Genomic DNA, 57,671 nt, shown 5'->3' with positions numbered 1-57,671 from the left:
TGCAAAACGGCGAATCATTGGATGATTTATTGCCGGAAGCATTTGCGGCTGCACGTGAAGCAGCACGTCGTGTATTGGGAGAACATCCATACAAAGTGCAGATCATGGGTGCAATTGCAATGCATCAGGGCGACATTGCGGAGATGAAGACTGGTGAAGGTAAGACGCTGACCGCAACGATGTGTGTGTATCTGAATGCATTAGCACAAAAAGGTGTTCATGTCGTAACGGTCAATGAATATTTGGCAGAACGTGATGCACAATGGATGGGTGAAGTATATCGTTATCTGGGACTGAGCGTCGGCGTCAATAAACGAGAACTGCTACCGGTGAATAAACGAGAAGCATATAATTGCGATATTACCTATACTACAAACTCGGAATTAGGATTTGATTATTTGCGTGACAATATGGTGACCAATGTCAAAGATCGTACACAGCGTCCGTTATGGATGGCGGTCATCGATGAGGTAGACTCTATCTTGATCGATGAGTCGCGTACGCCGCTGATCATTTCCGGCGGAAAGAAAAAAACAGCAAATTTATATATTCAGGCAGATCAATTTGTAAAGCGATTGAGAAAACCGGTTTATGAAGAAGATGCACGAAGCGGAGAGAAAAAGCTTGTAAGCGGCGGATATGAGATCGATGAAAAAACGCGTCAGGTCATGCTGAGCGAAGAAGGCGTCAAAGCGGCAGAACGTTTCTTCCGTGTGGATAACCTTTATGATGTTGCGCATACTCAATTGGTGCATCATATCACACAGGCTCTGCGTGCAAACTACATCATGAAAAATGAAGTGGAATACGTAGTCAGTGAAGATCAGGAAATCGTCATTGTCGACCAGTTTACAGGTCGTTTGATGAAAGGCCGTGAGTATTCAGATGGTCTGCACCAGGCAATCGAGGCAAAAGAAGGTGTACCGATCAAAGAAGAAAGCAGTACGTTAGCAACGATTACGTATCAGAACTTTTTCCGTTTGTATACCAAATTAGCAGGTATGACCGGTACTGCAAAGACAGAAGAAGAGGAATTCTTATCCACATATAATATGCGCGTCATTGAAATTCCAACGAACCGTCCGATTGCCCGTATCGATTATCCGGATGCGATCTTTGCGACCAAGAAGCTAAAATTTGAGGCTTTGGTCAATGAAGTAAAAGAGCTGCATGCAAAAGGACAGCCGGTATTGGTAGGTACGATTGCAGTCGAGACATCCGAACTGATCAGCAAGATGTTGAAAAAAGAACGTATTCCCCATGAAGTATTAAATGCAAAGAACCATGCACGTGAGGCAGAGATCATCGCAAAAGCAGGACAAGTTGGTTCTGTGACGATTGCGACCAATATGGCCGGTCGTGGTACCGACATCAAATTAAGCGAGGAGTCGCGTGCATTAGGCGGATTGGCTGTTTTAGGCAGCGAACGTCATGAATCTAGACGTATCGATAATCAGCTGCGCGGTCGAAGCGGCCGTCAAGGAGATCCTGGATTCTCTCGTTTTTACGTATCTCTGGAAGATTCGCTGATGGTACGTTTTGGCGGGGAAAGACTCAACGGTTTATTCCATCAGTTGGGTGATCAGCAGATCGAATCCAAAATGGTCACAAAATCCATAACACAGGCACAAAAACGTGTCGAAGGCTATAACTTTGATGCTCGTAAACAGTTGCTGGAATACGATGATGTTTTGCGCAAGCAGCGTGAGATCATGTTTGAACAGCGTAACTATACTTTGGAACATGAAGATGTGCACGATATCGTCAAAGGCATGTTCGAACGTGTGATCAGCGATACGATCGCGGCAAATCTGGAAGTCAGTCATCATGAAGACCAGATCAATTATGCCGGTATCTGTGATGGCTTGGGCATGATGGGCATGCGTGAAGAAGATCGAATCAAGGTCGAAGATATTCAAGGAAAAGATCGTGAAAGTCTGGTCAACTATTGCTTTGAACGTGTATACAATAGTTATGAAAAAGAAATCGAGCCTGTGCATGATCAATTCTTGCCGTTTGAAAAAACCGTCGTATTGCGTATCATGGACCGCAACTGGATCGAACATATTGATACGATGAGCAAATTACGAGATGGAATCCATTTACGTTCTTATGCACAGAATAATCCATTGCAGGCATATGTGAGCGAAGGTTACGATCTCTTTGAGGAGATGACACAGCGAATTGCTCGCGAGATCGTTGTCTTCCTATTGCGCATGCGTATCGTAAGAAAGTCGCCGGAACAGATCGAAGCGGAAAAAGCAGCACGTGAAAAGGCGGCACAAAAAGCAAAGAAAAAAGAAAAAGGTGAATAAAAATGGAACTTTATGAAATACGACAGGGGGTGAACACTCATCAAGAACGCCTGCAGGCACTTGGTGAGTCACTTTGACCTAGATCAAAAGCGTTTAAAGATCGAAGAACTAACCGCAAAGACCATGGAAGAAGGCTTTTGGAGCGATCCTGAACAAGCACAAACTACGATTCGTCGACTGAATGCCATCAAGGAAACAGTCGAAAGTTTTGAAAAACTGGAAAATGTTCTTTCTGGCCTGGATGAAACTTGCGATATGTTAAAGGAAGAAATGGATGAGGAACTCTTTGCTTTATGTGAAGAAGAATATGAACAGATGAGCAAAGATTTTGAAACATTTGAGATCAGCATCCTGTTGTCGCATGAATATGATCAATCCAATGCAATTCTGGAACTGCATCCAGGTGCAGGAGGAACCGAATCGTGTGACTGGTGCGGCATGCTGTATCGTATGTACGTGCGTTATGCAGAACACAAAGGATTTAAAGTAACTGAGCTGGATTATCTTCCTGGTGAAGAAGCGGGAATCAAATCGGTAACGTTCTTGGTCGAGGGAGATAAAGCGTATGGGTATTTAAAAGCGGAAAAAGGTGTGCACCGTTTAGTTCGTATTTCTCCTTTTGATTCGGGAGGACGCCGGCATACATCCTTTGCATCTTTGGATGTGATGCCGCAGTTCAATAATGAGATCGAAATCGAAATTCGTCCGGAAGATCTGATCGTAGAGACCAAACGGGCAAGCGGAGCAGGAGGACAGCATATCAATAAGACTGATTCTGCAGTTCGTATGGTACATAAACCGACCGGTCTTGTGGCAACTTGTCAAAACGGCCGTTCGCAGCATGAAAACAGAGAAGAAGCTCTACGTGTATTAAAGAGCCGTCTCTATCAAAAAATGATCGAAGAGCAGGAAGCAAAATTGGCTGCGATCAAAGGTGAACAGCAGGCAAATGAATGGGGTTCACAGATCCGCTCTTATGTCATGCATCCATATTCATTGGTAAAAGATCATCGCAGCGGCTATGAAACAAGCAATGTACAAGGTGTGATGGATGGAGATCTCGATGATTTCATTTTTGCTTATTTAAAAATGCAGATTCAATCAGCAGAATAATTGCTTGGGATGTTTTCATCCCAAGTTTTTTCTATGGTATAATAAATAAATGAATAGGGGTGTTAGGGTGAGTGATAGAATACGACGCATGTTATATGAAGTGATATGTGTACTGATAGGAAATCTGATCGTTTCATTTGGTGTTACTTTTTTTATTTTGCCTTCTAATATCTTGTCCGGAGGAACTGCGGGAATAGCGGTAGCTTTGCAGCCGATTTTTCATATCCCGCCCACCATTGTGATCAATGTGCTGACCATCGGATTGTTTGTACTGGGTTCTCTTTGTTTAGGAAAAGCCTTTTTTTTCAAGACCGTATTGAGTGCAATCGTCTATCCCGTTTTTATTTCATTGCTGAATATCTTTTTTTCAGATCTGACCATCACACATAATCAGCTGCTGGCTTCAATTTATGCTGGTGTATGTACCGGCATCGGGCTTGGCTTGGTTTATCGTGTGGATGGCAGTACAGGGGGAATGGATATTCCACCGCTGGTGATCCATAAATTTACTCGTTTGCCGTTATCCTTATTAGTTATGTGCTTTGACGGGGCCACGGTTCTGCTTGGCGCCGTTGTGTATGGAATTGAAGCAAGCATGATCGGACTAGTCTCAGTATTTGTTTGTGGTCAAGTGATCAATAAAGTATTGATATTTGGCAGTGAAGCAAGCAAGACGTTATTTATCATTTCTCCAAAGTGGAAAGAGATTCGAGATGTGATCAATCATGAACTGGACCGCGGTGCAACCTTGGTTCCGGCAATAGGCGGATATTCCAATGAAGAGCGGATGATGGTCATGACCGTCGTTAAACAGAAGCAATTTAATTCTTTGCAGCGGTTGATCACAAATATTGATCCGCAGGCATTTTTTGTAGTGAATGATGCCAATGAGGTAGCAGGTGCAGGATTTACATTAAGCAAACGATATCGGGACCGAAATATGGAGAAGGAATTCTCCGAATGATAGAGAGGGAAATTATGAAAAGATTTATACAGGAATTTAAAACCTTTGCTTTACGCGGAAATGTCCTTGAAATGGCCATAGGTGTGATCATTGGCGGTGCATTTACTTCGATCGTGAATAGTCTCGTACAGGATGTGTTTACCCCGATCATTGGCGTATTGACGGGCGGAATCGACTTTTCGGCATTGACGATTGGACTAGGAAATGCACAGATCAAAGTGGGAAATTTTATCAATGCGGTGATTTCTTTCTTACTGGTTGCACTTTGTATTTTTTTGTTCATCAAGGCAATCAATCGTTTTGTAAAGAAAACAAAGGAGGAAACACCACCGCCTTTACCTAGCAGAGAGGAGCTCTTATTAGCGGAAATCCGTGATCTGTTAAAGGAAAGGATAAACGGATGATGTATGAGGTGTATAGAAAGCTATACATCTTTTCTTTTTCACTGTTACACCTTCTGGTGGAAAAGTAAAAATTTTCATACAGAATTCAATCGCTTTAAAATAAAACTATGATATAATAAGAACGATTTATGGAATCATAGTCATTTTACAGACGACAGAAAGGAAGGTGTTTCGAGCATGATTCAGTTCTTTCGCAGTCTGCCGAGTCAATTTGCGACCGCTTGGAAAAGCGTTATACGTCATATATCATTGACATTTTCATCCGCTACAGCCGTAACGGTTACACTTTTGATCGTTGGACTATTGGTACTGATTGCCGGAAACATCAACAATTTTACGAAGAATATTGAACAGGATTTTCAGATCCAGGCAACGATTTCTCCTGGTGTTGCAGAAAAAAAAGATCGAGAACAGCTGCAGCAGCAGATTGAGAAGATAGACACAGTAAAATCTTGTCATTTTTCCAGTAAAGATGAGGAACTGCAGAAATTAATCGAAGAAAATGGAGAGATGTTCAGCTATTATGAAGGAGAAGATCGCAATCCATTGTACGATGTATTCATTATAGAAGTGAAAGATCCGCAACAAATTCAATCGATTTGCAATCAGTTGCAAAAAATGGATGGAATCGTAACTGCCAGTTATGGTGGAGAAGGCATAACCGTCATGGTCGATCTATTTGAGGGGTTGCGTCTGGGCGGAGCCGTTTTTGTGCTCTTTTTAGGATTGCTTGCCATCTTATTGATCAAAAATACGATCAAAATGACCATTCAGACACGCCAAGAAGAGATTGCCATCATGCGGAATGTCGGTGCCAGCAACTGGTATATTCGGACACCTTTTGTTATTGAAGGTATGTATATCGGTGTTTTTGGTTCGATTCTTCCTATCGTGTTTATCATCGGCGGTTATTCATTGGTATTTCATGCCTTTGGAGGAGTTTTCTTGTCTTCCATGTTTATCATGTTGGATGTTTGGCCATTTGTTGGATATGTCAGTTTGCTTATTTTATTGATTGGTATAACGGTCGGTATGATCGGTAGTTCGTTAGCAGTAGGAAAATATCTGAGGTGGAAACGATGAAAATAAAAAGAGGAGTAGCAGGAGTATGTGCGGTTTCTTTGATGATATCAACGATAGGCATTCCTATTTCTGTATCAGCATATGATTTCTCCGATGAGGCTGCATGGGTCAATAAATGTTCCGGTGTGCAGGAATCTTCATCAGATAGCGCTGCCTGCAACGAGTTCAAGAAATATTATGAAAAACAGCAGGATGCTTTGCAAAATCAGATTGATTCTTTCAAAGATGATATTGATAATCTGCAAAGCGATCTGCAGGATCTGGAGAATCTGGTTGCACAGCAAAAAAAATTGATTGAAGAGGTCAATGCCCGTATAGAAGAAAAAAACCAGGCAATAGCAGATATTCAGTCAAATATTGCTCGTCTAGAGGAAGAAATTGCATTTAAAGAGGAAGAAATTAAAAAATGGGATGCTCAGATCAAAGAGCGTATGGTGAATGAACAAGCGAGTGTCGGTACGAACATGTATATCGATATGATCATGGGCGCAAAAGATCTGCAGGAAATGATGCGTACGATGGAAGGATTGCAGCGCATCATGGAAAGTGATGAAGAGCAGGTCAATGCATTAAAAGAGGAAAAGGAAGCATTGGATCAGCAGAAAAGCGAACAGAAACGCTTGGAACAAGATGCCCAGGATCAGAAAAAATCGCTGGAAGAAGAAAAACAGCAGGCAGAAGAACTGCGTGAAAGCAGCGAAAAGATGATCACGATGTATCATCAGCAGGAAGCAGCGCTGCAGGAACAGATGCGTAGTGCACAAGTGGATCTTTCAACGATCAGCAGCAATCTGGTCAGCATGGATACGGTCAACAATTATACACCGTCCAGCAGTGATGGGTGGCTGAATCCGATAAGCGGGCCAACTTCTGCAGGTACATGGTATTATCCGGGCGGAGGTGTGCATCTTGGGGTCGATCGTGCAGTTGCGATCGGTACTCCTATTTATGCGCCTGCCGACGGTCTTGTCGTATGGACAGCCAATCCGGTTGGCAGCAACAGCGGTTATTTAGGCAATTGGAGCGGTTATCCGGCCGGTGCTGGAAATAACATTGCCATGCTGGTCAATGTAGGTGGAACGACTTATTTTGTTTCTTTCTCGCATATGTCACAAAATGGCATGGCTGTTTCTGCAGGACAGTCTGTCTCACAGGGTCAGTTGTTAGGTTTGACAGGAAATGCCGGTAACAGCAGCGGTCCGCATTGTCATATTGAAATCATTAATTTAGGAAGCATGTCTGTATCAGATGCGGCAGCACAGTTTGCACGCACTGCCGATTTTGCTTGGGGCTGCGGCTGGAGCTCACCTTCGACCGGTTGTGATTCAAAGGGAAGCACCCCTTGCCGTGAGCGTCCTGAAACATTGATCGGTTAAGGAAGGAGATCGTCATGATTCAATTAGAAAATGTATCAAAATCATATAAGAATGGTGTACATGCGCTCCGCAATGTGAATTTAACGATCGAAGATGGCGAGTTTGTGTATGTCATTGGTCCTACCGGATCAGGAAAGTCCACATTGATCAAATTGCTGGATGGAGAAGAAATTCCGGATGAAGGGACCGTATTGGTCAACGATGTCAATGTAGGAAAGCTGAAACATAGCAAAGTACCGTATTATCGCAGAAATATTGGTGTTGTTTTTCAAGACTTTCGTTTATTGCCTGCACTGACTATTTTTGAGAATATTTCATTTGCTTTGGAAGTAATCGGTATGGATAAACGAGAAATCCGCCGCCGTGTCAGAGAGGTGCTGGAACTGGTTTCGCTCAGTGATAAAGCACGTGCTTTTCCAAATCAATTATCTGGCGGACAGCAGCAGCGTGCTACGATCGGACGTGCGATTGCCAATCATCCAAAAGTATTGATTGCGGATGAGCCGACAGGAAATCTGGATCCGGAAATGTCCAAAGAAATCATGGAATTATTGGAAAAGATCAATGAGGTGGAAAAAACAACGATCGTCATGGTGACACATGACAGTACGCTGGTCAACGATTTCAAGAAACGTACGATTTCTTTGGAAGAAGGTTACGTTGTTGCGGATATGTTGAAAGGCGGTTACCTGAAGTATGAATAAGGTCTTGCGTATGCTGCTGTATCACTTGAAAAAGGCAGGGCAAAGCTTCATTCGTCATATAGCAATGTCACTGTCAGCAGCTACAGCGGTGACAGTCACGTTGACCTTGTTGTCTTTGTTTCTCATTCTGGCGGGCAATGTCTCTTTGTTTGCGGGAAATATTGAGAATGGATTACAGATTCATGTCGTGTTAAACAGTGATATAGACAGTAAACAGGAAATAGAAGATGCCGGAAATGCTTTGAAAAAAGTAGACAATGTGGCAGTCGCTACTTTATCAGATAAAGATGAAGAATTAGAGCTGATGATCAAAGAAAAAGGAGAAGCTTTCGCTATGTATCGCGGTGAAGATAATCCTTTAAGCAATGCATTTTTTGTCACAGTGAAAAATGCAGATCAGATTGAGACAACCTGTGCGGAAATCGCTAAACTTGATTTTGTCAAAGATGCGGTATATGGTGGAACCAGTGTATCTTCCCTGATCAGTTTATTGGATCTGATCCGCAAGGGCGGTTTGATCTTTGTATTGCTGCTGTTTTTGTTGACCGGATATTTGATTTCCAATACGATCAAAACAACGATCTATGCACGAAGTGAAGAGATTGCTATCATGCGCAATGTCGGTGCCAGCAATCATTTCATCAAAGTACCGTTCATGATGGAAGGTGTATTGATCGGTGTTGTAGGTGCTATACTGCCGTGTATATTTACTTATTTTGGGTATGCATGGTTTTATGATATGATCGGCGGGCGTTTATTTACGGAACTGTTTGCGTTACAGCCTATTTGGCCTTTTGTGCTATGGATTTCTCTGTCGTTGTTAGCAGCAGGCATGATCATCGGCATGATCGGCAGCTTCTTATCTACGACCCGTTATTTACATTGGAAACGATAAACAAACAACGATGCCATCCAACTGTATACAGAAGATGACATCGTTTTTTTTGTGAATGGCTGAAAATGTGGTATGATGTCATATGAAATAAATTGAGGTGATTTGATGTCGGAAAAAAGAACCGTGATATATAAGCTGGAACGCCATAAATGGCCGGATGAAATTGCAGCTGAAAAAAGACGGCGCCGTAAGAACCTTGCGATCATCGCCAGTTGTCTTTTTTTCTTTGCAGCTGGTTTTTTTGTCTCGAGAGCAACCGTTGGCGGCGTTCGTTCCAGTGAGAGCAATTTACAAAAAGAGAAGTTTGATACAGTATATGCATTGATGAATGAGAAATGGTATTTCGGGAAAGATATAGATGATCTTTCGACGGTGCTGATGGAGAATGCGATTGCCGCGCTGGCCAATAATGATGTTGATATCCATACGAGCTATATGAGCCTGGAAGATGCTGCCTCTTTTTCCTCTTCGCTGGAAGGAACTTTTGTCGGAGTAGGTCTCTCGTTTTATGAAAATCAGGAAGGAAATTATATCGTGATCGACGTATATGAAAATTCACCTGCACAAAAAGCAGGCGTAGAGCGTGGAGACCGTTTGATTTCTGTTGCAGGAAAAGACTGTACGACTTTAGATCAGGATACGATAAAGAAAACTTTAAGTAAACAAGAAGGAACAGCTATTGATCTGGTTGTTGAAAGAAACGGTAAAGAAATCACAATGAAAGTAACGCCAAGTGTTGTGGATAATTCTGTCATTGCCTATGTAGAAGATGGCTATGGGTATGTGCATCTTTCCTCTTTTGCGGAAAATAGCGCCGCTGATATGGAGAGTGCATTGCAGCGGATCTGGGATGGCGGAGAGAAAAAAATCATCTTGGATCTTCGGGATAATGGCGGCGGCTATTTAAGTGCGGCCATGGATATTGCAAAGTATTTTTTACCAAAAGGAACCGTTGTTTTTCAATCGGAGGATCGTAATGGAACACGTAGTGAATATCGGTTGGAAGACGATTATGAACCATTTGCTTTTGAACAGATCGTCATCTTGATGAATGGAAATACAGCCTCTGCCTCTGAAGCATTGATCAGTGCTTTAGATGACAATTTAGGGAATCGCGTGGTCATGGTCGGTAAAAAGACTTATGGAAAAGGGACCATGCAGACAAGCGTACCATTCAGTGACGGGACTTCTTTGAAATATACGAGTGCGCAGTGGTTTTCCAGCAAAGGGACAACGATCAATGAGGTAGGAATTCAGCCGGATGTTGAAGTAGCGTTGGATCAGGCGCGTACGACGACCATGTTATTGTATAAGAATGATATCCAAGTGAAAGAAGATCGTGTAGCAGACATCGTAAAACCAGTACAAATATATTTGCGTTTTCTGGGATACGATGTAGATCGGGTGGATGAATACTTTTCTGCAAAATCTGCACAGGCTTTGCGGCAATTTGAAAAAGAGCATGGTTTGACTGTTGACGGGGTCATTGACAATGAAACGGCGCAGGCCTTGGCAGATGCAGCTACGATTTATTGGTATGAAAATCAAGAACAGCTCGATACACAGTTAAATAAGGCGGAGGCAATTATTTATGGCAGATAAATTATTTGATTTAGTGTCGAATTATCAACCGCAGGGCGATCAGCCGCAGGCCATAGAAAAATTAGTGAAAGGAATCCAAGAAGGGAAAAAAGAACAGGTCTTGTTGGGGGCGACCGGTACAGGAAAGACCTTTACGATTTCCAATGTGATCGCGCAGGTGAATAAACCTACTCTGGTATTTGCTCATAATAAAACCTTGGCAGGCCAGTTATATTCTGAATTTAAAGAATTTTTTCCGCATAACCGTGTGGAGTATTTCGTTTCAAACTTCGATTATTATCAGCCGGAAGCTTATTTGCCCAATACGGATACGTACATCGATAAGAATGCGACGACGAACATTGAACTGGACATGCTGCGCATGTCAGCCGTTAACTCCATCCTGGAGCGCCGGGATACGATCATCATTGCATCCGTGGCATGCATTTACGGTGCGAGCAATCCGGAACAATATCGCGATATGTTCTTTTCTCTGCATGTAGGAGATATCATTGACCGCAAAAAGATCATGCAGCGTTTAGTGGCACAACAATATACGCGAAATGATATGGAACTGAGCAGAGGTACTTTTCGGGTACGCGGCGATGTTTTGGAAATTGCGCCGGGGCACACCGATGCGTTTTTGCTGCGTGTTGAATTATTCGATGATGAGATCGAGCGCATCTGTGAAGTCGATCCGATCACAGGAAAAGTGCTGAATGCGTATACGGTCTATGTCATTTATCCGGCGAGCGGCTACGCCACTAGTCAGGATATCATCAACCGTGCAGCAGATACGATCGAAGAAGAGCTGGAGGATCGTTTGAAATATTTCGAAGCGGAAGGGAAATTATTAGAAAAGCAGCGTTTGGAACAACGTACCCGTTATGATGTGGAAGCTTTGAGGCAGTTCGGCGTTTGTCCAGGTATCGAAAATTATTCACGTCACATTGACGGGAGAAAGCCGGGCGAACGTCCGTATACGTTGTTTGATTATTTTCCAGATGATTTTTTACTGGTCGTTGATGAAAGCCATGTTTCCCTGCCGCAGATCCGCGGCATGTATAACGGGGATCGTTCACGCAAAGAGACGCTGGTCAATTTTGGCTTCCGCTTGCCGAGTGCACTGGACAATCGTCCGCTGCGGTTTGAAGAATTCGAAAAACTGGTCCATCAGGCAATTTATGTATCTGCAACGCCAGGCGACTATGAGTTAGAAAAAGTACATGGTGAAGTAGTAGAACAGATCATCCGTCCTACAGGACTGCTGGATCCAGTCGTGGAGGTTCGTCCTAGCAAAGGACAGATCGATGATCTGGTAGATGAGATCAGAGAACGAATCGAACGAAATGAACGTACTTTGATCACCACCCTGACCGTGCGTATGGCAGAAGATCTGACTGCTTATTTGAAAAATATGGACTTTAAGGTTGCATGGCTGCACCACGAAGTAACTACTATTGAACGTACCGAAATCATACAAGATCTTCGTAAAGGAAAATATGATGTTTTAGTCGGCATCAACTTGCTGAGAGAAGGGCTGGATATCCCGGAAGTCTCTTTGATTGCAATATTGGATGCTGATAAAGAGGGATTCTTGCGAAGCGAACGTTCGCTGATCCAGATCATTGGGCGCGCAGCACGAAATGCGCAAGGCATGGTCATCTTATATGCGGATACCATTACGCAGTCTATGCGCAATGCGATGGATGAAACCAATCGTCGCCGCGAGATCCAGATGGCGTTTAATGCAGAACATGGCATTACACCAAAAACGATCATCAAACCGATCCATGATGTTGTGCGCAGTAAAGAAACAAAAGAGATGACTGCAGCATATATGAAAAAGAAAAATAAGATGGCAAAGAAAGATAAGACCAAGATGTTGGAAAATTTAGAAAAAGAAATGAAAGAAGCAGCGCGTGTCTTGGATTTTGAACGGGCAGCGCAACTGCGTGATATCTTGATCGAGCTTCGTAATTCATGAGGTGATGAAATGAAGGAACAATGGAAACCGTGGATCGTAAATAGAGAAGCATTTTTAAGAGAATGCTTCTCTTGCCATGCGGGGAAAGAGCAGATGGAAAGGATCATCGAAAGTTCTCCGCTTGATGCAGGAATGGATCATCGATATATTACGGAGATGGCAAATGAAATGATTCACTTTCATATGTTGCGGGCAGGAGTTTCTTCTGTTTCAGCATCACTAGCGAATGGGATCTTGCGTTTTTTGACCATTCCGATAGAATATGTTTCTTTTGTCTATGAAGCGATACTGTTGACACAGAAATTATTGTATTTGTATACGAACATGAAACAGGATGTTTTGTTGAAATATCATCAATTACAAGGTTATTTAGCGATCTTTTTTGGGGCAAGCATCACTTTGAAAGGAAGCAGCGTAGTGATCAGTGAAACAACAAGAGCAGTTTTGTGCTATTTCATCAGCAAACGTCTTGCGCCTTGTATCGCGTTAACGACAGCCGCCGTCAACGCTTCGTTATGCAGTGTGGAAATGCATCAAATGGCAAAGGAATTCATACGAAATATAGAAAAAAGAAGAATGGAACACCAACAATATCTGACGATTGGCTATGAGGAACGCTGTAACATTGATACACCTTTGTTTACGGTGGAATAAGGGGGCATAGGATGAAAACATGGGATGATTTTTTTGCGCAGGAAACCAAACAAGAATACTATCAAAAGCTGATGGATTTTGTACAGAAAGAATATGCAGAAAAAACGATCTATCCGCCGTATGATCAATTATTTTCCTGCTTTGATTATTGTCCGCTGGAAAAGCTGCGCGTCGTTATCCTGGGACAAGATCCTTATATCCATGCTCATCAGGCACACGGGCTGTGTTTTTCTATCAATCGCGGAGAAAAGCTAACGCCCAGTCTGCGAAATATCTATAAGGAACTGAATGAGGATCTAGGAATCACAACACCGCAGCATGGAAATTTGATCGAATGGGCCAAGCAGGGCATTTTGATGATGAATGCGGTCATGAGCGTAGAAGAAGGGAAAAGCGGCAGTCATCGCGGCAAAGGATGGGAAATATTTACAGATCATGCGATCCAATTTGTAAACGATCATGCTTCTCCTTCTGTTTTCGTTCTTTGGGGAAAGTGGGCCCAGCAAAAACGAAAGCTGATCAATGAAGAGAAACATGTGGTGCTGCAGGCAGCACATCCCTCTCCTTTATCTGCCTATCATGGGTTTTTTGGTTCTCGCCCATTTTCTACGATCAATGAGAAATTACAGGAACTTGGCAGAGGCACGATTGATTGGAGGCTTTCAAAATGAGCTACGTTTGTGCAAAAGATGCATTGCGCTCTATCGAATCCAGACGGCGGAATAAAAAAGACCTTCCGGCTTTTCAGTCTTTTTTGAAAGAAGTGTGTCCGAAAGCGTTCACTTTGCCGATCATACATGTGGCAGGTACAAATGGGAAAGGGTCTACGGTGAATTATTTACGTTCACAGCTGCAAGCATTGGGTTATCGCGTAGGAACTTTGACATCACCAGCTTTGTATGTCCATTATGACCGTATCCGGATCAATGATGCATGGATGAAAGAGGATGTGTTCTTGCGCTTGGTCAATCGCTACGACACGCGGTGGCAAGCGCTGGATCTGGCGATGTTTGATATTGATGTCCATTTGGCGATGGAATGGTTCGTTGAGGAACAAGTTGATTTTGTCATATTAGAAACCGGACTGGGAGGCCGATTGGATGCGACCAATATATTTCAGCCCAAGATCTGTGCAATTACCAATATCGGGCATGATCATATGCAATTGCTAGGAAATACGCTGGAAGAGATTGCCAGAGAAAAAGGAGGAATCATCAAACAAGGGGTTCCTCTTGTCACTAGCGAAAAACGCCCGTCTTGTCTGGAAGTGTTCAAGGAAATATGCAGAGAAAAGCATGCGCCGTTTTATGAATGCCATGCTGAAAATGTGCATACAAATAGACAAGGGATGATCTGTTTTGAAAGTGAAGAAGGAGATTTTATCACCCTGTCTACGATGGCAGGCTATCAAGCAGAAAATGCAGCGTTGGCTTATCGAATCATATCGCTTTTATGTCCTGCAGCAAATAAAGCCGTACGTTTACAGGCGATACAGAACAGCAAATGGGCAGGCCGATTTGAAATCGTTTCGAAACAGCCTCTGGTGATCATCGATGGCGCACATAACCGGGAAGGAATCGAGGCATTGTGCACGACCCTGCAAGATCTCTCGATTGATACGATCTTGTTTTCCGTATTAAAAGATAAAGAAGGGGAACGAATGATCGAGTGTTTACGCAAAGTCTGCAATCAATTGATCCTTTGTCCTTTTCAACAGGAACGATTGGCTGATCTTTCTGCATTGGCAAAGAAATATCAGCTGCCGCTGGCACAGGATCTGTCGAGTATTTTACAGCAGCGTATGGCGGTTGATCAGCGTATCGTCATCTGCGGTTCTTTATATTTTGTATCGGAAGCAGTAAAGTTGTTTCAATAAAAAAAGGCCGTCGGCCTTTTTATTTGCTGCGGTGAATACCTTGTCGGTTACGCATCCGTTCACATGCTTTTAATACATAATATAAAACAGCTACGTCGATAGGGAATGCAATGAGGTTTTTGACAATGCGAATACTGAGATAATAAAGAAAAGTATTGCCCATCGTTAAAGACATCCATAGCGGATTCAATACGAAATTAACGACCAAAACAATGCCCAGACGTGCGAAGATACAGCGCTTTAATGTGATCTTTGGCTGTTTATAAAAGAGCAGTCCGTAAAAGAAACCGGTAAACATCGCATTGATCATCCATCCTGGAAACCAGGGGCCATTTGGATATAAAACATAAGAAAGATTGTCGGTGATGATGCCGGCAATGCCGTTGAGCCAAGGGCCAAAGAAAAAGCCGCTTGCTGCTACTGCAACACTGGCAAAAGAAATAGTCAGCACATTGGGAATGAGACGAATGCTGGCATAGGTAGATAAAATGATGTCAAAAGCAGTGAATAGAGCTACACCAACCAGCGCTTGCACGCGTCTGCTCTCTTTTATGCTTTCTTTCCATGTCAGGTAGAGCTGTTTCATAAAAAATACCTCCTTTTCCATATTGCATATGAAAAAAGAGGTTTGTTTTTTTCATAGGCAACAGCGGGATGCGAAACATGTACCGCAAGATAACTTTTCGCCCGGCTGACAACTCCCCGTTCAGCCGATACTTAACGCACATATTTCTACTCTGCTAACAAGAACATTATAGCGACATCTCTCATTGTTTGCAATCCTCATTCTGTTTCTTTTCGATAATGGGCATACAGACAGGCATCATAGATCTTGCCGTCTTTAAAGATTGCTTTTCGTAGAATGCCTTCTAAGACGAATTGATTTTTTTCTAAGACTTTTCTTGAGGCGATGTTTGGAGCATAGACCAAAGCGGATATACGCTGTAAAGGAAGCTGTTTGTAAGCTTCTTTACAGATAAGGTCGACTGCTTTGCTTGTGATGGAGTTGGACCAATATGTTTTATCTAACAAAAAGCCGATTTCTCCTTCTAAACAGCGGACATCCTCTTTTCGCTCGATAGAGATATTTCCTACTATATGGTGATGGACGACAATCGATCGAAAGATGCCTTTTTGTGCTTTTTCCTGTTGCAAGGCATATTGAATCCATTCTGTGGTATTCTGTAATGTGTAGGGATGAGGCAAACGATCAGAGAGATAACGGCGATCGGCTTGATCACAGAGTTGCTGTAGTTTTTCTGCATCTTCCATTTTCCATTTTTGAATATGTACCTGCATGAACATGCCTCCTTTGTAATATCTTCATGATAACATATTTCTTATGTGATAAACTTCACATTGTTGCCCCTTTTCTTTTAGTGAGAGCGCTTGTATAATATATCATGATAGGAAAGAGAGGGTTTACAGACAATGTTTGTAGATGATTTAAGAGACAAGATCAAAGGGAAAGGCGTACGTATCGTCTTTACAGAAGGACCGGATTTCCGTGTACAGGAAGCAGCTGTGCGCTTGTATAAAGAGGGAATCTTGGAACCGGTTTTGTTAGGTGATCTTGATGAAATTGAAAAGACGGCGAAAGAATATGGCCATGATATCGAAGGTATTCCTACGATGTCGCCAAAGGACTTCCCAGATATGGATAAGATGGTTACTCGCATGATCGAGCTGCGTCGTGGTAAGATGGATGAAGAAAGCTGCCGTAAAGCTTTGCTGCAGACAAACTATTTTGGTACGATGTTAGTACAAATGGGATATGCGGACGGTTTGTTGGGAGGCGCAACTTATTCAACAGCAGATACGGTTCGTCCGGCATTGCAGTTGGTAAAAGCAGCACCTGGTAATTCCATTGTATCCAGCTGCTTCGTTTTGGTAAAGGGAGATGAGCAATTGTTCATGGGCGATTGTTCCATCAACATCAATCCAAACGTAGACGAATTAGTTGAAATCACTATGCAGACAGCGAATACAGTAAAACAATTAGGTATTACACCACGTATTGGTCTGCTTTCATATTCTACATTAGGTTCTGCAAAAGGAGAAAGCGTATCAAAAGTTCGCGAAGCAGCTATCCGTTTGCAACGTATGCCGTTAGATTATAAAGTAGAAGGAGAAATGCAGTTTGACTGCTGTGTTGCCCCTGAGGTTGCTGCTTTGAAAGCGCCGAATTCAGAAATTGCAGGAACGATGAATACATTTATCTTCCCGAACATCGATGCTGGTAACATCGGTTACAAGATTGCTGCTCGTTTAGGTGGCTGGGAAGCGATTGGCCCAATCCTGCAGGGACTGAACGCACCGATCAATGACTTGTCACGCGGCTGCAATGCAGAAGAAGTTTATAAGATGTCAATCGTAACTGCAGCACAGAAGTTCATGGAGATTTAATTTATGAAAGATGGTTGGTCCAATGGTCAGCCATCTTTTTTTCATTCAGTGAACAGATGAACGTGACGTAAATGACAGATTGAATGAAAAAGTCTATGGTATAATAAAAACAATAAGGTGGTGCTGCAAATTGGAGAAAACATTGCGACAACATACAGATTTGCATCATGGTCTTAGTGAAGCAGAAGTAAAGCAGCGCAGGGATCTTGGTGATTATAATGTCCAATTGGAACGTACGACAAAAAGCTATCAGGCAATCGTGCGTGATAATTTGTTTACATTGTTTAACTTTATCAATATTGTGCTGGCAGCACTTGTTTTCATTACGGGCAATTATCGAAATATGCTCTTTTTAGGTGTGGTCATTTCCAATTTATGTATCGGGATCATTCAAGAAATACGTTCAAAAAAAGTCTTAGATGACCTTTCGCTGTTAACGAAGAATCATGCAAAAGTATTGCGTGACGGAAAACAAAAACAAGTGACTTTAGAAGAAATTGTCTTAGACGATATCTTGATCTTAGAAAACGGCGATCAGATTCCATGTGATGCGATCATGGTTCATGGAAGAGTGGAATGCAACGAATCATTGGTTACAGGAGAAGCAGAGATCATTCAGAAAGATACGGATGATTTCTTGTATTCCGGCAGTTTTGTGGTGAGCGGAAAATGTTATGCACAAGTATGTGCAGTAGGAAAAGAAACATATGTACATACGATCTTGGGACATGCAAAACAAGTGAGGCGCCATCCTTCGCAGCTGCGAGATGCAATCAATTTTATCATTAAAAGTGCAAGCATCACCATCATACCAATGGGAATCTTATTATTTTTGAAACAGCTGTTCCTGACACATGCATCGTTAGAGGATGCGATTTCCGGCACGGTAGCCGGCATGGTAGGAATGATCCCGGAAGGGCTGGTATTATTGACTAGCGTTGCTTTGGCGGTTGGCACGATCCAACTGGCTCGTAAACAAACCTTGGTTCAAGAACTATATTGTATTGAGACGCTGGCACGGGTGGATACGATCTGTTTTGATAAGACAGGTACATTGACTCAGGGAAAAATGAAGGTAGAAACGATCATTCCGTATGCGGAAATGGATATCAAAGAAATCATCGGTCATTTCTTTTCGGACTTGGAAGATAATAATGCTACTGCACAGGCACTGCGTCAGTATGCAGGTGACAGGCAAGGCTGGAAATACCTGGATAAAATGCCGTTTTCCAGTACGCGCAAGGCAAGTGCGGTTACTTATCAGCAGCAAGGTACTTATTTGTTGGGCGCCTATCATTTTTTATTTTCGAAGGTCGATCCCGCTGTTCAACAGCAGATCGAGACCTATGCCAAAACTGGAAAACGAGTGGTTGTGTTGGCACACAGCAGACACAAGCTGCAGGATGATCTGCTGCGGATGGATCCGACATTGCTGGCAGTGATCGTATTGAGCGATCCTCTGCGCCCGGAAGCGCCAAAGACCTTAGAGTATTTTTATGAACAAGGAGTGGATGTCAAGATCATCAGCGGCGATGATGTGCAAACAGTGAAGGAGATTGCACAGCGCAGTCATGTTCGCAATGGGGAAGCTTGTATAGATGCCTCAACATTAAGTGACGAAGAATTGGCAGAAGCAATGAAAACATATACAGTATTCGGAAGGGTCACTCCCATGCAGAAAAAAAATATGATCCTGGCACTGAAAAAGCAGGGACATATTACAGCGATGAGCGGAGATGGTGTCAACGATGTAATGGCATTGAAAGAAGCAGACTGTTCAATTGCAATGGCGCAGGGCAGCGAAGCAGCAAAAAACATCGCAAATCTCGTATTATTAGATTCAGATTTCTCACATTTGCCACAGATCGTAAATGAAGGAAGACGCGTGATCAATAACATTCAACGCACAGCTTCATTGTTTTTGGTCAAAACAACTTTCTCTGTTTTGTTGAGTTTATTCACTCTGTTCTTTATTCCTGTCTATCCTTTTGAACCCATTCAGCTAACTTTGATTTCAACGGTTGCGATCGGAATTCCATCCTTTTTCCTGGCATTGGAACCAAATCATGATAAAGTAGCAGGCAACTTTTTGGTCAATGTCTTTCGCAATGCTTTACCGGGAGCACTTTGTGTCGTATTCAGTGTTTTTTACGTATATGGTCTGACTGCGATCGAAGCAATGAACCATGAACAAATTTCGACGATGTGCGTATTGCTGGCGGGCTGCAGCGGATTAGCGGTGCTCTTTCATGTGTGTTATCCATTTAATCGAAATCGAATACTTGTGTTTGGCAGCATGGGAATTTTATTTGTCATCTGTGTTTTTGTTCCATTTTCAAAATCCTGGTTTTTATTGTTTGAACTTTCTATGCAGCAATGGATCTATGTTGGTATCGGCATCTTATGTATACCATTGGTACAAAAAACGCTCTATGCTTTATGTGACCGCTTGTTTTTTGATCATTATTTATATGACAATTTGATGGATTGACTTCTGTAATCGTTCACAGAAGTCTTTTTTTTGCGAATCGAGTGCGAAATAAAAAAAGCTGTTATATAATATACAGGAAACGAAGAAATTGGATGTATGACTTTCGTCATAATGAGGAAAGCTAGAATGAGGTGGTTGAATGAATAAGGATTGGATCGTGATCAAAGGTGCTCGTGAAAATAATTTGAAGAACATCGATGTCAATGTACCAAGAGATCGATTTGTGATTATGACAGGCGTTTCTGGTTCAGGAAAGACATCATTGGCATTTGACACGATTTATGCAGAAGGACAGCGCCGCTATGTTGAATCGTTGAGTGCGTATGCCCGTCAATTTTTAGGAAATAGCGAGAAACCGGAGGTAGACAGCATCGAAGGCCTTTCTCCGGCAATCTCTATTGATCAAAAAACAACAAGCAATAATCCGCGTTCAACAGTGGGAACTGTAACAGAAATCTATGATTATTTACGTTTGTTATATGCTCGTGTTGGTGTGCCTTACTGTCCGACCCATCATGAACCGATCACATCACAGACGATCAAACAGATGGTCGATCGCATCATGGAATTGCCGGATCGTACAAGACTGGTCATTTTGGCACCAATCGTAAAAGGAAAAAAAGGAACGCATAAAGATCTGCTTGCAAAATTAACGAGAGAGGGCTATGTGCGTGTTCGAATTGATGGCGAAGTACGCATTTTAGAAGAAGTGGAAGCACTGGAAAAAAATAAGAAACACAATATCGATGTGGTTGTCGATCGGATCGTAAAGAGCGATGACCGCTCTCGCCTGCATGATTCTTTAGAGAGTGCATTGAAATTAAGCGATGGATTAGCGGTTGTTGCTTACGGAGATGATGAGATCTTGTTCTCCAGCAATTATGCATGCAAGTATTGTGGTTTTTCGATTCCTAAACTGGAACCGAAATTGTTTTCGTTCAATGCCCCTTTCGGTGCATGTCCGGAGTGCAAAGGGTTAGGAATCACGCAGAAAGTAGATATTGATTATCTCATCCCGGATCGCAGTAAAAGCATTGCACAAGGCGGTATCGTGTATTACAAAAATATTGTCGGCAGCGAAAATTTAGAATGGCAGCGCTTTTCGGCTTTGTTGGATCATTATCATATTTCTGTAGATACGCCGATCGAACAAATAGGCAAACACGAAATGGATATGCTGCTGTATGGGGCGGATGAACCAATTGCCTATACATTGTATTCCAGAAGCGGCAATGTTACAAAGAAAACCGAATATATCGAAGGTGTCGTTACGTTGATCGAACGCCGCTATATGGAAACAAGCAGTTCGATGTCCAGAGAATGGCTGGGTACTTTTATGGCAGAGATGCCATGTCCGACTTGCGGCGGAAAACGATTGAATCCGCAGGCATTAAGCGTGTATGTGGGCGGAAAGAATATTTATGAATGGACGACGATGAGCGTTCGGGATGCGGCAATATTTATGGAGCAGCTGCAATTGAGCAAGCAGCAGGAAGAAATTGCCCGTTTGATCGTAAAAGAAATCAAGGACCGTTTAGGTTTCTTGAATAATGTAGGATTGGGCTATTTGACATTGGATCGTATTGCAGGTTCTCTCTCCGGAGGAGAAGCACAACGCATTCGCCTGGCTACGCAAATCGGCAGTCATCTGAGCGGTGTGCTGTACGTATTGGATGAACCAAGCATCGGGCTGCATCAGCGCGATAATGACCGTTTGATTTCCACATTAAAAGATATGCGTGATCTTGGAAATTCGCTGATCGTTGTTGAACATGATGAAGATACCATGCGGGCATCTGATTACATCATCGATATCGGACCTGGTGCAGGGATCCATGGTGGTGAAGTGGTTGCGGCCGGTACGCCGCAAGAGGTCATGGCAAATGAGAATTCGATCACAGGTGCTTATTTAAGTGGCCGGATGAAAATCGAAGTGCCTAAAAAAAGACGCAAAGGCAACGGCCGTAAATTGCGGGTAGTGAAGGCAGCATGCAATAACTTAAAGAATGTAACAGTAGATTTTCCTTTGGGTACCTTCATTTGCGTCAGCGGTGTCAGCGGTTCCGGGAAATCTTCTTTGGTCAATGAGATCTTGACAAAAGGGGTACAGCACGCGTTGGGCCGTGTACGCATCAAACCTGGAAAACATAAAGAAATTAAAGGAATTGAATATATCGACAAGATCATTGATATCGATCAGGATCCAATTGGACGGACGCCTCGATCAAATCCTGCAACCTACACCGGTGTCTTTGATGATATTCGCGAACTATATGCACAGACGCCTGAGGCCAGGATGCGCGGCTATGACCGCGGCCGTTTCTCTTTCAATGTAAAAGGCGGACGCTGTGAAGCCTGCCAGGGGGATGGCATCTTGCGGATTTCGATGCATTTTCTGCCGGATGTCTATGTACCTTGTGAAGAATGCGGCGGAAAACGATACAATGAAGAAACCTTGCAAGTCACTTACAAAGGAAAAAATATTTATGATGTCCTGGAGATGAGCGTAGAAGAAGCCATTGATTTTTTCGCCAGTGTTCCCAAGATCAAACATAAATTACAGACGTTAAAAGATGTGGGACTTGGGTATGTGAAATTAGGACAAAGTGCGACGACATTGTCTGGTGGAGAAGCACAGCGTGTCAAATTGGCAAGCGAACTGCAAAGAAAAGCAACAGGCAAGACATTGTTCGTGTTGGATGAGCCGACTACTGGTCTGCATACGCACGATGTCAAAAAGCTGCTGGAAGTATTGCAGCGTATTGTGGACAATGGGGATACGGTCATTGTCATTGAGCATAATCTGGATGTGATCAAGAGTGCAGACTATATTATTGACCTTGGACCGGAAGGCGGCGATGAAGGCGGTACGATCGTAGCCTGCGGTACACCAGAACAGATTGCAAAAAATGAACAGAGCTATACTGGAAAATATCTGAAACGATTATTGGAGGCTTAATATGGAAGGAAAACATGTAAGTGTAAAAGACTTTGCCAATTATTTTCAATTTGAACAGCTGACTGGCGATGAAGAGTCTTTAAACAGAGTCATCGAATTGACAGATACCAACCGCCCCGGTTTGGAATTGGCGGGTTACTTTAATTACTCGCAGGCAAAGCGATTAGTTATCCTGGGAGATAAAGAAATTGCATATATCGATACGATGAGTGAAGAAACGCAGAAACGTTCTTTTGATTTCTTGACGGGTGAAGAAACGCCGGCCATAGTGATCACCAGGGGACATGAATGCCCGCAGATCTTGCGGGAATGCGCAATAAAGAAAAATTTTCCAGTCTTTCGCTGCGGCGAAAAAACAAATCATACGATCGTCAATATCATTTCCTGGCTAGATGAAAAGCTGGCACGTTCCGTTTCTGTTCATGGCGAGCTGCTGATGATCTATGGGGTCGGCGTGCTGATTTGCGGAGAAAGCGGAATGGGAAAAAGCGAGATTGCTTTGGAATTGATCCGCCGCGGACATCAATTGATTGCGGATGATCGTGTAGATTGTTCCCGTATTCATAACCGCATCGTGGGAAGACCGCCGCAGTTGTTAGAAGGCATGCTGGAGCTGCGCGGTGTTGGTGTCATCAATATTTCAAGAATGTATGGAGTGGGTGCTGTCGGAAGAAAATCAAATGTTGATTTTCAGATCACATTGGAACATTTTGATCCGCAAGCCAATTATGACAGGGTAGGAATCGAAGAAAAGAAATCGGTGAACATCCTGGATGTGGAAATTCCTAAAATTACGATTCCAGTCAGGGAAGGACGTTCCATGGGCGTCATCATTGAAAGTGCTGTTACCAATTATCTGTTAGCAAAAAACGGATTGGATTCTGCAAAAGAGTTCGAACAGCGTGTCTTAGAATTTATTGAGAAAAACAAGGAGGAAGTGGATGGAACTGTTTCCAACTAGCCGCATCATCTTATCAATCGGCGGTTTGCATATCACTTGGTATGCAGCATTGATTTTGACGGGTGCGCTTATTGCATATGCCCTTAGTGAACGCATGATGCGAAAACAAGGTTATAAAGAAAATGTTCTGGAAGATTTTTTCGTACCGATGCTGGTAATCGCCATTATTGGAGCCAGGATCTATTATGTCATCTTCGAATGGAATACATTGTATGCATATGATCCAATCCGAATTTTCTATATATGGGAAGGTGGCTTAGCGATCCATGGGGGATTGATCGCAGGCATTGCTTATGGAATCTGGTATTTTCGCCGGCGCAAGATCAACGGCTTGCGTGTGATGGATGCGATATTTCCCAATGTGCTGATAGCGCAAGCATTAGGACGCTGGGGAAATTTTATTAACCAGGAAGCATTTGGAGGTATCGTAGAACCTTCGTATTATAACGGATGGCCTTCTTTTATCAAAGAACGCATGCTGATAGATGGAGCCTATCGCCAGCCTACGTTCTTATATGAAAGCATAGCGAATCTGATCGGCTTTTTCTTGATTGTTTTCGTCTTTAGACGTTATGGAAGAAGAAAAAGGGGCGATCTAGCCTGGGCCTATTTTGCTTGGTACGGCGTTGTTCGTTTTATCATTGAATCAATGCGCAGCGATGCATTGATGGCAGGCGGTCTGCGTGTTGCACAGCTGGTTTCTTTACTCTTTGTTTTGATCGGTATTGGCGGGATCCTGGGATTCTGGGATCGCTTGCTGAAACGCTGTTGGCCATTTCGCAAAGAGAAACCGATCGTCATCTTTGATCTGGATGGTACATTGATTGATTCACGTCCTTTGGTAGATGCTTCTTTTGAACATGCTATGCATGAATTATTACCAGAACACAGCGTTACGCAAGAAGAAAAAGATGCTTTCTTCGGTCCGCCGCTGCAAGTCAGCTTTCGCCGTTATTTTCAAGAGGAAACAATGGTGGAGAAGGCTGTTCAAGTCTATCGCGAATACAATGTTGCACATCATGATGAATATGTCCGCCCTTTTGAAGGCGCAAAAGAGACACTGTCTGCACTTCATGAAATGGGATATCCGTTGGCAGTGGTTTCAAATAAGATGAAAGATGTCGTCATGATGGGATTGCATCATACACAGTTAGAGACATATTTCGATGCCGTTTTGGGAGGCGATGAATTGCAGAAACCAAAGCCGGACCCAAGCGGTTTGATCCAGGCATGTCAACAGCTTGGACGCGGTCGTGATGATGTTATCTATGTCGGAGATTCCATCATCGATATCCAGGCCGCAAAAGAAATGGATGCATACAGTGTGGCTGTTGCACATGATCGAACAAGAGAAGAACAATTAAGGCAAGCGAAACCTTGTCGCTTGATTCATGATTTACAGGAATTGATTTCCGTAGTGAAGGAGGAACACGAATGGAACGATATTACGATCTTATAATTATTGGTGCAGGACCAGGCGGCATGACAGCTGCGATCTACGGCAGCCGTGCCGGACTATCCACATTGATTCTAGAAATGGGTGCCCCAGGCGGGAAGCTGATCAAGACAAATGAGATCAGCAACTGGCCGGGTATTCAAAAAATCAACGGTGCAGAGCTGGCATCACAGATGTTTGACCATGCGACCAGTTTTGGTGCTGAATATGCATATGGCGAAGTAACCGATATACAAGTGGATGGTGACAAGAAGAAAGTAATCTGCAGTGATGGCAGCGTATATGCTTGCCAGGCAGTCATTGTTGCCAGCGGAACAGTGGAACGCATGCTGCATATTGCCGGTGAAGCAGAAAATGTGGGACGAGGTGTTTCTTACTGTGCAGTATGCGACGGCGCATTTTTCAAAGATAAAGAAGTATGCGTGATCGGCGGCGGAAACTCCGCATTGGAGGAAGCCCTTTACTTGACGCAGTTCGCAAAAAAAGTGACTATCGTGATCCGCAGGGATGTCTTCCGCGGCGAGGAACATATTCAGAAACAAGTAGAAGAAAATCCACGCATCGTGATCATCAAAAAGCATATACCTGTTGCGATACTGGATGATGGCAGCAAAGTAAACGGCATCGTGCTGCAAGATGTAGATACCAAAGAAGAACAGACATTGGAAGTCGCAGGAGTCTTCCCTTATGTCGGTGCAGATCCGGCAGTTTCTTTCCTGAAAGAATTGGATGTCTGTGATGCACGTGGTTACATGTTGGTAGATGAAAATAATGAAACTAAGGTCAAAGGGATCTATGGAGTAGGAGATGTTGTTGCGAAACCATTGCGGCAGGTCGTAACAGCAGCAAGCGACGGTGCCAATGCCGCACAACACGCTTTTCATCAGATCAAAGGGATCTGATGGAAGAAAGAACAGTTTGGATGGAAAACAAACTGTTTTTCTTTTAAAGGAAGATGGAATCAGCATCATGACAGATGGAAAGGCACATGCTATAATAAAAAATGTATAATACAGAGGTGATTGAAAATGCGATTCCTCGATCGTATATTTGGAAAAAAACAAAGTCAATATCAACAGCCGCTGATCGTTTATGGATTATGTGGTCCGATCGGTGTCGGTGCACATAAAAGCGGAGAGGCGTTTTATTGGACAGCCAGCGTGATCTTAAGTGCATGGCACGAAGAAAATAGTGAGGAAGTACATGTTGAAAAGATCCGATTGGAAAAAGAAAGCGATGAAGATGGCGTACATGCTTTGCAGCAGCAACTAAAAGCGAACACGATCTTTCATGCAAAAGTACGTCCATGCGAAGCAGGGCTGGAATTGCTGGAATTATTGGATCTGGATTGTGAAGATGCGTTATTGCAGCAATATGTACCCAAAGAATTGCCGCAGAAAAAAACGGTGAAAAATGAAGGAACATTAACATTTGGAAAAGAAGAGATCCTTCTCAAACAAACGGGTGAAGAAGCTATGCATCTGTTTTATAAATTAAAAAAGAGACAGGCCGGCTGGCGCAACGATGCAATTAAATGCATTGGGGATACTTTTGTATCGGAATATAATGAAAGTCAGGAGAAAGAAAATAAACTTACTAGAAAAGAGTTGGGTGAAATCATTCAGTTACAGACAATCACTTTAAGCGAGGATGGAAAAGATGCATTTGTGTTTCATTTTCAAATGAAACGTAATGGGAAAGCATACCATTTTCATGTCAAAGGAACGATATCCAATGGCTTTAGTGATTGTCAATGGGAATGTGAAAATGAATAAGGAGGTGCACGAATGAAAGCTTTGATCACAGGTGCCAGCAGCGGGATCGGAAAAGAAATAGCACGGCAATTATCAGATATGGGAATCGATGTGATCCTGGTTGCCAGACGAATGACACGTTTACAGGAACTGAAAGAAGAATTGGACGGGAATGTGCAGATCATTTCAATGGATCTCAAAGATGAAAACAGCTGTCGTTTGTTATATGAACGCTTAAAAGCAGAAGAAATTGATATTTTGGTCAATAATGCAGGTTTCGGTGCATATGGCTCCTTTGATGAAGTGGATCTTGATACCGATTTAGATATGATCAATGTAAATATCAAAGCAGTGCACATCTTAACCAAATTGTTTCTAAAAGATTTTATTGCCAGAGATTATGGTTATATCTTGAATGTTGCCAGCTTAGCTGGTTATCTGCCAGGTCCATTGATGTCAACTTATTATGCCAGCAAAGCCTATGTGCTTCGTTTGAGCGAAGCCATTTATGGCGAACTGAAACACAAACACAGCAACGTACATATCAGCGTGTTATGTCCGGGACCTGTACGTACGGAGTTTAACCGGGTTGCGAATGTGCGCTTTGCCTTTAAAGGAATGAAACCGCAAAATGTTGCGTATCAGGCAATTTCCGGCATGTTTCGTGAACAGCGCGTGATCGTGCCCGGATTTTGGATGAAGTGCGGGCGGATGCTGATTCGTTTTGCCCCAACACGTCTTCAATTAAAAGCTTCTTATTTTATTCAGCGACAAAAACAACAGTAGAGCATGCAGGGAATGGAATCTTCCCTGTTTTCTTATGAAATCGCAAAAAAAGAAAATAAGAATTGAGTTACTTGTGTTACAATAGCAATGATATAAAGGAGAGGATGAACTTCCTATGCGACAGAAAGATTATTTTGAGGCATACATCGATGGGTATGACAAAGTAGTTGTTTATATGTCAAAACAGAGCTATGAGGGAAAGAGTTCCCGCTTCTTTCTTAAAGATAGCAAAGATCAGATCATTGAATTAAAGATCCGTTCCATTGAAGACACACAGAATAATTATCGAAAATATGTTCTGGAGATCGAAGATGAGTTGACGATCGGGGAAGAATATTATGTCTATCATGAACATGCGAGAAAAACGATTGCGGAATATTCCTACATCGTAAAAAGTGATCGTTTTGATGAAGAATTTTATTATGATGGAAATGATCTTGGGACAATGTACAGCCGTCGGCATACGTCTTTTGCATTATGGGCACCAACTGCATTTCGCATTGTATTGGAATTGAAAAGAAACAATGGCATCTGTGAAGCTTTTGAGCTGAAACGCGGAGAGAAAGGTGTATGGCGTACAGTCGTTCCTGGTGATTTAGAAGGCGTAGCATATACCTATCATGTCCGTGTAAATGGAAAATGGCGAGAGACCATTGATCCTTATGCAATCTGCGGCGGTGCCAACAGCATGGTCAGTGCCATTTGCGATCAAGAAAGCCTGCGCTTTCAAACCTATCCTCTTCCCAAAATGAAAAGTGCCTGCGATGCAATCATCTATGAAACAAGTGTCCGTGATTTTACGATTCAATCAGGAATCGGTGTACATTATCCAGGTACGTTTCGCGGTTTTGTAGAAGAAAATCCAGTGACAGAAGCAATGCAAACGGGCTTTTCTTATTTGCGTTCGCTAGGGGTCACGCATGTTCAATTGATGCCGGTTTTTGATTTTGGTTCTGTAGATGAAGTGTATCCGCAATTATTCTATAACTGGGGCTATGATCCGGTACATTATCGCTGCTTAGAGGGTATTTACAGTACGAACGTTTTATCCTATTCTGCCCGCATGCGTGAATTTGGTTCGTTAATAGAGCAGTGTCATAAGCACGGTTTACGCGTCAATTTGGATGTGGTATTCAACCATGTATATGATAAAGAGAATTTTGCATTTGAAAATATCATACCTAATTATTTCTTTTTGATGAATGAACAAGGGGATTTTTCCAATGGCTCCTGGTGCGGCAATGATATCGATACGACACGTAAGATGAGCAAACGTTATTTTATCGATACGTGCGTATGGATGACCAGATTTTATCATATTGACGGGCTCCGCTTAGATTTGATGGGAATCTTGAGCAGCGATCTGGTGAATGAAATTTATCTTCGCTGCCGCAGCATCAATCCTGATTTTATGGTGTATGGCGAAGGATGGGATATGCCAAGTTTTTTACCTCAAGAGTTGCGCGCATCTATTCCCAATACAGGCAAGATGCCCTTCGTAGCACACTTTTCTGATCGCTTTCGCGATGTGATCAAAGGCAGTACCTCTGTATACGATATCGCTAATAAAGGCTTTTGTACCGGAGGTGAACATCTGTTAGATGTTGTAAAGAATTGCTTATGTGCAAGCTGTGTGGATTTCGGTGCAGGGCAGTTATTTGCCAATCCGCGAAATGTGGTAAATTATGTAGAATGCCACGACAACCATACTGCATGGGACAAGATGCGTGAATGCTGCCGAGGGGAGGAGCGCTGGATTCGCAAGCGCCGTCAGGAAATGATGAACGCCATGGTCTTGCTGGCACAAGGAATTCCTTTTTTACACAGCGGTCAGGAATTTGCCCGAACCAAACATGGAATTGGTAATTCTTATGATCAAAGCGATGCGATCAATCAAATTGATTATGGACGAAGAAATGACTATCAAGACATGGTGGAACATACAAAGAGCCTGATTCAAATTCGCAAAGAACATCCTTGTTTCCGTTATAGCATCACGGAAGATCTTTATCAGAATGTCGTCTTTGAGGAAATCAATGGGCAAGCATTGATTTATAAAGCAAAAGATGCAAAAGAAGAAATGTGGTGTTTCTTTAACCCAAGCGGCAATACGATGTACTATCATTTGCCGAAACCGGCCGATATTGTATATTATAACGGGAGCTCCGCATTAAAGGAGCAGTATGACTTGGAAATCCAGCCGTATTCGACCATCATCTGTCAGTTTATCGAGAGTGAAGAATAAATGAAAGAAACACGCAAAAATGTAAAAAATGCGTGTTTTTTTCTTTGTAAAAACATTCAAAAAAGCCGATGTTTCTCGTGTTTTTTTTCGTTTGTATCAATTTTTTGGAAACGGTTGATTTTTCAGTTAAAAGCGATTATAATTGAAAAAAATTCAAATGAAGGAGTGTGAAATTGTGGCAACTTATTTTACAGAACCATCACGTACGTTTAGTGAGTATTTATTAGTGCCTGGCTATTCTTCAAGTGAGTGTACGCCGGCCAATGTATCTTTAAAAACACCTGTCGTCAAGTTTCGAAAAGGAGAAGAAGAACCTTCGCTTACGATGAACATCCCAATGGTATCTGCCATCATGCAATCTGTTTCCGGAGAGCGCATGGCATGTGCTTTGGCAAGAGAAGGAGGAATTTCTTTTATCTACGGATCGCAAAGCGTAGAGAACGAGGCGGCGATGGTGCGCCGTGTCAAAGCAACCAAAGCCGGATTTGTACGCAGTGATTCCAATTTATCTGCACAGGCAACATTGGCGGATGTATTAGCAAAGAAAGAGGAAACAGGCCATTCAACAATGGCAATCACGGAAGACGGTACGGCTGAGGGAAAACTGTTAGGTATCATTACTAGCAGAGATTATCGTATTTCCCGCATGGATATCCAGACAAAAGTAACAGAATTTATGACACCGTTCGAAAAATTGATCTGTGGAAAAGATGGCTGTTCTTTGTCTGAGGCAAATGATCTTATTTGGGAGCATAAATTGAATCAGCTGCCGATCGTAGATGACCAGCAGCGTTTAAAGGCATTTGTTTTCCGTAAAGATTATGATTCCCATAAAGAACATCCAAATGAGTTGCTGGATGCGGATAAACGTTATATCGTCGGCGCTGGTATCAATACACGCGACTATGAGCAGCGTGTTCCTGCACTGATCGAAGCCGGTGCAGACGTATTGTGCATCGATTCTAGCGAGGGATTCAGCGAATGGCAATATCGTACATTAAAATGGATCCGCGATCACTATGGGGACAGCGTAAAAGTAGGTGCAGGCAATGTCGTGGATGCAGAAGGATTCCGTTTCCTGGCAGAGGCTGGTGCAGACTTTATCAAGATCGGCATCGGCGGCGGTTCGATCTGCATTACACGTGAACAAAAAGGAATTGGACGTGGGCAAGCAACTGCCACTATTGAAGTAGCAAAAGCCCGGGATGAATACTATAAAGAAACAGGAGTATATATTCCTATCTGTTCAGATGGCGGAATCGTTCATGATTACCATATTACATTAGCTCTGGCCATGGGTGCTGACTTTGTCATGCTGGGACGTTATTTTTCCCGTTTTGAAGAATCACCAACAAAGAAAGTAACCATCAACGGAAGCTATATGAAAGAATACTGGGGCGAAGGAAGCGCACGTGCACGCAACTGGCAGCGTTATGACATGGGTGGTGCCAATAAACTGTCTTTCGTCGAAGGCGTGGATTCTTATGTGCCTTATGCAGGTGCATTGAAAGACAATGTGGATCTTACGATCAGCAAGATCAAACATACAATGTGCAATTGCGGAGCTTTAACGATCGAGGAATTGCAGCAAAAAGCAAAAATCACTTTGGTATCTTCCACTAGTATCGTAGAAGGCGGCGCACATGATGTCGTTGTAAAAGACAATACGTTAGATGCAAAAGTAAATTAGTTGTCCGGCAGCTTTATGCTGCCTTTTTTTGAAATTTTTTCACAAAAACTAAATTTTTTTCATTTTTTTCTTGACTTTGCTTACATTTTTTCATAAAGTTAGAGTAACCAATGACAGAGAGATAAAACATGCAGCGCACGTAAAGAGAGCGGATGACGGTGGAAATTTCGCGGGAAGCGGGTTTGTAAATGGACTCTGGAGGGCAAAAGGAAAAGGATGAACCTGAGTATGTGCGACGGCTGTCCCCGTTATCGGACTAGAGATTTGTTTGAATCTTGAAGAGTGGATTTTTTATAGGGAAAAATCAAATCAGGTGGTACCGCAGAGTCAATTGATCTGTCCTGAAGCAAATGCTTTTGGACAGATTTTTTTTATAAATGAAAGGGGTTGGTCGCATGGTAAATTCCATGCATGCTTGGCAGAAATGCTGTCTGCGAAAGTGTATTGATAAAGGAAAGAAAAAAAGGAGAAAAGAATATGAGACGAATGAACAAAATTATGATTGCAGCATTAGCAACGTTAGGCATGCTGTGTGGATGTACAGCGGCAAATGGAGATAAGGAAATCAAGAAGATAAGCGTGGTACAGATCGTATCCCATTCTTCTTTGAATACGATCCGCGATAGTTTTACGGATGAGTTGAAAGAATTAGGATATACAGATGGTGAAAATATAGAAATCGAATATTATGATGCCGGCAATGATACTTCAACACTAAACAGCATCTTATCTACTGTATCGGGTGATGGAACCGATGTTATTATGGCCATTGCGACACCAACAGCACAGGCTGCTGCAAAATATGCACAGGATATTCCAGTAGTCTTTGCAGCGGTGTCCGATCCTATCGGAGCCGGTTTGACCACGACACTGGAAAAGCCGGATAAAAATATCACCGGAACAATGGATGATGTACAGGTCGATCAGATTTTGGCAACAGCTTTAGAAGTTGACCCGGATCTGAAACGCTTAGGTGTCATTTATAATGCAAGTGAGGCAAATTCTGTAACGAACATCGAAAAAGCAAAGGCATTCTGTGAAGAACATGATATTGAAATGCAGGAAGTAACAGTGACAAGTACAAATGATGTACAGCAAGCAGTCACCACACTGTCCGCATCTTGCGATGCCATCTTTTCACCAAATGATAACACGGTCGCATCTGCCATGAGCGCTGGTGCACAAAGTGCAATTGAACATCAGATACCGTATTATGTCGGAGCAGATTCTATGGTCAATGACGGCGGCTTTTTAACAGTCGGCATCGATTATGAAGATTTAGGCAGAGAAACAGCACGCATGGTCGATCAAGTGTTAAAGGGAACTGCGACAGCGGATATTCCGGTAAAACAGTTTAAAACGGATCTGAGCATTTATGTAAATGAGTCCACTATGCAGGCATTAGGGATTACCTTGCCAGATTCGATTGCCGAAAATGAAAAATTAGTGATGATGAAAACGGAGTGATAGTTTATGAGTATATCGGTGATGATCGGCGCAGTTGAATTAGGGCTGATCTATGCAATAATGGGATTGGGCGTTTATTTATCCTTTCGCGTCCTGAACATACCAGATTTAACGATTGATGGTAGCTTTACTTGCGGTTGTGCAGCAGCTGCTGTTTGCAGTGTTGCCTTCCACCCTTATCTAGGTTTATTAGCAGCATTTTTGTGCGGTGCCTGCTGCGGCATCGTTACAGGGATCTTGATGACGAAACTGCACATTCAACCGATCCTTGCCGGTATCCTGACAATGACTGCACTGTATTCTGTCAATCTCCGTATCCAAGGAGGAAAACCTAATATTTCCTTGTTTGGTTTTGAAACGATTTTCACACAAGCACAATCCATATTTGGAAAAGATATAGGTGATTTAGTTGTTATCTGTTTTGCTTTGCTGATCTTAACCATTTTGGTTTATCTATTCCTAAATACCCAATTAGGGTTGAGCATGCGTGCTACGGGCAGCAATGAATCGATGGTGAAAGCTTCCAGTATCAATGCCGACCATATGAAACTCTTAGGCTTAGCGTTGGCAAATGGAATCATTGCTTTATCTGGGGCAATCTTGGTACAGTATCAATCTTTTGCGGATGTCAGCAGTTCTACAGGAAAGATGGTATTGGGATTAGCTTCTATCATTGTCGGAGAAGCGTTCTTTGGACATAAGACGATCGTCCGCGGTTTGTTCAGCGTCATTGCCGGTTCTTTGATCTATCGTTTTTTATTAACGTTTGCTTTGCAATTCGGTATGAGTGCCAGTGATCTGAATTTATTTAGTGCAGCATTAGTTGCCATCGCCATTTCACTGCCTTATTTAAAGAAACGGAGGAAATGATATGTTAGATCTAAAAGATGCCAGTATTACTTTTTATCCAAATACGGTCAATGAACGAAAAGCATTGGATCATGTCTCTCTGCACCTGGATGCCGGGGATTTCGTCTGTGTATTAGGCAGTAATGGAGCAGGGAAAAGCACACTGTTGAATGTGATCAGCGGATCTTTGATGATGGATGAAGGCTGTATCCTGTTAGATGGCATGGACCTCAGCAAGCAACCAGAGTATATGCGCAGCCGCTATATCGGCCGTTTATTTCAAGATCCAATGCGGGGAACTGCACCAGATATGAGTATCGTTGAAAATCTTGGCTTAGCGTACAGCAGAGGAAAAAGAAAAGGATTGTGCAAGGCTATACGAAAAAGCGATTATCAATATTTCCGCGAACAATTGATGCGCTTAGGGCTTGGCTTGGAAGATCGTATGCAGCAGCCTGTGGGATTGTTGTCTGGAGGTCAGCGTCAGGCGCTGGCTCTGTTGATGGCAACGATCGTTCCTCCCAAATTATTATTGTTAGATGAGCACACTGCTGCCTTAGATCCCAAAACGGCAGCGATCGTTATGGATCTGACAGAAAAAATTATTCAGGAGCATCATATCACTACGATCATGATCACCCATAATCTTCGTCAATCTTTCGAATATGGAAATCGTACGATCATCATGAACGAGGGACACATCGTTGCACAGCTTGATCAAAAAGAAAAACAGCAGACAAGTCCTGCACAATTATTAGAATTGTATGACTTGGTATAGGCGCCAGCTGGTGCCTTTTTATTTTTTTAAAATATTTTCCGCATTCATCTTATTTTCATCTTTGCCAATTACAATAAAAGTGTAAAAAGAAAACAGGAGGAAAAAGTGTGAATAAAAATGCGCAAAAAGGGCCGACTTAAAAACAGGAGGTAAAAGATATCGAAAAAATTTATAAGTTGACTGGAATAGAAGAAATATCAATGCCAGATTGTTTTAAAAAGTTCAATGCTTTTTCAACTGTAAGTGAAGGATTGGCGTTTGGTTTTGGATCCATAAAGGATTCATGGTCACATGGATTAAATTCTTCTCCTGTAAGGATCATGTGGTAGATGCTGACCAGCATCATGCGTGCGATCGCAATGATTGCTTTCTTATGACCTCGTCGTTTCTTGATATTGGAATACTTTCTTCCAAAATAAGATGTCTTATCTTTGATGGCCGATAAAGCACATTGGACAAGCAGAGGTTTGAGATACTGTCCAGCTTTTGAGATACGGACTGACTTTTTCTTGCCGGCACTCTCGTTGTTGGCAGGAGAAAGTCCGGCCCAACTGACAAGCTGTTTGTCGGATTCGAACTGAGACATATCAATTCCTATTTCAGAGATGATAAGAATAGCAGATAAAGCACTGATTCCTTTTATTTGTGTGATGTGCTGAAAAGATCTGCGAAAAGGATACGCACGCTTAATCAATTCCACTTCGCATGAATCAATGAGCTGATCTAAATATTCCATATGATCCAAAGATTTTTCCATCTTGAATCGTTGATCCGATTCAATGTGATAGCCATGAAGAGAGTCCAGTATCTTATCTTTGTTCTTACAGTTTTTGTGAACGAGCTTTAGGATCTTGTCATCATCGATCACATTGGATTTCATGACTTCTTTCATAATGTTGGAAGCCGTCTTGCCAAAAGGATCTGAAACAACAGAAGCCAGACCGACATTAGAAATGGTCATACAGTTTTGATAACGATTCCGTTCTGAAGAACGCATGCAGACCAGTTTGTATCTGTAACGTGCGATCTCACGCATCTCCCGAATTTCTTTGGGAGGGATAAACGAAAACTTGATCAGATCATGTTTGAAGAGATCACAGATCCATTTGGAATCTTTCTTATCTGTCTTCTTGCCTTTGATGGCTTTGACATACTTGGGGTGAGTTAAATGGACATTGGTCTCATCTTCAAGAATGTTAAAGATCGGGATCCAGTATTTACCGGTAGACTCCATACAGACATCAGAACAGTGATGAGATCGCAGCCAATCCTTTAAACGGTATAGGTCGGAGTTTAAAGTGGAGAAGGATCGTTGGAAGTATTCTGTAATGTTGGTCTTTCTATCGGTGATCCCAATAGTAGCGACAACCAGGTTTTTGTGAACATCCATGCCACAACAGTTGAAACGAACGATTTTCATTACCATAAAAAAACTCCTTTCATGCAAAAGGAGAGGTGGCATTGACTGTCATCAAAGCGAATCGACAACAGTTGATTGAACAATCATAAGTGTCCAGGCTCAAAGTCCTACTTATTTGTGCTTGAGATGATGACGGCAACTTATATATATACAGGATATTCAATTGAGTAGAATTCCTACTCACCTCCACGTGCTCTGTAGTGTACCACCTCTCTTATATGGTAACACGAAAAAATGAGACGTGTGAGATTTATTGATGAAATATTTGTGTCCGCGCGACCTTAGGCGCGGGGAAATGGAGGAATATATGAAAAAGAACTTATTGAAACTAACGGCAACAGCAGGTTTGATCACTGTATTGGCAGGATGCGGCGCATATGCAAACCCTTCATCACCGATGATGGCAAATGCTTCACAAACAACAAATAATACCAATGCCATTACGCAAGAAGAAGCAAAAGCAGCTGCTTTGCAGCATGCCGGCGTACAAGAAAGCGAAGTAAGCAATCTAATAATTAAAAATGATCTGGATGACGGGCGTTCTGTGATCGATGTAGAATTTAATGCAAATAATACACACTATGATTACGAGATCGATGAACAAAGCGGTACAGTTGTCAAACATGAAAAGGAAACAGTAAAAACAACACAAAGTACTTCTAAGCAAAATACAGCAAGCAGCTCTTCTTCCACGCAAAAGCAGACAACACAGAATAATACAGCTTCATCTTCATCTGCTCAAAAGCAGACAGCCAAACAGCAAACACAATCAGCTGCATCTACCATTACTAGACAACAAGCACAGACAATTGCATTGCAGGACGCAGGTGTTAGTGCTTCTAGTGCAAAATTTATCCAGGTAAAAGAAGATTATGAAAAAGGACAGGCAGTTTACGAAGTAGAATTTTATGCAAATCAGACAGAATATGATTATGAAATTGCAAAGAGCAATGGTGCTATTCTGGCAAAAGATTATGATATTGAAAACTGGGAACCTTCACAAAATACGAATAACAGTACAAGTGCTTCCATTTCTTTAGAAAAAGCAAAGTCGATTGCTTTAGCAAAAGTGAGCGGTGCTACCAGCTCCAATATTCAAATTGAACAAGATTATGATGATGGTATGGTCATCTATGAAGGAGAGATCCATTACCAGGGCATGGAATATGAATTTGAGATCAATGGCGCAAATGGTGCTATCATTGAATGGAGCGCAGAAAGAGCATAGCGTATAGTAAAATCATAGACAAAGCATAGGAGGCTATATAGTGGTTTATCCACTGTATAGCTTTTTTATAGTTGTATGATGATTTTGATGAAAAGACAGTGTTCCAAATAAAAAGCTATCTGTATCCTTCTGATACAATGGCTCTTATGTACAGGAATGCCCGTTTTGAAATCTGTTCTTTTGGTTTGTTATATGAGATGCAGGTGCGCCAGTCCTTTTTGGATGCCGTCTTCATCAATTGGCGCGGTTACATAATCTGCCATTTCTTTAATTGGTTCTATCGCATTGCCCATCGCGATGCGATATCCGCATGATTCCATCATTTCGATATCATTATAATTATCCCCGAAACATGCGCAATCTTCTTTATGTAAATGCAGAATCTCCAATAATTTTCGAATGCCGGTCCCTTTGTTTACGCCATTTGGAGCGATGTCAAATCCATTTTTTGAAAATTGACGGAAAGAGAGGGGACAATGTTTAGCAAATTCTTTGACGCGGTCCTCATCATCATGCAGACTGGCGCATTGCGGTAATTCTAGGAAATGCCGGTCTTGTTCCGGATGAAAGATGAAGGGTTCTCTGCCGATGTCTGAATTCATCTGTCCGATCAGCCAATCAATCTTTTCCGGATGCTGATAGATATACATATGTTTCGGAAATTTTAGCAACAAACCAGCTTCATGTTCTTGAGCATATTGAACAAGAGCACAACATTGTTCATAAGGAATGTCTTGATGATAGAGAATGTTCTGTTGTTGATCTACGATCACTCCGCCGCTATCAGCGATAATATAGTCGGCATGCAGATCATTGAGCGCTTTTCCCAAACCATAATGGGCACGTCCGGTAGCAATGGCAAAACGCGTCCCTTTTTTTTTCATCTGTTGGATCGCGTGAATGGTACTTGCAGGGATACAGTGTTTATTTAGATCATATAAGGTTCCATCTACATCAAAGATGACTAATTGAATGTGCATTGTGTCACTTCCTTTTCCCTAAGCATAACAAAAAAAAGATGTATTGAAAAGAGAAGGAAGCATTGCAAAATAAACTGTTCATGACAAATGTCATCGGCCGATAGGAGCAATATTCATGCTTTTTTTGAATTGATATGAGCAATTTTGGAAAAAGACATGACATTTGTCATGAAAGAGATGATGCGCGTCAAAAAAACTACTGACAAAATACAGTTTTTTGAAAGGAAACAATTCTCTATAATGAAACCGTATTCAGAAAGGGCGAGGGTGAAATCATGAGATACGTATGTTTAGTATCACACGGCGGTTTTGCAAGAGGTTTGTATGACACGTTGTCAATGTTTGTCGGCAATTGTGAAGAAGTTCGTTGTATCACATTGGAAAAAGGGGAAGCAGTTGATCAATTGAGTGTTCGTTGCAAAGAAATGTTGGAAACATTTCAGGAAGGAGACGAACTGATCGTATTAGCTGATTTGATCGGAGGTTCTCCATTAACGACTTTCTTAAATTGCATGGACAGCTTAGGAAAAAAACCTTTGATCGTATTCGGCGGCATGAACTTAGCAATGGCATTGAATGCGGTCATGATGAAAGAACAAGAGGTAGAAATGATCCGAGAAGCCTGCTTGCGTGAAGCAGGAGATGCAATCAAAGAATTCGCTTTAGTTAGTGATGAAGAAGAGGACATTTAATAAGAGGAGGGAATAGAGATGTCAGTTTCATTTATTCGAGTAGACGACCGTATGATCCATGGTCAAACATGTACAAGATGGGCATTGGAGTATCCTTGTGATGGAATCGTTGCAGTCAATGATGCAGCTGCAAATAATAGCGTATTGAAAGCTGCTTATAAGAGTGCAAGCGGAAAGAAGACATTTGTTTGGACGATGGAAGATTGGAAGAAAAAGTGTCAGAAAGTATTAGATTCCGATACCAGATACTTCTTGATCACAAAGAATCCAATTGATATGAAGAAGATTCTTGTAGATCAAAAATTTGAATGCGGTATCAAAAAAGTTATTATCGGACCTTGCAATGATCGTCCGGGATCAGTGAAATTAGGAAATAATCAATCGATCACACAAGAGGAAGCAGATGCATTGCAAGCAATCGCACAAGCAGGTTATGAAGTTGAATTCCGCTTGATCCCGGATGAAAGTATTGGTGACTGGGATAAATTTAAAGGACAATTTGGTTACTAGAAAGGGGAATGACAATGGAAATTAATGTATTTCAGGCAGCATTATTAGGCTTGTTTGCTTGTTTGGCAAGTATGCCAGGTATGGGTGGTTCTTCTGTTGGTAACTATACATTAGGGCGTCCGTTAGTTGGCGGCTTGGTTTGCGGATTGATCTTAGGAGATGTACGTACAGGTATTTTGGTAGGTGCTGCGATGCAGCTGCTTTATATCGCATTGGTCACACCTGGCGGAACTGTTTCTGCTGATGTGCGTGCAGTTAGTTATATTGGTATTCCGTTAGCTATGTTAGCATTGAAGAGTTATGGTATGGATGCTGCCAATGCAGACGGCATTGGTTTAGCTACTTCATTTGGTGCTATGGTCGGTACATTGGGTACTGTATTGTTCTATGGTACAGCAACGATGAACTTGATCTGGCAGCATATCGGATGGAAAGCTGTTGATGAAGGAAATTTCAAAAAATTATATTTAGTAGATATGGGACTTCCTTGGATCTCTCACGTCGTATGTTCGTTCCTGCCAACATTCATTATCTGTCTGGTTGGAGCAGATATGGTCAATTTGATCAAAGAAGTATTGCCGATGGATGGTATTCCGATGAAGACGATCTTTACCGTAGGTTCCTTGCTGCCTTGCGTCGGAATTGCAATCTTATTGAAACAGATCATTAATAAAGCGGCTGATTTCATTCCTTTCTTTGTCGGCTTTGCTTTAGCCGCAGCATTGGGCATCAATCTGGTCGTTACTACGATCATTGCGGCAATGTTTGCCTATATCAATTATCAAATTCAATTGGCTCAATTAGGCAAGACGACAGTCAATAGCACTGCAGATGAAGACGATGATGAGGAGGATATCTAAGATGAAAAAAGTATCAAAAAAGGCATTAAATAAATCCTTCTGGAATTGGTATTACGGACACTTGACTTGTTTTTCACAAGAGCATATGCAGACGTTTGGTTATTTGTGTGCAATGTTGCCGATCGTAGAAGATCTCTATGATACAAAAGAAGAACAAGCGGCTGCGCTGGAAACTTATAAAGCATTCTTCAATACAGAACCACAGTTAGGATCTGTCATCGTTGGTGTGACAGTTGGTCTGGAAGAAGCACGAGCAAATAATGAAGGTGTTGACGGCGACACGATCAATGGTTTGCGTGCAGGTTTGATGGGACCGATTGCTGGAATCGGCGACTCTCTGGTCGTTGGTGTATTGATTCCGTTATTGCTGGGTATTGCATTAGGTTTATCAACTGGCGGTTCACCGGTTGGTGCAATCTTCTACATCATTGCATGGAACTTGATCATTACGATCGGTATGCGTCTGTTATACTTTAAAGGATATGAACTTGGTGGAAAAGCTGTAGAATTTTTAACCGGTGAAAAATCAAAAGCACTTCGCGAAAGCATCATGATGTTAGGAAGCATGGTCATCGGTGCTGTTGCGGCTACATGGGTAACTGTTACAACAGTATTTGAAATGACAAATCCAGATACAGGGGAAGTTTTCCTGAATTTAAATGATCAGATCAATTCCGTTCTTCCAAAAGGTTTGACTGCAGTATTCGTGATTTTCTGCTGGTATCTGATTTCAAAGAAAAAGATGTCGCCGCTGAAAGTCATGCTGTTATTGGTTGTCATTGCTTTTGTAGGTGTGTTGATCGGTTTCTTCGATCCAAGATTGACTTATTAAAAAGAATGGTCTTTTATAACTGGCAGTATCTGCTCAGTTATGAAAGACTTTTTTTTATTTTGCAGAATGATGCTATAATAAACGTAGGAAAATGGAGCATAGGAAGATGAAAAAGCATAAACTAGAGATCAGTATTTTTTTATTAACACTTTGCTGTGCACTTTTGTGTACTGTTTTTCTTGTGAATTATACAAAGGCTTCATTGGTTTCGGATAAAAAAGATCCTTTGCTGTTCGGCGCAACCTATATGACGATGAACAATCCGTTTTATGAAGTGATGGATGAAGAATTGCGCAATCAAATTGAGGCTAACGGGGATAAGATGATCACGATGGATCCACAGTTATCATTAGCAAGACAAATTGAGCAGATTCATACGATGATGGAAAAGAAAATTGATGTATTGATCGTGAATCCTGTAGATTCCAGAGGTTTGGTCGATGTTTTGAAAGAAGCAAAACAGCAAGGAATCATTATCATTGCAATTGATACAAATGTCTATGATGGGGAGGATTTTATCGATTATACAGTATCTTCGGATAACTATCGTGCCGGGGTGTTGTGTGCACAGTACATGATGGAAAAAAAAGAATCGGCAAATATCATTCTGCTTAGTCATGAAGCAGCTAATTCGGCAGTGGAACGATTACAAGGTTTTAAAGATACAATTGCGCAAGATCCGCATTATCAAGTACTGATGGAATTGGATTGTGAAGGACAGCTGGAGAAAAGCATGCCTTTGATCGAGGATCTGTTTGATCAGGGAGTCCAGTTTGATGTCATCATGGCTTTGAATGATCCGGCAGCTTTAGGAGCAGTGGCAGCATTGCAGGAACAGCAAATTGGAAAAGACGAAGTCATGGTGCTTGGTGTAGATGGAGCACCGGAAGCAAAAGTATTGATCAAGGAAGGATATATGAGCGGAACAGTGGCGCAGTATCCAAAGAAAATGGCACAGAAAGCGATACAGGCAGCATATCAATTAAAAACGGGGGAACAAGATCTGCAAGAAGAAAAAATCGAAGTAAGCATGGTGGATCAAGAGAATATTGATGATTATCTATTGGAGGGATGGCAATGAACCTGCGCTTATTCACAGACAGTGCCTATCGTTTACGATTGACATATGCTTTGCTTTGTGCTGCCTGCTTTTTGCAGCTATTCTTCTTTGCCTGTTTGTTTAATTGCACGGTTTCTTTAGTAAAAGAACAATTTCAAGCAGCAGATTTTTTGCGACAGGTCGAGGTCATTCCTTTGCCTGCAAAGCAGATTCTCTGGTTGACGGTCATTTTATATCCGGTTTTATTAGTTGTCATGCAAATGCGCAACAAGGTCAGAGAAACACGTTGGCGTGAGTTTCTGTTTTTGTTTTTAGAAATCCTGCTGTGCTTATGGTTATTGCGATTGATCAGTTTTACGAGCAATGAGATTTTTCTGTTAGTGACAGCGAACATGCTGACATTGACAAGAGATAGAAAAACAAAAGGGATCGCGTTATTGATCTTGATCATTTTGTTTTTGAGTACAAATTATTATGTGATCAGCGATTATTATGTTACTACTTCATTTGAAAGCTATCTGTATCCCTATACTGCACAGGCAGCTAATTTTTTAAGAAGTGTTTCTGCTTTGCTTTCCACATTGGTATTGATCATTTTTTTGGTATATATCCTCTTTTTGATCCAAGACCAGATCTTGGAGAGCACACAGATGCAAAAGATGAACCGGGAACTAAAAGAACTGAATCAACAATTAGAAGAAATGGCAGATATGCGGGAAAAGATGGGGGAAACGAAAGAACGAAACCGTTTGGCCAGAGAGATTCATGATACGTTAGGTCATACACTGACGGGGCTGTCAACAGGGTTGGAAGCAGCAAAGGCATTGTTGCAGGCTGATCCGCATTTGGCACAGAAACAATTGGATCGGTTGAGCATTGTCGCTAAAGAGGGATTGAAAGATGTACGCCGTTCCGTGAATAAATTGCGGCCGGATGCATTGGAAAACCATTCTCTTTCCGAAGCTTTGAAAAAAATGATCGATCAGTTTGTCGAATCCACGGGAGTTCAGGTTATCTTTGTCTGTCATCTGAGATCATTGCACTTCCAGGTAGATGAAGAAGAAACCATTTATCGTATCGTACAGGAAAGCATGACGAATAGTGTTCGCCATGGAAAAGCAGATAAGATCTATATTTCTTTTGGAAAAGATGAAGATTCATTGATCATCATCATTGAAGATAATGGGATTGGCTGTTCCAATGTAGAAGAAGGTTTTGGCCTGCATCACATGAAAGAAAGGGTCGCATTATTAAAAGGCAATATACGCTTTTATGGCAAGCAGGGATTTGAGGTTTTGGTAGAATTGCCGCTGCGAAAGGAGATGACAAGCAATGATTAAGGTGATGATCGCTGACGATCAGGAATTGATGAGAGAGAGTTTACAGATTCTTCTCAGCACAAAGGATGATATTCAGATCTGCGGTTTGGCAAAGGATGGAGAAGAAGTTTTGCAGTTAGTTGCAAAGGAACAGCCGGATGTGATTTTGATGGATATTCGAATGCCGCAGATGAATGGTGTACAATGTACGAAGCAGATCAAGGAACATTATCCGCAGATTGCTGTCATCGTATTAACGACGTTTGATGATGATGAGTATATTTATGATGCATTGAAGTATGGGGCAAGCAGTTATTTGTTAAAGGGCGTTTCGTTAGAAGAACTGTATCAGGCTATTGTGACTGTTGCCGGCGGGGGTGGTGTGATTCAACCGCAGGTGGCAATAAAAGCGATGCGCATGTTTTCCGATATGGCGAAAAGCCAAGTGGAAAGCGATATTTCCATTGCTGATATCGAGCATCTTTCAATGACGGAATGGAAGATCATTGCCAGTGTGGCCAATGGCTTGTCAAACAAAGAGATTGCTGGCGAACTTTCTTTTACAGAAGGAACCGTACGCAATTATATCAGCGTGATACTGGATAAATTAGCTTTAAGAGACCGTACACAGTTGGCAATTTGGGCAGTTTCCAATCAACGTCTCGTATATAAGGGGTTGAATGAAAAATGAAACGTAGATGTATGCTGTCGGGTATTGTGTGTTTGTTAGTAATTGCCGGTTGTTCATTTTATCATGCAAAAACGATTTTACGTGTTGCTGTTTTTGCCGGAAGCAATTGGGATGTTCCCGAGGCAGACAGCTATCAGTTGTTAGATGAGGCTTTTGCATCCTTTGAGAAAAAGCATCCAAATGTAGATGTGCAATATGTGAGCGGAACCCCGCGTGATACGTATGAAGAAAGCATCTCGCAAATGATCTTGGATGATGATCTGCCGGATGTGCTGTTTGTGCCAAGTGAACTGTTTTCTACTTTATGCAATAATCAAGTCCTGCAGCCGCTGGATACTTTTGCGCAAACCGATGCATCATTCTCTATAGATGCGTATTATGATGCTTCTTTGCAGTCAGCAATGTTCAATGATACTCTGTATGCTTTGCCCTATCTTTCCGTACCGGAATTGATGTTTGTGAATAAGACTTTGCTGAATGAAGCGGGTTATGATGTCCCGGATGAATCATGGACATGGGATGATTTTTATCAGATCGTAAAAGGTGTGACAAAAGATACAAACGCAGACGGCCAGCTGGATCAATATGGCATATGCGGCTATCAATGGAAACAGGCTGCTTATACGAATAATGTGGAGTTTTATGATGAAAGGAAGAATACGGTATATCTATCATCGAAAGGCATGATCGAAACGGTGCAGTATTTACGTGAAATATACCGCGTATGTGATCAAAATGAAGTGACCTCGCAGATGTTTGATGAAGGTCTGGTTGCCTTTCAGCCAATGAATTATAGCGACTATCGTACATATATGCCATACCCATGGCGTGTAAAAAAATTTTCCGGTTTTGAATGGGAATGTCTGCCATTTCCATCTGGAGAGAATGGGGACAATGTATCAGCTATCGATACATTGATGGTTGCCATGTCATCACATAGCACCAAAAAAGATCTGGCTTGGGAATTGATGTGTGATTTAAGCTGTGATGAGGATTATCAAAAAAAGGCAGCTGTGCAATTGCCGGCAGTATCTGTTTTGCCTAAAGTGATGAAAGATCCCCAAGTGAATCAGGATCTGCAACAAGATATTCCCGGAACAAGTCAATTTGACATGAATGTATTGGATACCGTCATGCAGAAAGGACGCAGTGTCCGTACGACACAAGATTATGAGCAGATCATGCAAAATGCGGATTCCACCATCAATGATCTTTGTCATAATCAACAAGATATCGAAAATGAATTGATCCGTTTAGATCAAAATATCAATTCTATATTAAAAAAATAGCAGTAATAGATGAAACTTTTTTCTATTTTTGTCGAAAGTGTTTTCAAATCTGTGGAAACAAAATAAAATAAAAGTGAAGTTTAAGAATAAATAAAAAGGAAGTAAAATGAAATAAAATTTGCAAGCGCATACAAAATATGGTAAAAACACACTAAAATGCTGGAATTTTTGTTAGAATGTAGTATACTGAATGTGTAGAGAACCTAAAGGGGGTTTAATATGAAACAGAATAAGATGCTGGCAATGATCCTTGCCGGCGGCCGTGGGACACGTTTGCTGGACCTGACCAAGAAAAACGCCAAACCAGCAGTTTATTTTGGCGGTAAATATCGAATTATCGATTTTCCGCTGAGTAACTGCGCCAATTCGAACATCAATGTTGTCGGTGTATTGACTCAGTATGAGTCTGTCATTCTGAATTCTTATGCAGCTGCTGGACAGCGCTGGGGTCTAGATACACGAGATAGCGGTGTGTATGTGCTTCCGCCTCGTGAAAAGGATGGTACTGCTTTTGATGTTTATCGCGGTACGGCAGATGCCATATCACAAAATATCGACTTTATTGATACACATGATCCAGAATATGTTTTAGTTCTCTCTGGAGACCATATTTATAAGATGGATTATTCAAAGATGTTATCCCATCATATTGCATGCAATGCGGATGCAACGATTGCGGTCTTGCCGGTTCCGATGAAAGAAGCAAGCCGTTTTGGCATCATGAATACGGATGAGGAAGACCGCATCATTGAATTTGAAGAGAAACCGGAACATCCAAAGAGCAATCTTGCATCAATGGGTATTTATATCTTTAATTGGAAATTATTACGAAAGATGCTGATTGCAGATATGGATAATCCGGATTCCAATCACGATTTTGGAAAAGATATTATTCCAACGATGCTGAATGATGGAAAACGTTTATTTGCGTGGCAATTCAAAGGCTATTGGAAAGATGTAGGAACAATTGATTCATTATGGGAAGCAAATATGGATTTGCTTGATAAGCATAATGATCTTGATCTAAGCGATCCGTCTTGGAAAATCTATACAGAGGATATTCCAACGATGCCGCATTATGTCAGCGAAACGGGAACTGTCAAAAATGCGTATATCAATCAAGGATGTGTCATTGAAGGACATGTGGAGAGTTCTGTGTTGTTTACCAATGTACATATTGGAGAGGAAGCAGAAGTCAGCGAAGCCGTTTTAATGCCAAATGTGGAAGTTGGTGCTGGTGCAAAAGTTTATCGTGCAATTGTAGCAGATGGTGTGAAGATCGATCCGGGATGTGTGGTCGGCGATCCTAAGAGCGAAGAAATTGCATTGATTTCAAAAAGGGTAAGGGGTGAGTAGATATGTGTGATGCATTCGGAATCGTAAATTATGAGGGTGCGAATGTCCTCGTTAAGGGAATGCAGGACTATCGACCAGTAGCCGCTTTCTCCTTTTTGGGAAGATATCGAATGATTGATTTCTCTATTTCAAACTTAAGCAACAGTGGTGTTGACCGCATACAGGTATATGTGAAATCCAATCCGCGTTCATTAATCGAACATCTGGGAACTGGGCGTCACTACAACATCAATTCAAAACGTGGAAAGCTGCATATCTTAACAGCAGAAGATATGAGCAACAATAGTGTGTACAACAGCGATATTAGTGCGTATATGTTTAATATGCAGGCAATTGAAGATGCACCGGATCCGTATGTGATCATTACTGCAAGCAACATGATCTTCCGTGCTAATTATGAAGAGCTGTTGGATCAGCATATAAAGAGTGGAGCAGATATTTCTATTCTTTATAAAAATGTGGATAATGCAAAAGATGCCTTTATCGATTGTGATGTGCTGATGTTAAATCGTCAAAAAGGTGTATTGTCGATTGATCAGAATTTAGGTAATTATAAGAATCGTTCGATTTCTTGCGGTACGTATATCTTATCAAAAGAATTGTTTATCGCTTTGATCAAGAAAGCTGAGAATACAAGTTCCATGTATTGGTTCAAGGATATTATCAATGACGAATGCTCAGAATTAGACATACGCGGCATTTCATTGCGCGGCTTCTTTGCCTGTGTCAGCGATTTTAAGAGTTATTATGATGCCAATATGTCCTTGTTGAATATTGAAAAAGCAAAAGATATGTTTTCACCGGGCTGGCCGATCTATACACGTACCAATGATTCTGCACCTACACAATATTTTAATGAAGGCAGTGCTGTATCTTCTATGGTGTCCAATGGCTGCCATATCGAGGGAACAGTCAAAAATTCCATCATTGGCCGTGGTGTCATCATTAAAAAAGGTGCTGTGGTCGAAAATAGCGTCATCTTGCCAGGAGTCACTATCGGTGAAGATGTGATCGTAAAATATGCAGTTGTAGATAAAAAAGTAATTGCATCTCGTAAAAAGGAATTGATCGGAGAGGCAGATCGTCCAATATATATTAAGAGAGGAGATCGTATCTGATGGCAAGCATCCTGATGGTTGCTGGTGAGGGACTTCCTTTTATCAAAACAGGCGGATTAGCCGATGTCATCGGTTCTTTATCTCCTGAATTGGTAAAGAAAGGTCATGAAGTACGTGTAGTCATGCCTCTGTATCAAAAGATTGCACAGAAATATCACCAAGATTTTTATTTCGAAAAAGAATACTCTGTTTCCATCAATTATCATGAAGTTCCTGTTCGTTTATATTCAATCATTAAAAATAATGTGGTTTTCTATTTTATCGAGCATCAGGGTTATTTTGAAAGAGATTCTTTGTACGGTTATGATGATGATGGAGAGCGTTTTGCTTACTTTCAAAAGGCTGTATTGGAAATGCTCAATCAGCTGAATTATTGGCCGCAGATCATCCATTGCCATGATTGGCATACAGGGATGATTCCTTGCCTGTGCAAGGAAGCGCATGGCTATGATGAACGTTATCGCAACATTCGCCATGTATATACAATTCACAATCTGGCTTATCAAGGAAACTTTGGCGTTGAGATGCTGGATAGCTGTCTAGGATTAGGATATCATTTGTTTGATAATGGGAATGTTCGTTATGACGGCGGCATCAGCTTTATGAAATCCGGTATCCTTTATGCAGACAAGGTTACAACAGTTTCACCTAGTTATTCACAAGAGATTTTAACACCGCAATATGGGGAACATCTTGAAATGGTCCTGAATATGCGTAAATATGATTTGTGGGGCATCGTTAATGGAATCGATATCGAATCATGGAATCCGATGACGGATCCGGAGATTCCTTATCATTTCAATAAGGTCAATGTACAGATGCAGAAAAAAGAAAATAAGATGGCCTTGCAAAAGGAATTGGGGCTGCAGGTGGATCCGAATACCTTGTTGGTAGGTGTTGTTTCTCGCTTAACCTGGCAAAAAGGATTTTATCTATTGATGGAAAAATTAAATGAAATCTGTGCAGCACCTATTCAATTGGCAGTGTTGGGCAGCGGGGAACCGCTGATAGAAGAAAAAATGGCGCAGTTAGAAGCAGGCAATAAAGGGAAGATCGTGTTCTACCGCGGTTACAATGAATCATTAGCTCATCGTATTTATGCGGCAAGTGATTTGTTCCTGATGCCGTCCCTATTTGAACCATGCGGTATATCTCAGTTGATTTCGATGCGTTATGGCACATTGCCGTTGGTACGTGAAACGGGTGGCTTACGTGACACAGTACAGCCGTTCAATGAATATGATAAGAGCGGAAACGGCTTTAGTTTCACTAATTATAGTTCAGATGAACTTATCAACACGTTGTATTATGCAATTGATGTATACTACAATCGGAAGGATGATTGGACAACATTGATTCGTCATGCGATGAATACGGATGTCAGTTGGGAGAAGAGTGCTGGTACATACGGTCTATTGTATGATGAACTGTTGAAATATTAACCCCTTTGAAAAAGATGGCATTTGCCATCTTTTTCATGTTAAGATAGTAATTGGGAAGAAGGAATCAAAAATGGCATATCTTCATGTAAATGATATAGACCTCTATTATGAAGTGCATGGAAAGGGAAAACCGGTCGTATTCTTGCATGGAAATGGAGAAGACCATACCTCTTTTTCAGTTCTGTGGCAGGCATTGCAGGATCATTTTCAAGTGTATGTGTTTGATACTAGAGGGCATGGAAAAAGTTCGAAAGTAAATGAATACCATTATGCAGATATGGCAACGGACTTTGCGCTTGCGTTTGAACAATTGTTTACACAGCCTGTCGACATTCTCGGCTTCAGCGACGGTGGAATCATCGCTTTATTCTTAGCTATCTGGTTCCCAAAACGGATTCATAAAATGATCTTATGCGGTGCTAATTATCACCCTTACGGCATCAAAGAAGAGGGCCGGATCGCCATGCAGGAGGAGTATTATAGAAATGGAAATCCTTTGATGACGCTCATGTTGCAAGAACCATGGCTGACGCAGGAGGATCTGCAAAAGATATCTGCACCAGCATGGGTCATAGCCGGTGAACATGATATTATCGAAGATGCACATACCAGAGAATTAGCTGATTTTTTACCGAACAGTCATTTGTTGATCTTGGAAAATGAGGATCATACAAGTTATGTAGTCGGCAATGATCTGCTTGCAGAGCTGTGCATGGAATTTTTTGTTGATTGATCATAAATGGTGAAAAAATGAAAATAGTGGTAAGCAGTTGTTTATTAGGCAACAAATGCAAATATAATGGGCAAGATAATTATCAGCCGGAGCTTGCGGCACTTTTAAAAGGACATAAGGTCATATCGGTGTGTCCCGAAGTATTAGGCGGTTTGCCAATTCCAAGAAAGCCTTGTGAAATCGTTGATGGAATCGTGATGGATCAAGATCATATCAGTAAAGACAAAGAATATCGAATAGGGGCAGAAAAAGCATTCCAAATCGCAATGGATCATAAAGCACAGCTAGCCATTTTGCAATCACGCAGTCCTAGCTGCGGTGTTCATCATATTTATGATGGGACCTTTACCAAAAAGCTGATCGCAGGTAATGGAATATTTGCCGAAATGTTAAAGGAAGCCAATATTCCTTGTTATGATATGGAAGATATGGAGCAAATTGAGCGCATTTTGAAAAAAATGGAAAACGATAGCAAAAAACAATAAATTGAATAAAAAGGCATTGTAAGTGTTATCAAAAAGGAGTAAAATAAGGTATAGGTAAAGAACCATAGGAGGAGTTAGAAAATGAAACAAATTACTGTATCTGTAGTCGATCCAGTTGGATTACACGCACGTCCTGCTACTGTAGCAGTGAACGCTGCAAGCAAATTTAAATGTGAGGTTAATGTTTCTTTCAAAGGACGTGAAGTAAACATGAAATCAATCATGGGTGTAATGTCTTTAGGAATCCCTACACAGTCTGAAATCACTATTTCTTGCAATGGTGAAGACGAAGATGCTGCAATCGCTGCTATTGAAGAAGTATTGCGTGCACAGAAGATCATCGTTTAAGATGAAGGAGAGGCTATTATCTGGTGATAGTAGCTTTTTTTATATAGTAAATAATATGAAAGCGTTCACTTTTTCTAGCTTTCGTGATATTTCGAGTATTCTTTATGCTATAATAAAAACAGAAGCTATAATAAAGAGAGGAAGATTGACATGGTGAATGAAGCTTATGAAAGGTGGCTTAACCACCCGAATCTAGATCCTTCTTATAAGGAGATTCTAGAAAATATGACAGATAAAGAAAAAAATGATGCATTCTACACAACCATTGAGTTTGGTACGGCAGGAATGCGAGGATTATTGGGCCCAGGTACGAACCGTATCAATTTACATACGATTCGAAAAGCAAACGAAGGATTCGCATCTTATATTGAGGCAAATGGCGAAGAAGCAAAACAAAGAGGGGTAGCGATTGGCTATGATAACCGTCATATGTCTCCTGAATTTGCTATGGACTCTGCTCGTGTTTTGGCAAAACATGGTATTCGTTCTTACGTTTTCGAATCTTTGCGACCAACTCCGGAATTGTCTTTTGCAGTTCGTTATTTTCATTGTTTTGGCGGTATCATGGTTACCGCATCTCATAATCCAAAAGAATATAATGGATATAAATTATATGATGAAAAAGGTTGCCAGTTAGTACCGTCATTGGCACAGCAGGTCATTGATCGTGTCAATGCGGTTGAAGATGAATTGGCTATTACTGCAGATGTTACAAAAGAAGAAGAGAAACTCATTACGATCATTGGCAAGGAAGTTGATGAAGAATACTATAAGAATGTGCTAAGTATTCAACTGAATCCAGATGTGAATAAAGATGATATCAAGATCATCTTTACTCCAGAACATGGAACAGCGAATATTCCTGTGAAAGAGATTTATACGCGTGCAGGCTATCATTTCGTTGCTGTAGAAGAACAATGTACACCTGATCCTGATTTCTCAAATACGCCTACACCGAATCCAGAAGAACCAGGATCTTATGAATTAGCATTAGCATATGCAAAGAAGGAAGATGCAGATATCATCCTTGTTTGTGATCCGGATGCAGACCGTATGGGCGTTGGAGTGAAACATAACGGTGAATACAAGTTATTAACAGGTAATCAAAGTGGTTCTGTATTGATCGAATATATTTTATCGCAGCTTACAGAAAAGGGTCAGATGCCAGACAATCCTGTTATGTTCAATACGGTGGTAACTAGTGATCTAGGTGAGAAAATTGCTAATAAATATGGTGTAGAATGCGAAAAAACATTAACAGGATTTAAATTTATAGGCGAAAAAGTTGCGAAATATGAAGTGAGCGGTGAAAAGAACTACGTATTCGGTTATGAAGAAAGCTATGGTTCTTTGATCAAACCGTTTGTTCGTGATAAAGATGCGCCGCAAGCATGTTTGATGTTAGCCGAAGCTGCTTGTTATTACAAAGCAAAAGGAAAAACATTAGTTGACGTCTTGTATGGTTTATATGATGAACTAGGCTATTATGAAGAAAGTCAAACATCCTTAAAACTTGATGGGCAAGAAGGCGCTATGCGTATCAAAGAAATCTTGAGCAATCTAAGAAACAGCGAAGTGAAAGAAATTGCCGGTGAAAATGTCATTCGTTTTGAGGATTATAAAGAATGTATTATCAAAGAAAATGGGATTGCAAGCACATTGACAGGCTTTACAAAATCGGATGTATTAAAATATTATCTGGAAGATGGAAGCTGGATCGCCATTCGTCCAAGCGGTACAGAACCAAAATGTAAATTCTATTATTGTGTAAAAGGTTCCTCTTTGGAGAATGCACATGAAAAAACTTTAGCATATCAAAAAGCAATGGCAGATATGGTAAATGCTTAAGATGTATTTCAAGTACAAATATTACTAAGAAAGGTTGATTCTTGTATACTATATGATATAAGAGATAACTGTCAAAAGCATTTCTATAGTTGATCTATTAGAAATGCTTTTTCTATTGTAAAATAAAGAAAAGAGTTGGATACTGAAGTAGGAGAAGATTTATGAAAATATTAAACTTTGGTTCTTTAAATTTGGATCATGTGTATCAGATGCCGCATTTTGTAAGTGCAAAAGAAACAATTACTGCATTAGATTATCATACTCAAGTCGGAGGGAAAGGATTAAATCAATCAATTGCTTTGGCAAATGCAGGATTGCATGTTTATCATGCTGGAAAAATAGGGAAAGACGGTCATCAGCTAAAGATGTTTCTGCAAGATCATGGTGTTAACACCTCGTTTGTATTTGAATCAGAAAAAGCGAGTGGACATGCTATTATTCAAGTAGTTAACGGCCAAAATTGTATCATCGTATATGGCGGTGCAAATCGTGATATAGAAGAAAAGATGATCGATCAGGTTTTTGATTCATTTGATGAAGGGGATCTTTTACTATTGCAAAATGAAATTAATTTATTGGATATTCTGTTAAAGCGTGCACATCAAAAAAAGATGCGCATTATTTTAAATCCATCGCCGATTGATGAAACATTATTATCCGCGCCAATTGAATTGTGTGATCGACTGATCTTAAACGAAGTTGAAGGAATGGCGTTAGCTTCCTGTGAAAGCAAGAATTATGAGGATATCATACACGCATTGGCCAATCAATTCCCACATGTTGAAATTGTATTGACCTGCGGGGAAAAAGGAGCATGGGCATATCAAGAGGGAAATTATTTTTATCAAGAGGCATACCCGGTGACTGTTGTCGACACGACTTGTGCGGGTGATACATTTACTGGATTTTATATAAGTGCGTGCATACAGGGACATGCAATACAGAGAGCTTTACAGATTGCATGCAAGGCAGCTTCTTTCAGTGTACAAAAAAATGGCGCTGCAGACAGTATTCCTTTATGGGATGCAGTGATGAGAAAATAAAGGAGAAATAGAATATGAAGTCGGTAATCTTTGATATGGATGGCGTATTAATTGATTCTGAAGCAATGTATCAATATCTGCTTATTGATTTTTTTCATCAGCATGGTCAGAAGATTACTCTTCAACAATGTAATATCTTTGTTGGGTGCAGTGATGCTTTTTTCTATCAAAAGTTAGGAGAACTCTGGAATCCAACAAAAAGTGAAAAGGAAATGCGAGATTTGTATCATGCATATTTTGGTGAAGAACAATTAGATTATGGTACATTATTGAATCCCCATGTAAAGTATATTTTACCGCAAATGAAACAGAAAGGAATTCAATTGGCGATTGCTTCCAGTTCAAGCAAAAAAGATATATTAAACATGGCAGAAAGCAATGAAATCCTAATTTATTTTGATCAAATTGTCAGTGGTCATGAAGTTCCTTTTAGTAAACCGGATCCTGCAATTTATTTGGAAGTGGTCCATCGTCTAGGTGCAGAAAAAAAAGAATGTGTTGTGATCGAGGATTCATCCATTGGAATTCAAGCTGCAAAGCAGGCAGGTCTTTATGTCATTGCAAAAAGGGAAGTTCGTTTTCATATGGATCAAAGTCAAGCTGATTTCATTGCCGATGATTTATTGCAGGCATGGCTGCACATACAAGAAAGATTTCGATACTAAAAAAACTGGAGTTTCTCCAGTTTTATTTTTGCAAATCAAATTTTTGCAAGAAGTGTTCCATTCGATGTAATGCTTCTCTGATATGATCAATGCTATAGGCATAGGATACCCTTATGAATCCCTCGCCGGCATCTCCAAATGCCGTACCTGGAACACACGCTACTTTTTCTTCTTTGACTAGTAGTTCACAGAATGCATCACTGCTTAAGCCGGTTGCACGAATATCAGGGAATACATAGAAGGCACCATGCGGCATATGACACTGCAAACCGATTCGGTTAAATCCGCTGACAATAAAATTACGACGTGATCGATAGGCGGCAACCATTTCATCGACATGGCAAAGACCGTTTTTTAAACCTTCGATGGCGCCATATTGTGCAGCAGTCGGTGCAGACATGATAACATACTGATGAATTTTGTTCATGGCTTGAATCAAGGTCTTGTTTGCCAAAATATAACCTAATCGCCAGCCTGTCATTGCAAAAGCTTTTGAGAAACCATTGATAACGATGACCTGGTCTTTGATCTCATCAAATTGTGCTAGCGAAGCAAAGGTTCCATCATATGTCAGTTCTGCATAAATTTCATCGCTGAGAACAATCAGATGATGTTTTTTGATGATCGGAACTAACTTTTCATAATCTGCATGACTCATGACACCACCGGTCGGATTGCTTGGAAAATTGATCAATAAAACTTTTGTCTTATCACTGATCGCGTTTTCTAAAGCTTCCGGAGTAAGCTTAAAGTCATCTTCGTGACGTAATTCTACTGGAACGCTGATACCACCGGACAACGCTACACCTGGAGTATAAGCAACATAAGAAGGGTTCATAACAATGACCTCATCTCCAGGGTTGATCAGCGAACGAAGAGCGATGTCGATTGCTTCGCTGCCGCCAACAGTTACGATTACCTCATCATGAGGATCATATTCCATATGAAAGCGATTTTTGTGATAGTTACAAATTTCCTGCCGCAATTCTAAGAGTCCTTGATTAGCGGTATAATGCGTTTTCTCATTCTCGATAGAATAAATCGCTGCATCGCAAATATGCCAAGGAGTTGCAAAATCGGGCTCTCCTACACCAAGCGAGATAACGCCTTCCACCTCACTGGCCAGATCGAAAAAACGACGGATCCCACTTGGCTGAATTGATTTTACTCGGTTAGATAGAATATCTTCATAATTCATGGAGTTACAACCAATCTTTCTCCAGTTTCTTTACGATCATCATCTAAAATGATCCCGCTCTGTTTGTATTTCTTTAATACAAACAGAGTAACAGTTGATTTTACGGATTCAATACAAGCTATTTTATCAGCGACAAAACTTGCAATTTCATACATGCTTTTCCCATATACCATGCACATAAATTCACTTTTCCCGCTTAACAAATACATTGTATCTACTTCTGGATAGCGTGCAATCGTGCGTGCGATTCTATCATATCCATAATCACGTTGCGGGGTTACACCAACCTCAATGATTGCCATCACTTTTTGGTCACGGTAAGCCTTATCCCAATTAATTACGGTATGATAACCGCAAATGATCTTACGTTTCTCCAGGCTGTCCATTCGTTGTGCAATCTGTTCTTCCTCTTCCAAAAGAATATCGGATAAATCTGAAACGGATAGTCTGGCATTGCTTTCCAAAAGATTCAATAATTCAATATCTTTCATGATGCCTTCCTCCAATAACTGATAATACCGTAGTATATTATTTATATTTTACATTCAAAAAAAGATGATGTAAACCTATATTCATGAAACCTTCACTTTTTTACCATAATAAAACCATATTTTTTTAATACTATAATAGCGAAGTCGATGAGACTTCAAGCAATAGCTTTTTCATTCTTTTCCCATCCCTGAAAGGCAGCCGATAGAGGTTGCCTTTCATTATATTTAAAGCCTATTGTCAATATAACAAAAATTGTTACGATTCTATATAAAGAAGTCGGTTTCAGTTGAAAAAAGAACAATACAGGACTATAATATTTATATAGTGGAATGAAAACGCTTACTATATTGCTGTGCACATCTATAGTGCATTCAAAGGGGAAATAAGGAGGAACGACAGTATGGCGATTTATGACATCTTAACAGCTCATAAGGACCAAAGAGATGGAGGCGAAGTGTGTTCATTTAATGGTTATTTAGAGGATTACTTGGGGATGATCGAAGAGGATGAAACAAAAGAATTAGAGACGAAAGTATTGCGTTATCTATATGATCTGGATGAGAATTTGCGGATTTGCACAGATTTGCATTTAGACATCAATCGTGGGGCGATAGCTAATCAAATTATTAGATATAAAGATGCTTTTAAGATGCCTGAAGGAGAAATTTGTATTCCTTATATTGTTTATGGAAAAGATGATGATAGTCAACGGGCAAGTATCCTTTTATTCGGGGATAAAAATGATTATATATTTGCAAAAGCTTATTATTATGTAATCAGTGAACCTGATAATATGTATGAAGGAACAAGAAATGAGATCATCTCTATGGTCTATCACGAAGATCTGGAGAATATCTTTAAAGAAACGATGGAACGGTTTTTCGAAAAGAAAGAAAAAGCAGGTATGGTTCAACGTTATGTAGACCGTCATTTATTTAAAAATTATGATGAGATGATCGAATTAGCGAAAGAAGAAGGAAATCAATTACAGCAAAAAGCAAGAGAAGAGCTGCCTGCATTAGGAGATAATGCTCAGGAAGCAATCTATCAATATATCATGAAGTGGTTTTTATTGAAAAAATTCTGTTATGTACAATTTATGATGGATAAACGTAAATTGCAGGATGAATTTGAAGGCAATGTAAAGAAACAGCGTCATGGTGCGAAAGACCATAGCGATGCAATCGGTTTTATCTCGTATCGGGAGATGTGGATGATTGCAAAAGGCATCAGCGAGAATACCAACACTGTAAAGGCTGCTGATGAAT

Annotated in this window: 51 protein-coding genes and 1 riboswitch (1 of these 52 running past the window's edge); of the genes, 45 read left to right on the top strand and 6 right to left on the bottom strand. The window is 41.2% G+C overall.

Going from position 1 to position 57,671, the window contains the following annotated elements:
* The 13 genes from secA to BQ9859_RS03005 all read left to right on the top strand — a co-directional run.
* A protein-coding gene (gene secA, locus BQ9859_RS03065) for a preprotein translocase subunit SecA (protein WP_075876812.1) crosses the window boundary here: on the top strand, positions 1-2,315 show its 3' portion. The gene continues 154 nt to the left of window position 1, outside the view; 2,315 of the gene's 2,469 nt are visible here — the last part of the coding sequence; its start codon lies beyond the left edge, outside the window; its stop codon occupies positions 2,313-2,315.
* A gap of 2 nt (positions 2,316-2,317) precedes the next feature.
* A protein-coding gene (prfB, locus tag BQ9859_RS03060; protein ID WP_143404365.1) for a peptide chain release factor 2 occupies positions 2,318-3,428 on the top strand; the annotation gives its coding sequence in 2 pieces (ribosomal slippage) (positions 2,318-2,389 and positions 2,391-3,428; 1,110 coding nt in all).
* A gap of 67 nt (positions 3,429-3,495) precedes the next feature.
* Positions 3,496-4,392, top strand: coding sequence for a YitT family protein (locus BQ9859_RS03055; protein WP_235846377.1), 897 nt, complete (start codon positions 3,496-3,498; stop codon positions 4,390-4,392).
* A 14-nt stretch (positions 4,393-4,406) separates the two neighbouring features.
* Positions 4,407-4,796: a large-conductance mechanosensitive channel protein MscL gene (gene mscL / locus BQ9859_RS03050; RefSeq protein WP_075876941.1), complete on the top strand. Its 390-nt coding sequence runs from the start codon at positions 4,407-4,409 to the stop codon at positions 4,794-4,796.
* 177 nt (positions 4,797-4,973) lie between these two features.
* Positions 4,974-5,879 carry a permease-like cell division protein FtsX gene (ftsX, locus tag BQ9859_RS03045; RefSeq protein WP_075876809.1) on the top strand — a complete coding sequence of 302 codons (906 nt, stop codon included), beginning with the start codon at positions 4,974-4,976 and terminating at the stop codon, positions 5,877-5,879.
* The gene (locus BQ9859_RS03040) at positions 5,876-7,255 is read left to right on the top strand and encodes a murein hydrolase activator EnvC family protein (protein WP_075876808.1); all 1,380 of its coding nucleotides are present in this window, start codon (positions 5,876-5,878) and stop codon (positions 7,253-7,255) included. The genes ftsX (BQ9859_RS03045) and BQ9859_RS03040 overlap by 4 nt, the downstream gene beginning before the upstream one ends.
* A 14-nt stretch (positions 7,256-7,269) precedes the next feature.
* Positions 7,270-7,959 carry a cell division ATP-binding protein FtsE gene (gene ftsE / locus BQ9859_RS03035; RefSeq protein ID WP_075876807.1) on the top strand — a complete coding sequence of 230 codons (690 nt, stop codon included), beginning with the start codon at positions 7,270-7,272 and terminating at the stop codon, positions 7,957-7,959.
* Positions 7,952-8,854 carry a permease-like cell division protein FtsX gene (gene ftsX, locus BQ9859_RS03030; protein WP_075876806.1) on the top strand — a complete coding sequence of 301 codons (903 nt, stop codon included), beginning with the start codon at positions 7,952-7,954 and terminating at the stop codon, positions 8,852-8,854. The genes ftsE and ftsX (BQ9859_RS03030) overlap by 8 nt, the downstream gene beginning before the upstream one ends.
* A gap of 105 nt (positions 8,855-8,959) precedes the next feature.
* The gene (locus BQ9859_RS03025) at positions 8,960-10,456 is read left to right on the top strand and encodes a S41 family peptidase (RefSeq protein WP_075876805.1); all 1,497 of its coding nucleotides are present in this window, start codon (positions 8,960-8,962) and stop codon (positions 10,454-10,456) included.
* On the top strand, positions 10,446-12,422 hold the full coding sequence (gene uvrB / locus BQ9859_RS03020; protein WP_075876804.1) for an excinuclease ABC subunit UvrB: 1,977 nt from the start codon (positions 10,446-10,448) through the stop codon (positions 12,420-12,422). Before BQ9859_RS03025 ends, uvrB begins: the two co-directional genes overlap by 11 nt.
* A gap of 9 nt (positions 12,423-12,431) precedes the next feature.
* Positions 12,432-13,076 carry a hypothetical protein gene (locus tag BQ9859_RS03015; RefSeq protein WP_075876803.1) on the top strand — a complete coding sequence of 215 codons (645 nt, stop codon included), beginning with the start codon at positions 12,432-12,434 and terminating at the stop codon, positions 13,074-13,076.
* Positions 13,077-13,087: 11 nt separating this feature from the next.
* On the top strand, positions 13,088-13,747 hold the full coding sequence (locus BQ9859_RS03010) for a uracil-DNA glycosylase (protein WP_075876802.1): 660 nt from the start codon (positions 13,088-13,090) through the stop codon (positions 13,745-13,747).
* Positions 13,744-14,952 carry a bifunctional folylpolyglutamate synthase/dihydrofolate synthase gene (locus tag BQ9859_RS03005; protein WP_075876801.1) on the top strand — a complete coding sequence of 403 codons (1,209 nt, stop codon included), beginning with the start codon at positions 13,744-13,746 and terminating at the stop codon, positions 14,950-14,952. Before BQ9859_RS03010 ends, BQ9859_RS03005 begins: the two co-directional genes overlap by 4 nt.
* 19 nt (positions 14,953-14,971) lie before the next feature.
* Here BQ9859_RS03005 and BQ9859_RS03000 read toward each other — a convergent pair whose 3' ends face one another.
* Positions 14,972-15,538 carry a folate family ECF transporter S component gene (locus BQ9859_RS03000; RefSeq protein WP_075876800.1) on the bottom strand — a complete coding sequence of 189 codons (567 nt, stop codon included), beginning with the start codon at positions 15,536-15,538 and terminating at the stop codon, positions 14,972-14,974.
* 59 nt (positions 15,539-15,597) lie between these two features.
* Positions 15,598-15,694: riboswitch (THF riboswitch) on the bottom strand.
* 41 nt (positions 15,695-15,735) lie between these two features.
* The gene (locus BQ9859_RS02995) at positions 15,736-16,251 is read right to left on the bottom strand and encodes a GNAT family N-acetyltransferase (protein WP_075876799.1); all 516 of its coding nucleotides are present in this window, start codon (positions 16,249-16,251) and stop codon (positions 15,736-15,738) included.
* A gap of 132 nt (positions 16,252-16,383) precedes the next feature.
* Here BQ9859_RS02995 and pta point away from each other — a divergent pair, with 132 nt between their 5' ends.
* The 13 genes from pta (at position 16,384) to BQ9859_RS02930 (ending at position 34,794) form a co-directional block, all read left to right on the top strand.
* A complete protein-coding gene (gene pta, locus BQ9859_RS02990; RefSeq protein WP_075876798.1) occupies positions 16,384-17,358 on the top strand; it encodes a phosphate acetyltransferase in 975 nt (324 codons plus the stop codon).
* A 130-nt stretch (positions 17,359-17,488) separates the two neighbouring features.
* A complete protein-coding gene (locus BQ9859_RS02985; RefSeq protein WP_075876797.1) occupies positions 17,489-19,849 on the top strand; it encodes a cation-translocating P-type ATPase in 2,361 nt (786 codons plus the stop codon).
* Positions 19,850-19,988: 139 nt separating this feature from the next.
* Positions 19,989-22,808 (top strand): excinuclease ABC subunit UvrA, encoded by a 2,820-nt coding sequence (gene uvrA, locus BQ9859_RS02980; protein ID WP_075876796.1) that lies wholly within the window; start codon positions 19,989-19,991, stop codon positions 22,806-22,808.
* Position 22,809: 1 nt separating this feature from the next.
* Entirely contained in the window at positions 22,810-23,769 is a 960-nt protein-coding gene (gene hprK, locus BQ9859_RS02975; protein ID WP_075876795.1) for an HPr(Ser) kinase/phosphatase, read from the top strand.
* On the top strand, positions 23,750-25,228 hold the full coding sequence (gene lgt / locus BQ9859_RS02970) for a prolipoprotein diacylglyceryl transferase (protein WP_075876794.1): 1,479 nt from the start codon (positions 23,750-23,752) through the stop codon (positions 25,226-25,228). Before hprK ends, lgt begins: the two co-directional genes overlap by 20 nt.
* Positions 25,204-26,127, top strand: coding sequence for a thioredoxin-disulfide reductase (gene trxB / locus BQ9859_RS02965; protein WP_075876793.1), 924 nt, complete (start codon positions 25,204-25,206; stop codon positions 26,125-26,127). Before lgt ends, trxB begins: the two co-directional genes overlap by 25 nt.
* Before the next feature lie 126 nt (positions 26,128-26,253).
* The gene (locus tag BQ9859_RS02960; RefSeq protein ID WP_075876792.1) at positions 26,254-27,000 is read left to right on the top strand and encodes a DUF7021 domain-containing protein; all 747 of its coding nucleotides are present in this window, start codon (positions 26,254-26,256) and stop codon (positions 26,998-27,000) included.
* 12 nt (positions 27,001-27,012) lie between these two features.
* The gene (locus BQ9859_RS02955) at positions 27,013-27,765 is read left to right on the top strand and encodes an SDR family NAD(P)-dependent oxidoreductase (RefSeq protein WP_075876791.1); all 753 of its coding nucleotides are present in this window, start codon (positions 27,013-27,015) and stop codon (positions 27,763-27,765) included.
* A 115-nt stretch (positions 27,766-27,880) separates the two neighbouring features.
* On the top strand, positions 27,881-30,010 hold the full coding sequence (gene pulA / locus BQ9859_RS02950; protein ID WP_075876790.1) for a type I pullulanase: 2,130 nt from the start codon (positions 27,881-27,883) through the stop codon (positions 30,008-30,010).
* A gap of 175 nt (positions 30,011-30,185) precedes the next feature.
* A complete protein-coding gene (locus tag BQ9859_RS02945) occupies positions 30,186-31,700 on the top strand; it encodes an IMP dehydrogenase (RefSeq protein ID WP_075876789.1) in 1,515 nt (504 codons plus the stop codon).
* 477 nt (positions 31,701-32,177) lie between these two features.
* Positions 32,178-33,167, top strand: a complete 990-nt coding sequence (locus tag BQ9859_RS02940; protein ID WP_075876940.1) for an ABC transporter substrate-binding protein — start codon at positions 32,178-32,180, stop codon at positions 33,165-33,167.
* Positions 33,168-33,173: 6 nt separating this feature from the next.
* Complete coding sequence (locus tag BQ9859_RS02935; RefSeq protein ID WP_075876788.1) at positions 33,174-34,037, top strand: ABC transporter permease; 864 nt, start codon at positions 33,174-33,176, stop codon at positions 34,035-34,037.
* 1 nt (position 34,038) lies between these two features.
* Complete coding sequence (locus tag BQ9859_RS02930; protein ID WP_075876787.1) at positions 34,039-34,794, top strand: ABC transporter ATP-binding protein; 756 nt, start codon at positions 34,039-34,041, stop codon at positions 34,792-34,794.
* Between the two features lie 169 nt (positions 34,795-34,963).
* Here BQ9859_RS02930 and BQ9859_RS02925 read toward each other — a convergent pair whose 3' ends face one another.
* Positions 34,964-36,220, bottom strand: coding sequence for an IS110 family RNA-guided transposase (locus tag BQ9859_RS02925; RefSeq protein WP_075876229.1), 1,257 nt, complete (start codon positions 36,218-36,220; stop codon positions 34,964-34,966).
* 250 nt (positions 36,221-36,470) lie between these two features.
* Between BQ9859_RS02925 and BQ9859_RS02920 the strand changes: the two genes are divergently transcribed.
* Positions 36,471-37,442 (top strand): PepSY domain-containing protein, encoded by a 972-nt coding sequence (locus tag BQ9859_RS02920; protein WP_083662615.1) that lies wholly within the window; start codon positions 36,471-36,473, stop codon positions 37,440-37,442.
* Between the two features lie 188 nt (positions 37,443-37,630).
* Here the strand turns inward: BQ9859_RS02920 and BQ9859_RS02915 are convergent, their stop codons facing one another.
* Positions 37,631-38,422, bottom strand: coding sequence for a Cof-type HAD-IIB family hydrolase (locus tag BQ9859_RS02915; RefSeq protein ID WP_075876785.1), 792 nt, complete (start codon positions 38,420-38,422; stop codon positions 37,631-37,633).
* 275 nt (positions 38,423-38,697) lie between these two features.
* On the opposite strand from BQ9859_RS02915, the gene BQ9859_RS02910 reads away from it, so the two are divergent.
* The 17 genes from BQ9859_RS02910 (at position 38,698) to BQ9859_RS02830 (ending at position 54,713) form a co-directional block, all read left to right on the top strand.
* Positions 38,698-39,114, top strand: a complete 417-nt coding sequence (locus BQ9859_RS02910; RefSeq protein ID WP_075876784.1) for a PTS sugar transporter subunit IIA — start codon at positions 38,698-38,700, stop codon at positions 39,112-39,114.
* An 18-nt stretch (positions 39,115-39,132) separates the two neighbouring features.
* Entirely contained in the window at positions 39,133-39,624 is a 492-nt protein-coding gene (locus BQ9859_RS02905) for a PTS sugar transporter subunit IIB (RefSeq protein ID WP_075876783.1), read from the top strand.
* Between the two features lie 14 nt (positions 39,625-39,638).
* Positions 39,639-40,484 carry a PTS mannose/fructose/sorbose/N-acetylgalactosamine transporter subunit IIC gene (locus BQ9859_RS02900; RefSeq protein ID WP_075876782.1) on the top strand — a complete coding sequence of 282 codons (846 nt, stop codon included), beginning with the start codon at positions 39,639-39,641 and terminating at the stop codon, positions 40,482-40,484.
* Between the two features lies 1 nt (position 40,485).
* A complete protein-coding gene (locus BQ9859_RS02895) occupies positions 40,486-41,316 on the top strand; it encodes a PTS system mannose/fructose/sorbose family transporter subunit IID (protein WP_202613441.1) in 831 nt (276 codons plus the stop codon).
* Positions 41,317-41,422: 106 nt separating this feature from the next.
* Positions 41,423-42,397, top strand: a complete 975-nt coding sequence (locus BQ9859_RS02890; protein WP_161941277.1) for a sugar ABC transporter substrate-binding protein — start codon at positions 41,423-41,425, stop codon at positions 42,395-42,397.
* Positions 42,388-43,716 carry a sensor histidine kinase gene (locus BQ9859_RS02885; protein ID WP_083662614.1) on the top strand — a complete coding sequence of 443 codons (1,329 nt, stop codon included), beginning with the start codon at positions 42,388-42,390 and terminating at the stop codon, positions 43,714-43,716. The genes BQ9859_RS02890 and BQ9859_RS02885 overlap by 10 nt, the downstream gene beginning before the upstream one ends.
* Positions 43,709-44,386 (top strand): response regulator transcription factor, encoded by a 678-nt coding sequence (locus BQ9859_RS02880; RefSeq protein ID WP_075876778.1) that lies wholly within the window; start codon positions 43,709-43,711, stop codon positions 44,384-44,386. The genes BQ9859_RS02885 and BQ9859_RS02880 overlap by 8 nt, the downstream gene beginning before the upstream one ends.
* A complete protein-coding gene (locus BQ9859_RS02875; RefSeq protein ID WP_075876777.1) occupies positions 44,383-45,675 on the top strand; it encodes an ABC transporter substrate-binding protein in 1,293 nt (430 codons plus the stop codon). Before BQ9859_RS02880 ends, BQ9859_RS02875 begins: the two co-directional genes overlap by 4 nt.
* A 219-nt stretch (positions 45,676-45,894) precedes the next feature.
* Positions 45,895-47,031 (top strand): glucose-1-phosphate adenylyltransferase, encoded by a 1,137-nt coding sequence (locus BQ9859_RS02870; protein ID WP_075876776.1) that lies wholly within the window; start codon positions 45,895-45,897, stop codon positions 47,029-47,031.
* Between the two features lie 2 nt (positions 47,032-47,033).
* Positions 47,034-48,149: a glucose-1-phosphate adenylyltransferase subunit GlgD gene (glgD, locus tag BQ9859_RS02865; RefSeq protein ID WP_075876775.1), complete on the top strand. Its 1,116-nt coding sequence runs from the start codon at positions 47,034-47,036 to the stop codon at positions 48,147-48,149.
* A complete protein-coding gene (gene glgA / locus BQ9859_RS02860; protein WP_075876774.1) occupies positions 48,149-49,591 on the top strand; it encodes a glycogen synthase GlgA in 1,443 nt (480 codons plus the stop codon). The genes glgD and glgA overlap by 1 nt, the downstream gene beginning before the upstream one ends.
* Positions 49,592-49,661: 70 nt before the next feature.
* On the top strand, positions 49,662-50,324 hold the full coding sequence (locus BQ9859_RS02855; protein ID WP_075876773.1) for an alpha/beta fold hydrolase: 663 nt from the start codon (positions 49,662-49,664) through the stop codon (positions 50,322-50,324).
* A 17-nt stretch (positions 50,325-50,341) separates the two neighbouring features.
* Positions 50,342-50,809 (top strand): 2-thiouracil desulfurase family protein, encoded by a 468-nt coding sequence (locus tag BQ9859_RS02850; RefSeq protein ID WP_075876772.1) that lies wholly within the window; start codon positions 50,342-50,344, stop codon positions 50,807-50,809.
* Between the two features lie 81 nt (positions 50,810-50,890).
* The gene (locus BQ9859_RS02845; RefSeq protein WP_075876771.1) at positions 50,891-51,157 is read left to right on the top strand and encodes a phosphocarrier protein HPr; all 267 of its coding nucleotides are present in this window, start codon (positions 50,891-50,893) and stop codon (positions 51,155-51,157) included.
* A 150-nt stretch (positions 51,158-51,307) separates the two neighbouring features.
* Entirely contained in the window at positions 51,308-53,005 is a 1,698-nt protein-coding gene (locus BQ9859_RS02840) for a phospho-sugar mutase (protein ID WP_075876770.1), read from the top strand.
* Between the two features lie 161 nt (positions 53,006-53,166).
* On the top strand, positions 53,167-54,048 hold the full coding sequence (locus BQ9859_RS02835) for a ribokinase (protein ID WP_075876769.1): 882 nt from the start codon (positions 53,167-53,169) through the stop codon (positions 54,046-54,048).
* A 14-nt stretch (positions 54,049-54,062) separates the two neighbouring features.
* On the top strand, positions 54,063-54,713 hold the full coding sequence (locus BQ9859_RS02830) for an HAD family hydrolase (RefSeq protein WP_075876768.1): 651 nt from the start codon (positions 54,063-54,065) through the stop codon (positions 54,711-54,713).
* Between the two features lie 22 nt (positions 54,714-54,735).
* On the opposite strand, the gene BQ9859_RS02825 is transcribed toward BQ9859_RS02830, so the two are convergent.
* Together BQ9859_RS02825 and BQ9859_RS02820 are read right to left on the bottom strand one after the other, a co-directional pair.
* Positions 54,736-55,911 carry an aminotransferase class I/II-fold pyridoxal phosphate-dependent enzyme gene (locus BQ9859_RS02825; protein WP_075876767.1) on the bottom strand — a complete coding sequence of 392 codons (1,176 nt, stop codon included), beginning with the start codon at positions 55,909-55,911 and terminating at the stop codon, positions 54,736-54,738.
* Positions 55,908-56,402, bottom strand: a complete 495-nt coding sequence (locus BQ9859_RS02820; protein ID WP_075876766.1) for an Lrp/AsnC family transcriptional regulator — start codon at positions 56,400-56,402, stop codon at positions 55,908-55,910. The genes BQ9859_RS02825 and BQ9859_RS02820 overlap by 4 nt, the downstream gene beginning before the upstream one ends.
* Positions 56,403-56,803: 401 nt before the next feature.
* On the opposite strand from BQ9859_RS02820, the gene BQ9859_RS02815 reads away from it, so the two are divergent.
* A partial coding sequence (locus tag BQ9859_RS02815) for a hypothetical protein (protein WP_075876765.1) occupies positions 56,804-57,671 on the top strand: 868 nt, incomplete at its 3' end.

This window comes from Merdibacter massiliensis (assembly GCF_900155395.1).
Lineage (GTDB): Bacteria > Bacillota_I > Bacilli_A > Erysipelotrichales > Erysipelotrichaceae > Merdibacter > Merdibacter massiliensis.
This window is presented reverse-complemented; position numbering and strand designations above follow the sequence as displayed.

Excerpts from the sequence above, each read along its gene's own strand:
- mscL (WP_075876941.1), top strand. The coding sequence starts at position 4,407 with ATGAAAAGATTTATACAGGAATTTAAAACCTTTGCTTTACGCGGAAAT.
- BQ9859_RS02840 (WP_075876770.1), top strand. The coding sequence starts at position 51,308 with ATGGTGAATGAAGCTTATGAAAGGTGGCTTAACCACCCGAATCTAGAT.
- BQ9859_RS03005 (WP_075876801.1), top strand. The coding sequence starts at position 13,744 with ATGAGCTACGTTTGTGCAAAAGATGCATTGCGCTCTATCGAATCCAGA.
- BQ9859_RS02835 (WP_075876769.1), top strand. The coding sequence starts at position 53,167 with ATGAAAATATTAAACTTTGGTTCTTTAAATTTGGATCATGTGTATCAG.
- BQ9859_RS03015 (WP_075876803.1), top strand. The coding sequence starts at position 12,432 with ATGAAGGAACAATGGAAACCGTGGATCGTAAATAGAGAAGCATTTTTA.
- glgD (WP_075876775.1), top strand. The coding sequence starts at position 47,034 with ATGTGTGATGCATTCGGAATCGTAAATTATGAGGGTGCGAATGTCCTC.
- BQ9859_RS02855 (WP_075876773.1), top strand. The coding sequence starts at position 49,662 with ATGGCATATCTTCATGTAAATGATATAGACCTCTATTATGAAGTGCAT.
- BQ9859_RS02870 (WP_075876776.1), top strand. The coding sequence starts at position 45,895 with ATGAAACAGAATAAGATGCTGGCAATGATCCTTGCCGGCGGCCGTGGG.
- BQ9859_RS02910 (WP_075876784.1), top strand. The coding sequence starts at position 38,698 with ATGAGATACGTATGTTTAGTATCACACGGCGGTTTTGCAAGAGGTTTG.
- BQ9859_RS02890 (WP_161941277.1), top strand. The coding sequence starts at position 41,423 with ATGAAAAAGCATAAACTAGAGATCAGTATTTTTTTATTAACACTTTGC.
- BQ9859_RS02830 (WP_075876768.1), top strand. The coding sequence starts at position 54,063 with ATGAAGTCGGTAATCTTTGATATGGATGGCGTATTAATTGATTCTGAA.
- BQ9859_RS03000 (WP_075876800.1), bottom strand. The coding sequence starts at position 15,538 with ATGAAACAGCTCTACCTGACATGGAAAGAAAGCATAAAAGAGAGCAGA.
- BQ9859_RS02895 (WP_202613441.1), top strand. The coding sequence starts at position 40,486 with ATGAAAAAAGTATCAAAAAAGGCATTAAATAAATCCTTCTGGAATTGG.
- BQ9859_RS02920 (WP_083662615.1), top strand. The coding sequence starts at position 36,471 with ATGAAATATTTGTGTCCGCGCGACCTTAGGCGCGGGGAAATGGAGGAA.
- BQ9859_RS02955 (WP_075876791.1), top strand. The coding sequence starts at position 27,013 with ATGAAAGCTTTGATCACAGGTGCCAGCAGCGGGATCGGAAAAGAAATA.
- pta (WP_075876798.1), top strand. The coding sequence starts at position 16,384 with ATGTTTGTAGATGATTTAAGAGACAAGATCAAAGGGAAAGGCGTACGT.
- BQ9859_RS02915 (WP_075876785.1), bottom strand. The coding sequence starts at position 38,422 with ATGCACATTCAATTAGTCATCTTTGATGTAGATGGAACCTTATATGAT.
- BQ9859_RS02960 (WP_075876792.1), top strand. The coding sequence starts at position 26,254 with ATGCGATTCCTCGATCGTATATTTGGAAAAAAACAAAGTCAATATCAA.
- trxB (WP_075876793.1), top strand. The coding sequence starts at position 25,204 with ATGGAACGATATTACGATCTTATAATTATTGGTGCAGGACCAGGCGGC.
- BQ9859_RS02925 (WP_075876229.1), bottom strand. The coding sequence starts at position 36,220 with ATGGTAATGAAAATCGTTCGTTTCAACTGTTGTGGCATGGATGTTCAC.
- BQ9859_RS02930 (WP_075876787.1), top strand. The coding sequence starts at position 34,039 with ATGTTAGATCTAAAAGATGCCAGTATTACTTTTTATCCAAATACGGTC.
- hprK (WP_075876795.1), top strand. The coding sequence starts at position 22,810 with ATGGAAGGAAAACATGTAAGTGTAAAAGACTTTGCCAATTATTTTCAA.
- BQ9859_RS03040 (WP_075876808.1), top strand. The coding sequence starts at position 5,876 with ATGAAAATAAAAAGAGGAGTAGCAGGAGTATGTGCGGTTTCTTTGATG.
- BQ9859_RS02905 (WP_075876783.1), top strand. The coding sequence starts at position 39,133 with ATGTCAGTTTCATTTATTCGAGTAGACGACCGTATGATCCATGGTCAA.
- glgA (WP_075876774.1), top strand. The coding sequence starts at position 48,149 with ATGGCAAGCATCCTGATGGTTGCTGGTGAGGGACTTCCTTTTATCAAA.
- ftsX (WP_075876806.1), top strand. The coding sequence starts at position 7,952 with ATGAATAAGGTCTTGCGTATGCTGCTGTATCACTTGAAAAAGGCAGGG.
- BQ9859_RS02940 (WP_075876940.1), top strand. The coding sequence starts at position 32,178 with ATGAGACGAATGAACAAAATTATGATTGCAGCATTAGCAACGTTAGGC.
- BQ9859_RS03010 (WP_075876802.1), top strand. The coding sequence starts at position 13,088 with ATGAAAACATGGGATGATTTTTTTGCGCAGGAAACCAAACAAGAATAC.
- ftsX (WP_075876809.1), top strand. The coding sequence starts at position 4,974 with ATGATTCAGTTCTTTCGCAGTCTGCCGAGTCAATTTGCGACCGCTTGG.
- ftsE (WP_075876807.1), top strand. The coding sequence starts at position 7,270 with ATGATTCAATTAGAAAATGTATCAAAATCATATAAGAATGGTGTACAT.
- BQ9859_RS02825 (WP_075876767.1), bottom strand. The coding sequence starts at position 55,911 with ATGAATTATGAAGATATTCTATCTAACCGAGTAAAATCAATTCAGCCA.
- BQ9859_RS02935 (WP_075876788.1), top strand. The coding sequence starts at position 33,174 with ATGAGTATATCGGTGATGATCGGCGCAGTTGAATTAGGGCTGATCTAT.
- BQ9859_RS02885 (WP_083662614.1), top strand. The coding sequence starts at position 42,388 with ATGGCAATGAACCTGCGCTTATTCACAGACAGTGCCTATCGTTTACGA.
- BQ9859_RS02880 (WP_075876778.1), top strand. The coding sequence starts at position 43,709 with ATGATTAAGGTGATGATCGCTGACGATCAGGAATTGATGAGAGAGAGT.
- BQ9859_RS02875 (WP_075876777.1), top strand. The coding sequence starts at position 44,383 with ATGAAACGTAGATGTATGCTGTCGGGTATTGTGTGTTTGTTAGTAATT.
- lgt (WP_075876794.1), top strand. The coding sequence starts at position 23,750 with ATGGAACTGTTTCCAACTAGCCGCATCATCTTATCAATCGGCGGTTTG.
- BQ9859_RS02820 (WP_075876766.1), bottom strand. The coding sequence starts at position 56,402 with ATGAAAGATATTGAATTATTGAATCTTTTGGAAAGCAATGCCAGACTA.
- pulA (WP_075876790.1), top strand. The coding sequence starts at position 27,881 with ATGCGACAGAAAGATTATTTTGAGGCATACATCGATGGGTATGACAAA.
- BQ9859_RS02845 (WP_075876771.1), top strand. The coding sequence starts at position 50,891 with ATGAAACAAATTACTGTATCTGTAGTCGATCCAGTTGGATTACACGCA.
- BQ9859_RS02900 (WP_075876782.1), top strand. The coding sequence starts at position 39,639 with ATGGAAATTAATGTATTTCAGGCAGCATTATTAGGCTTGTTTGCTTGT.
- uvrA (WP_075876796.1), top strand. The coding sequence starts at position 19,989 with ATGAATAAGGATTGGATCGTGATCAAAGGTGCTCGTGAAAATAATTTG.
- BQ9859_RS02850 (WP_075876772.1), top strand. The coding sequence starts at position 50,342 with ATGAAAATAGTGGTAAGCAGTTGTTTATTAGGCAACAAATGCAAATAT.
- BQ9859_RS02995 (WP_075876799.1), bottom strand. The coding sequence starts at position 16,251 with ATGCAGGTACATATTCAAAAATGGAAAATGGAAGATGCAGAAAAACTA.
- BQ9859_RS03025 (WP_075876805.1), top strand. The coding sequence starts at position 8,960 with ATGTCGGAAAAAAGAACCGTGATATATAAGCTGGAACGCCATAAATGG.
- uvrB (WP_075876804.1), top strand. The coding sequence starts at position 10,446 with ATGGCAGATAAATTATTTGATTTAGTGTCGAATTATCAACCGCAGGGC.